Source organism: Flavobacterium sp. CF136 (genome assembly GCF_000282055.1).
GTDB lineage: Bacteria > Bacteroidota > Bacteroidia > Flavobacteriales > Flavobacteriaceae > Flavobacterium.
Window position 1 is genome coordinate 1 of sequence record NZ_AKJZ01000072.1, and the last position, 43,204, is coordinate 43,204.

At 34.7% G+C, this 43,204-nt stretch carries 31 protein-coding genes, 1 tRNA gene and 1 pseudogene; 12 read left to right on the forward strand and 21 right to left on the reverse strand.

All coding sequences use genetic code 11. The annotated features are described in order from the left end of the window. Positions 1-261: 261 nt before the first annotated feature. From PMI10_RS18110 to PMI10_RS18125, 4 genes are all read left to right on the forward strand, one after another. The gene (locus PMI10_RS18110) at positions 262-777 is read left to right on the forward strand and encodes an RNA polymerase sigma factor (RefSeq protein WP_007810651.1); all 516 of its coding nucleotides are present in this window, start codon (positions 262-264) and stop codon (positions 775-777) included. A gap of 60 nt (positions 778-837) precedes the next feature. Next, complete coding sequence (locus tag PMI10_RS18115) at positions 838-1,752, forward strand: FecR family protein (RefSeq protein ID WP_007810653.1); 915 nt, start codon at positions 838-840, stop codon at positions 1,750-1,752. Further along, positions 1,739-4,270 carry a TonB-dependent receptor gene (locus tag PMI10_RS18120; RefSeq protein ID WP_007810654.1) on the forward strand — a complete coding sequence of 844 codons (2,532 nt, stop codon included), beginning with the start codon at positions 1,739-1,741 and terminating at the stop codon, positions 4,268-4,270. Before PMI10_RS18115 ends, PMI10_RS18120 begins: the two co-directional genes overlap by 14 nt. A 115-nt stretch (positions 4,271-4,385) precedes the next feature. Beyond that, a complete protein-coding gene (locus PMI10_RS18125) occupies positions 4,386-4,658 on the forward strand; it encodes a hypothetical protein (RefSeq protein ID WP_035632190.1) in 273 nt (90 codons plus the stop codon). 2 nt (positions 4,659-4,660) lie between these two features. On the opposite strand, the gene PMI10_RS18130 is transcribed toward PMI10_RS18125, so the two are convergent. Together PMI10_RS18130 and PMI10_RS18135 are read right to left on the reverse strand one after the other, a co-directional pair. Next, positions 4,661-5,362: a LytR/AlgR family response regulator transcription factor gene (locus tag PMI10_RS18130; RefSeq protein ID WP_007810655.1), complete on the reverse strand. Its 702-nt coding sequence runs from the start codon at positions 5,360-5,362 to the stop codon at positions 4,661-4,663. Next, positions 5,359-7,074 carry a histidine kinase gene (locus PMI10_RS18135; protein ID WP_007810656.1) on the reverse strand — a complete coding sequence of 572 codons (1,716 nt, stop codon included), beginning with the start codon at positions 7,072-7,074 and terminating at the stop codon, positions 5,359-5,361. Before PMI10_RS18135 ends, PMI10_RS18130 begins: the two co-directional genes overlap by 4 nt. 58 nt (positions 7,075-7,132) lie before the next feature. On the opposite strand from PMI10_RS18135, the gene PMI10_RS18140 reads away from it, so the two are divergent. The 3 genes and pseudogenes from PMI10_RS18140 to PMI10_RS18150 all read left to right on the forward strand — a co-directional run bounded on the left by PMI10_RS18140 (position 7,133) and on the right by PMI10_RS18150 (position 15,105). After that, on the forward strand, positions 7,133-9,511 hold the full coding sequence (locus tag PMI10_RS18140) for an outer membrane beta-barrel family protein (RefSeq protein WP_007810657.1): 2,379 nt from the start codon (positions 7,133-7,135) through the stop codon (positions 9,509-9,511). Between the two features lie 1,089 nt (positions 9,512-10,600). After that, positions 10,601-13,576 (forward strand): annotated as a pseudogene (locus PMI10_RS22365) (SusC/RagA family TonB-linked outer membrane protein). An 11-nt stretch (positions 13,577-13,587) separates the two neighbouring features. Further along, positions 13,588-15,105 carry a RagB/SusD family nutrient uptake outer membrane protein gene (locus tag PMI10_RS18150; RefSeq protein WP_007810661.1) on the forward strand — a complete coding sequence of 506 codons (1,518 nt, stop codon included), beginning with the start codon at positions 13,588-13,590 and terminating at the stop codon, positions 15,103-15,105. 504 nt (positions 15,106-15,609) lie between these two features. On the opposite strand, the gene PMI10_RS18155 is transcribed toward PMI10_RS18150, so the two are convergent. Beyond that, a complete protein-coding gene (locus PMI10_RS18155; RefSeq protein ID WP_007810662.1) occupies positions 15,610-17,517 on the reverse strand; it encodes a tetratricopeptide repeat protein in 1,908 nt (635 codons plus the stop codon). Positions 17,518-17,821: 304 nt separating this feature from the next. Here PMI10_RS18155 and PMI10_RS18160 point away from each other — a divergent pair, with 304 nt between their 5' ends. Next, on the forward strand, positions 17,822-18,538 hold the full coding sequence (locus tag PMI10_RS18160) for a glycosyltransferase family 2 protein (RefSeq protein ID WP_007810663.1): 717 nt from the start codon (positions 17,822-17,824) through the stop codon (positions 18,536-18,538). Between the two features lie 407 nt (positions 18,539-18,945). Here PMI10_RS18160 and PMI10_RS18165 read toward each other — a convergent pair. From PMI10_RS18165 to PMI10_RS18235, 15 genes are all read right to left on the reverse strand, one after another. Next, positions 18,946-19,019: transfer RNA gene (locus PMI10_RS18165), tRNA-Arg, on the reverse strand. A gap of 69 nt (positions 19,020-19,088) precedes the next feature. After that, positions 19,089-19,538, reverse strand: coding sequence for a GatB/YqeY domain-containing protein (locus tag PMI10_RS18170; RefSeq protein ID WP_007810664.1), 450 nt, complete (start codon positions 19,536-19,538; stop codon positions 19,089-19,091). Between the two features lie 297 nt (positions 19,539-19,835). Next, positions 19,836-21,830 (reverse strand): cell division protein FtsZ, encoded by a 1,995-nt coding sequence (ftsZ, locus tag PMI10_RS18175; protein ID WP_007810665.1) that lies wholly within the window; start codon positions 21,828-21,830, stop codon positions 19,836-19,838. 78 nt (positions 21,831-21,908) lie between these two features. Then, a complete protein-coding gene (ftsA, locus tag PMI10_RS18180; RefSeq protein ID WP_007810666.1) occupies positions 21,909-23,318 on the reverse strand; it encodes a cell division protein FtsA in 1,410 nt (469 codons plus the stop codon). A gap of 6 nt (positions 23,319-23,324) precedes the next feature. After that, the gene (locus PMI10_RS18185; RefSeq protein ID WP_007810667.1) at positions 23,325-24,047 is read right to left on the reverse strand and encodes a cell division protein FtsQ/DivIB; all 723 of its coding nucleotides are present in this window, start codon (positions 24,045-24,047) and stop codon (positions 23,325-23,327) included. After that, positions 24,034-25,383, reverse strand: coding sequence for a UDP-N-acetylmuramate--L-alanine ligase (gene murC, locus PMI10_RS18190; RefSeq protein ID WP_007810669.1), 1,350 nt, complete (start codon positions 25,381-25,383; stop codon positions 24,034-24,036). The genes PMI10_RS18185 and murC overlap by 14 nt, the downstream gene beginning before the upstream one ends. Before the next feature lie 78 nt (positions 25,384-25,461). Continuing rightward, entirely contained in the window at positions 25,462-26,550 is a 1,089-nt protein-coding gene (murG, locus tag PMI10_RS18195) for an undecaprenyldiphospho-muramoylpentapeptide beta-N-acetylglucosaminyltransferase (RefSeq protein ID WP_007810670.1), read from the reverse strand. Positions 26,551-26,599: 49 nt separating this feature from the next. After that, complete coding sequence (locus tag PMI10_RS18200; protein ID WP_007810671.1) at positions 26,600-27,919, reverse strand: FtsW/RodA/SpoVE family cell cycle protein; 1,320 nt, start codon at positions 27,917-27,919, stop codon at positions 26,600-26,602. A gap of 80 nt (positions 27,920-27,999) precedes the next feature. After that, positions 28,000-29,331, reverse strand: a complete 1,332-nt coding sequence (gene murD / locus PMI10_RS18205) for a UDP-N-acetylmuramoyl-L-alanine--D-glutamate ligase (RefSeq protein WP_007810672.1) — start codon at positions 29,329-29,331, stop codon at positions 28,000-28,002. Between the two features lie 270 nt (positions 29,332-29,601). Further along, complete coding sequence (gene mraY / locus PMI10_RS18210) at positions 29,602-30,831, reverse strand: phospho-N-acetylmuramoyl-pentapeptide-transferase (protein ID WP_007810673.1); 1,230 nt, start codon at positions 30,829-30,831, stop codon at positions 29,602-29,604. 77 nt (positions 30,832-30,908) lie between these two features. Continuing rightward, positions 30,909-32,372 carry a UDP-N-acetylmuramoyl-L-alanyl-D-glutamate--2,6-diaminopimelate ligase gene (locus PMI10_RS18215; RefSeq protein WP_007810674.1) on the reverse strand — a complete coding sequence of 488 codons (1,464 nt, stop codon included), beginning with the start codon at positions 32,370-32,372 and terminating at the stop codon, positions 30,909-30,911. Beyond that, positions 32,369-34,375 carry a penicillin-binding protein gene (locus PMI10_RS18220; protein WP_007810676.1) on the reverse strand — a complete coding sequence of 669 codons (2,007 nt, stop codon included), beginning with the start codon at positions 34,373-34,375 and terminating at the stop codon, positions 32,369-32,371. Before PMI10_RS18220 ends, PMI10_RS18215 begins: the two co-directional genes overlap by 4 nt. Further along, positions 34,366-34,713, reverse strand: coding sequence for an FtsL-like putative cell division protein (locus PMI10_RS18225; protein WP_007810677.1), 348 nt, complete (start codon positions 34,711-34,713; stop codon positions 34,366-34,368). Before PMI10_RS18225 ends, PMI10_RS18220 begins: the two co-directional genes overlap by 10 nt. A gap of 14 nt (positions 34,714-34,727) precedes the next feature. Next, positions 34,728-35,636, reverse strand: coding sequence for a 16S rRNA (cytosine(1402)-N(4))-methyltransferase RsmH (gene rsmH / locus PMI10_RS18230; protein ID WP_193361714.1), 909 nt, complete (start codon positions 35,634-35,636; stop codon positions 34,728-34,730). Next, positions 35,611-36,084 carry a division/cell wall cluster transcriptional repressor MraZ gene (locus tag PMI10_RS18235; RefSeq protein WP_029273286.1) on the reverse strand — a complete coding sequence of 158 codons (474 nt, stop codon included), beginning with the start codon at positions 36,082-36,084 and terminating at the stop codon, positions 35,611-35,613. Before PMI10_RS18235 ends, rsmH begins: the two co-directional genes overlap by 26 nt. Positions 36,085-36,461: 377 nt before the next feature. On the opposite strand from PMI10_RS18235, the gene PMI10_RS18240 reads away from it, so the two are divergent. Together PMI10_RS18240 and yihA are read left to right on the forward strand one after the other, a co-directional pair. After that, positions 36,462-37,226, forward strand: coding sequence for an alpha/beta fold hydrolase (locus tag PMI10_RS18240; RefSeq protein WP_007810680.1), 765 nt, complete (start codon positions 36,462-36,464; stop codon positions 37,224-37,226). 41 nt (positions 37,227-37,267) lie between these two features. Then, complete coding sequence (yihA, locus tag PMI10_RS18245) at positions 37,268-37,888, forward strand: ribosome biogenesis GTP-binding protein YihA/YsxC (RefSeq protein WP_007810681.1); 621 nt, start codon at positions 37,268-37,270, stop codon at positions 37,886-37,888. A gap of 144 nt (positions 37,889-38,032) precedes the next feature. On the opposite strand, the gene gldC is transcribed toward yihA, so the two are convergent. Together gldC and gldB are read right to left on the reverse strand one after the other, a co-directional pair. Next, positions 38,033-38,368, reverse strand: a complete 336-nt coding sequence (gldC, locus tag PMI10_RS18250) for a gliding motility protein GldC (protein ID WP_007810682.1) — start codon at positions 38,366-38,368, stop codon at positions 38,033-38,035. Further along, positions 38,368-39,324: a gliding motility lipoprotein GldB gene (gldB, locus tag PMI10_RS18255; RefSeq protein ID WP_007810684.1), complete on the reverse strand. Its 957-nt coding sequence runs from the start codon at positions 39,322-39,324 to the stop codon at positions 38,368-38,370. Before gldB ends, gldC begins: the two co-directional genes overlap by 1 nt. 99 nt (positions 39,325-39,423) lie before the next feature. On the opposite strand from gldB, the gene nadE reads away from it, so the two are divergent. Continuing rightward, complete coding sequence (nadE, locus tag PMI10_RS18260) at positions 39,424-40,230, forward strand: NAD(+) synthase (protein ID WP_007810685.1); 807 nt, start codon at positions 39,424-39,426, stop codon at positions 40,228-40,230. A 93-nt stretch (positions 40,231-40,323) separates the two neighbouring features. Further along, on the forward strand, positions 40,324-40,953 hold the full coding sequence (locus PMI10_RS18265) for a response regulator transcription factor (protein ID WP_007810686.1): 630 nt from the start codon (positions 40,324-40,326) through the stop codon (positions 40,951-40,953). Here the strand turns inward: PMI10_RS18265 and dnaG are convergent. Then, a complete protein-coding gene (gene dnaG, locus PMI10_RS18270) occupies positions 40,950-42,926 on the reverse strand; it encodes a DNA primase (protein ID WP_007810687.1) in 1,977 nt (658 codons plus the stop codon). The genes PMI10_RS18265 and dnaG overlap by 4 nt on opposite strands. Positions 42,927-43,204: the final 278 nt, after the last annotated feature.

The window sequence follows — 43,204 nt, forward strand, 5'->3', positions numbered from 1 at the left end:
TTAAAGTACAAAGATGTTTTACTCAAATTTACACTTTTGATTTATTTGTTTTAAATCAAATAAGAGTTTCAATCAATTACAACCAACGAGTTATTTATTTTTTATATGAGACTATTTCTCTCCTTATAATCATATAAAAAAATATTCCCAAATTTATCTTTTCCTTTCCAAAGTGCAAATACTATTTTTTTTAAATAGGAAGCCAACACCTTTATTGAAAAATATTTTACATTTACAATCTACTAAAATGAATGAATCCTAATGGACGACGATAAAAATAAACTTTGCGAAGAAAGTCACTTTAATCAATTTTATCTCAAGAATGTGCAATCGGCTACAAACTTTGCCTATTATAAATGTGGCGATAGTGATGCCGCTTTAGATTTAGTTCAGGATGCTTTTACAAAAATATGGGAAAATTGCTCTAAAATCGATTTTAGTAAAGTCAAAACCTATTTACTTACAACAGTAAATAACCTATTTCTGAATACCATAAAGCACCAGAAGGTTGTTCTGTCTTACGCCAAAGAAACACCTAACCTGGACATTACCAATCAAAACCCTGAATACTTATTAGAAGAAGAAGAGTTCAAACAAAAACTTCAAAATGCCATTGCTTCTTTAACTGAAGCACAGCGCGAAGTGTTTTTAATGAATCGAATTGATGGAAAAAAATACAAAGAAATTGCCGAGTTACTTGGTATTTCTCAAAAAGCGGTAGAAAAAAGAATGTCCGGCGCATTAAAGACTTTAAAAGCGCAGATCGAAAATATATAAATAATTGATCCTGGTAGGGAAATTTAAAACTGAGTTGTCTTACTACTATAGAAGTTCAAAATGAAAAACGAAAAAGAAATATTAAAATGGTTAAATGGCGAGCTATCAGGTCAGGAAGTTGAGGATTTAAAAAAATCCGAAGGAATAGATACATTCGAAAAAATCGCCCATTACGCTTCACATTTGGAAACTCCAAAAGTAGATGCGCAAGCTGCATTAGCCCAATTTAAAACCAGAAGCAAATATAAAAAAGAGCCTAAGATAAGAACCTTAAACTTTAAAAGTTTTTATAGGGTTGCAGCAATATTAATTGTGTTATTGACCAGTGCCTACTTCTTATTTTATAACACTGCAACCACTTTTGAAACCCAGATTGCCCAAACCAAAACATTCCTCCTTCCTGATGAATCGGAGGTTTTATTGAATGCCTCTTCAAAAATAACTTTTAATGAAAGAAAATGGGCAGATCAAAGAGACCTGACTTTAGAAGGAGAAGCCTATTTTCAGGTAAAAAAAGGAAAAACTTTTAGTGTAAAAACAACCGACGGTGTAGTTAAGGTATTAGGAACTCATTTTAATGTAAAACAACGCAAAAACTATTTCGAAGTAAGTTGTTTCGAAGGTTTGGTAAGCGTAACGCATAATCAGAAAACAATAAAATTACCACCGGGAAAAACATTCAGGCTCATCAATAATCAAATTGAAGCTGTTCCTGATTTCAATGCTCAGAATCCTTCCTGGCTACAGCAGGAATCGAGTTTTGACCGCATTCCTTTAGATCAGGTCATAGCAGAATTCGAACGACAATATGACCTGAAAATTAAAACCGACGGCATTGACACTTCCAAATTATTTACGGGAAGCTTTACCCATACCGATAAAAATATAGCATTGGAAGCGATTACTATTCCACTTAAACTTAGTTACAGAATAGAAGGCAAAACTGTTATATTTTACAACTATGGAGTACAATAAATGGATACTTTATTTACTGTTAGGCATAGGAAGTCTAAGTTATGGCCAAAAAGGAAATAATAAAATTCCCCTAACCCAAATTATAACCGCAATCGAGCAGCAGTTTGACGTAAAATTCTCGTATGCAGTTGAAGATGTTTCCACTATTGCAATCGAAAAACCGGCAACAACACTTACACTGCAAGAAACTATTGACTACCTGAACTCTAAGGTCCTTTTAAATTTTAAAGCTTTAAACGACCGCTATGTAACCGTTTCTGTTCTTGATAAAACTATTCCTGTTTGTGGTTTTGTGTGTTCTGATGATGGTAAAATCCCTTTAGACGGAGCTAATATAACTGTTGACGAGCGAAAAGTGATGACCAATAAAAAAGGAATTTTCAGTATCGCTAATGTTCCGGTCAATAGTATAATTTCCATTTCTTATTTGGGCTATGAGCCAAAACAATTTACGGCTAATGAATTATTTGCTGCACAAAACACCTGCAAAGAGATACTGCTTAAAACAAGTAATGAAGAGCTCAATCAGATATTAATAAAGGTGTATTTAACTCCCGGTTTACAAAAATACCTGGATGGAAGTACTGTTTTAAACACAAAGAAATTCGGAATCTTACCAGGATTAATTGAGCCCGATGTCCTGCAGTCAGTCCAAACCTTACCCGGAGTGGAGAGCACAAATGAAAGTATCGCCAACATCAATGTCCGTGGCGGTACAAACGACCAGAACCTAATGATCTGGGACAATATAAAAATGTATCATTCGGGCCATTTCTTCGGGCTCATATCCGCTTATAATCCCAATATAACCAATAAGGTAATCGTTACCAAAAACGGAACCAGTGCGGAGTATAGCGAAGGTGTTTCCAGTACTATTAATATGTTTACCAATGATAAAATAAATAATACTTTTTCGGGTGGTGCAGGTATAAATCTAATTAATTCCGATGCTTTTTTGTCTGTTCCAATAGCTAAAAATGTGCAAATCGATATCTCAGGAAGGCGTTCCATAACCGATCTTTTCAATACACCTACATTTACCAACTATTATAAAAGAAGTTTTCAGGATAGCGAAATTAACGCAGACAGCCATCAAAACAACATCAATTCTGACTTTTACTTTTATGATTATACTGCCAAAATACTTTTTGATCTCAACGAGAAACACCAATTCAGGGCCAATATTATAGGTATAAATAATGCTTTGAATTATACCGAGTACAGCCCAGGAGGTTCCAATACTGCTGAAACTAAATCCAGTGTGCTCTCGCAAAAAAATATTGGGTATGGCGGTAATTGGAAAGCACAATGGAATTCTAAATTCAGCACGTACTTTATTACCTATTTTTCTAAATACAATATCGATGCTACCGATTACAGAGTAGAAACTGATCAACGACAAACAGAGGCAAATGAAGTTATAGAAACAGGGACAAAACTAAACGCTAATTACAAAGCTACGCCCTATTTAAACTTTCTGGCAGGATATCAGTTCAACGAAACAGGAATGCTCAATCAGACTACCGTCAGTGCTCCGTTCTACACAAGCACTAAAAAAGATGTACTGCGCAATCATGCATTATTTACAGAAGCTGAATACCATAAAAACAATACCTATTTGAGAATTGGTGTGCGGTTGAATTATTTTCAGAAGTTTCAAAAATTACTGGCAGAGCCCCGCATAAATATCAGACAACAATTAACCAATCAGTTTGCCCTAAAAATAGAAGGGGAATTCAAGAACCAAACCACAACTCAGATTATTGATTTTGAAGATGATTTCCTTGGAGTGGAAAAAAGACGCTGGGTACTGGTAAACAATAAAAATATCCCAATTGCAACTAGCAGACAGGCTTCTTTTGGTGCTGAATTCAATACAGATAAACTAAATATTGACCTCACCGGTTTTTATAAAATAGTAGATGGAATTACAGCTTCAAATCAGGGCTTTTATAATAATTTTCAATATAAAGATGCACATGGAAGTTATACAGCAAAAGGAGTTGAATTTATGATAAATAAATCTGCAGGCAAATACAGCACCTGGCTAAGTTATACTTTCAGTATTAATAATTATGAGTTTGACAGCTTTGTACCTTCTGCTTTTCCCAACAATGCAGATATAAGACATTCCGTCTCTTTGGGATTTAATTATGATATTGTCAAAAATTTCAAATGCTCAGTTGGAGGAATGTGGAGAAATGGACAACCTTACACTACTCCTGTCGAAGGAAATGAAACAGTTAAAAACGGCAATAATACGATGGTAAATTATGATGCTCCAAATAGTAAGAACCTCAACGATTTTATGCGTCTGGATGCTTCTCTTAGTTATCAGTTTCATTTTTCAACTGCAGTAAAAGGAATTCTTCGTGCCGGCGTAATTAATCTAACGAATAAGGATAATATCATTAATCGTTATTACAAAGTAGACCCTAATGATTCCAGCAATACTATCCAGGTAAATAATAAATCGCTTGGCATGACGCCTAATGTGAGTTTCAGGGTGAGTTTTTAGCCCTTATCAGCATTAAATCTCAAAAAAGAAGATTTTGTGATGCTCCGTTTTGAAACAACTATACAGATTCATTCATTGAACACTCGTGTATCAGACTGCAGGATTTCATATATGAGTGGAATATATAAACAAATTTCAGGATGAGGGAATTGTTATTGACAAGAAAAGACGTGTTTCAGTATTTGCATTGGATTTTATATGGGGATTTCAACTTACTTTTAAGCTTAAAAAAATTATATATCCCGTTTTAATAGCGGGTTTGAATGTGAGCTTAATGGTACAAAATCTGAGCCTTTTACCGGAAGATTTGAAATTATTAGCCGACTTTACTGTTTTGAAATGTAAAGCTATTGCTGCTTGTTCGATAGTTAAAAATAGTATCAGATAAATTCAGATCAGTTTATGTCTGATTTCCTTATATTTCGAACGGCCCACTGGCAGTACTTCGGCATTTTTAAGTAACATACTGTATTTGCCCCCAGCTTCTACAACAAGTTTGTCTGCCTCATGCCAACAAAGAATAAAGGATTTATGTATTCGTTCGAATGTTGACGGAAGCAATTTTTCTAACGACTCTAAAGATTTATCATGCAGTTCTATACGGCCATCTGATAAATGCAATTCGGTATAAATTCCGGCACCTTTAATATACCTTATATCCTTAATACTTATCAGCCTAATTGCCTTTGCTTTTTTTACCGCTAAAAACTGAATATCCTTGCCAGATTGTTTTCCTTTTCCTGGTGTTGTAAAACGCATAAAAGCTTGTGCCAGCCTGCTCTCATCAAACGGTTTGGGTACAAAATCCAGCACTCCATAAGCGAATGCAGTAATTGCTTTTTCAGTATAAGCCGAAATAATGATGGTTTGAAAAGACTTCGCTACAAAAGCTTTCAGGATATCAAATCCATCTTCGCCGTTCAAATTCAAATCCAGCAACATCAGGTCGATCGGTTGCTGATCGATAGTGTTTAGCCCATTTTCAAGCGAATCACAAAGCAAAATCTGCACATCTTTATCAAAGAAATTTCGAGTCATTCTTTCTATGCGCTTGGCAATCCGGGCCTCGTCTTCAATAATCAGAATCTTCATCTTTTATCAAAAATTTTAATAGTTGTCAACCAGCCTTCTTCTACCGCATGAGAGTCAAAAGACCAATTGTTACCGTAACTTTCATTTAATCTCGCTTTTATGTATTTGAAGCCTGTTCCATTACTGCTGTCTTTCTTTGCCTTTCGGTTTTTGGCCAATGTCAGTACAGTATATTGTTTATAGCTGTCTTCTTTAGTAAAACTTAAACAGAAACAGATGCATCCTTGCTTTGGCGGCATACTGTGTGTAATTCCGTTTTCTATAATGGTATGAACAATTGCAGGTGGAATATTTTCATTTTCATCAATACTCTCTTCCTTCCAATCATAACAAACCTCTTTACGGAAAGACATTACCTGAAGATGTTTTTGGCATAATTCTATCTCTTGTCTGATCGGGATAAGCGCATCTTCAGAAATGCTGTTCATAATATCAAACTCATCGGCCAATGCGCGAATAAACACAACGCCTTGCTGCGGTGACTCTTCGACCCAATCAATCAATGAAGTCAGCGTATTACGAAGGAAATGGGGTTGGATATTTTTCTTAATTAATTCTAACTGCAGCCTTGAGGAAAGCAATAATGAGGCATTGTGAGCTTCTTCGATAGCTTTGGTTCTAATTGTATGAAGATAAAGCATTGAAAGTACAATGATTGTAAAAGCGATAAACAACCCAAAATCATAAAACATAAAATAATTAACAGCCGCACTTGCAAATAAACCGACTACAACAATCAGCCCTCCCTTAATTTTTCGGGCAGCTGCATTACTGGCGATCACCATAGACGTAAGCCACATCACATCGCTAAAGAGTATGGCGGTAAGATCATAATGATTATAATTTAATATATATATTGCGATAAGACTGGTAAATAAAAGAAATAAAAACAATCGCTTTTTTTCGAAGTCAAACTGCAACATGAAATACCAGGGAACCAGTATTGAAATAGCAAAGGTAAGCCAGCCCACGATCTTCATACGGATATAAAATTGGGTATAAGGAATGTCTATATAAAATTTGACATATTCTATTATTAACAAGCAGAAGAAAAGCAGACAAATTATTCCAAAAAGTAAAACTGTTGTTTCTTTACGAGTACTATTTATATACAGAAAAAAATAATAAATAGACGCAATCAGAAAAGCTCCCGCCATGAGGTTCATATAAGACATCACAATAAGCGGTGCACGATGAAGTCTTAAAAAGCTTTCAAGTTTTACATCAATTCCGCGTTTTACCTCTTGTAATTCCAATTGAGTTCCAACCAGCGTGACAACGTGTTTGCCAATATTAGCTAATTTTTCGGGTATTTGATAGTAAGTTGTTTCTGTTCCAGGTATTTCGGCCTGCCCCGATTTGGCCATTTTACCATTGCTTCCTACCAAAACATTATCCCAGTAAACATCAAAAGCACCAAAAGCATTAACCTGTAAACCCAATGGTGTTGAAGTGTTTTCGCGCTTAAACAGTTCTACTTCTATATTAACCTTAAAGACAGAATCTTCAGATTCGCCCAGATAATCGTGATGATCATTATCATCATCAGTATAATAGGTTACATCCGATTTCACATACTCATTATACTGTTTACATGAGGTAAACATGAGCAGTAAAAAAGCGGTAAAAAAGAAAAATCGATACATGAGATAAAGATAAAATAAATATCGAATAGCGAAATGCATTTCAAAAGCTCTTTGAGCCGTTTGCATGTTTTAAAAGACAGGATTTTATTTTATCAACTAATCTTGTACTATAAAACCAATCCTTATGAAAGCGTTAATAACCTATATTTTGATTTTATTGTTTCCTGTTTTTGTCAACGCACAGCAAACTACTGTTTCCGGCAAAGTACAGGACAACACAACTAAAGAAGCATTGCCATATGTCTCAGTCGCAATAAAAGACAACACCCTAAAAACAGTAGCCGCCGGTATTACTGATGATCATGGCGTTTTTCGTCTTGAAGAATTACCAATTGGTAAAATGACTATTACTTTCAGCTTTATGGGGTACCAGTCTCTAACCCAACAGTTGGAAGTGATTTCCGACAGGACAAAAATAGAACTGGAAGTTATTGGTTTGCAGATTGATGCCGTAGAATTGAATGCGGTCGAAATTAGTAGTCAAAAGCCCAACATTAGCTTAAAGCTGGATAAAAAGGTTTTTGAAGTTGGTAAAGATGTGCTTTCACAAAATGGCTCTGCCCATGACGTTCTGAATGGCGTTCCGTCTGTTGCCGTAAGCCCAACCGGAGCGGTAAGTCTTCGGGGCAACAGCAGTGTATTGGTACTGATTAATGGACGTCAGTCCGGTTTAACACAAAGCAATGCTCTTGATCAGATTGCTGCCGACCAGATTGAGCGGATAGAAGTGATTACAAACCCTTCATCGAGGTATGACGCATCTGGTTCAGCAGGCATCATCAATATTATATTAAAGAAAAACAAAAAAAGTGGTTTTAGTGGTCAGGTGCGGTTAGTAGCCGGATCACCCAACGATAGTCGTCTGAATCCAAGCATCAACTATAAATCAGATAAGATCAACATCTTTTCTAATTTTAGCATACGCTCATCTGATTATGTAGGTTTGTATACTACGAATCAGTCCACTGTTAATAATGGTACACCAACCTTAATGAACCGTATTCAGAACGAGGACCGTCACGACGATGGCAAGTTGCTTTACTTTGGTGCTGATTATTTTATTAGCGAACATCAAACCATTACCGCCGCTTTTTTAAAAAATGCCACACATGACAATGACAAAACTCATTTACTTTACGATTACAGTCATGACAGCAGCACTGTTCGGGACAGCATTCTGACAAGGGACGGTAAATCATTGGAAAAACGAGATTACAGCCAATTAGAATTTAATTTCACCCAAACATTTAAACAGGCAGCAAAAAAATGGACTGTTGATATCCAGTATGACTGGTGGAACAGCGATAAGAACTGGGATCTTTCAACACAGCGTTTATCTCCAAATACATTGGCTTATCCCGGTATTAGAACGAGATCAACAGGCAATAGCAAGGATTTACTTGTTAAGAGCGATTTTATACAGCCAATTGATAGTGTTTCGGTATTCGAATTTGGAATCAAAACTGAGGTCCGTAAAGTCTCCAGTGATTTTTTAGCCGAACGGCAGCAAGAGAATAACTGGGTGGTTTACCAGAATATTGATAACCATTTGAATTATGCCGAAACAATTGCCGGCGCTTATACACAATTCAGTGATAAAGCCGGCCGATTTACTTATATGCTGGGTTTACGTACAGAACTGACCCGAATTTCTATCACAGATATTAAAAACACCTATAACGACAAGAAAAATTACGACAAACTGTTTCCTACCGTCAATATGAACTATAAGTTTGATGCCGCAACTTTACAACTAAATTACAGCAAGCGAATTAATCGTCCATCTTTGTATGCTTTATATCCCTTTAATGAACTGACCGATTTAAACGCACAATATATTGGCAACCCTGACCTTAATCCTTCTTATTCAGATGTATTTGAACTGGCTTTCCTTAAAACCTGGAAGAAATTCACCCTTAATCCCTCTATTTATTACCAGCGGGAGAAAGGTTATATTCAGGATTTCACCTATCGTGAGAATGATATATTTTTTTCAACGCCAATTAACATCGATTATGAAGCACGCAGTGGTATTGAGCTTTCTGCCCTGTATAATCCTATGAAATGGCTGCAGGTAAATGCTGAAATGAATTTTTATCGTTTTGAACAAAAAGGAACTTATCAGGAAAAAAACCTTGATTATAGCGGAGAAACCTTTACCGGACGCTTAAGCACGCAGATTAAATTACCCGCTAAATTCAGTTTTCAGGGTCGTTATAACTTCCGTGGTGTTCAGCACAATGCCCAAACCAGAAACGCTGCATTGCAGTCGCTCGATATTGGCCTGAGCAAGGTATTATTAAAAGACAAAGCTACTCTTGTGTTTGATGTGACTAATGTTTTCAACTTACGCCAAAACAAGAGCACAACGATTGGCACCAATTACTTATTTACTGAAACCAGTATTCCCAACGCCGCCCGATACCGACTCAGTTTTGTTTATCGTTTTAACCTAACCGATCCAAAAGTGATCAGACAAGCCAATAGCGCCAATCGCAATTAATACAATACACCTGTTGGGAACCTGAAAATTTAAAAATGTTTCCGGATATCTTGTCTCAATGTGTCTCAAAATCCGCTTCAAATCCAATTTTGTCTGGCCTCCCCAGATTTATCATACTCATGCTATTTAGTCTCTATACTTTTGACTTGTTTAAATTACAGCAATTTCACCAATGCAAATTTTGATACAAAAGGTTTAACAGGCTTTCATGCGGGTGAGCTTGCATTTAGTTGATTTGGTTGCCTTTCTCGGAAAACCAATCAAAACTTAAAGATAAAACTTATCCTTAGATACGACAGACCCTTTCATATGATATTGGTTAATAGCGTGATAACATATTAACCCTGGAATTGGTTCGATACAAAATGATTACTTCATTTACTGGTAGGTTTTTTATAATTGAAGCTGCTTCAATTAAATTGGCAGGCGTTATAATTTATTTTGTATGGTTGCCATTGCTGTCCTTTATTAGTTTTCGGAAAATTTTAATGTTAAAATAACAAACAAAAAATTTACCTGAACATCTTTCCCAATGTTTTCTAAAAAGGAATTATCGAGGTTTTTCTTGAAAATATTTAGTTCTTCAAAAAGTAAAAATGTTCGTTGTTTGTTTTAAAACGACACTTTTTACATGGTTTTCTTTTCCAGGAATAGTGTACTCTACTTATTCGGATCATTTATAATTTTCATAAAATAAATATCTTTTTTTCGATAAAATAAGTAAAAACTGGTAGGTACTGGTAGTTTTTGTAAGAATAATTGTTTTACTTTTAGTTTTTGCATATTTAATAAAAAAATAGCAGAAATAATATATATCCTATTTAATTACATACGCTAAAATAGATATTTTGTTTTGTGGTATGTATTTGAATTGATTTAGATCTCCATTTCAATCTCTTCCTTTTATAACAGGATTGCTAATCTTTTGTCTTTCTAAAAGGAGAATTGATAACAAAAAAGTATTAAACAACTAATTTTTAAAACCCTGAATTTATGAAAAAAAAGAATGTTAATCGAATGAAAAATTTAGAATTTTTCATTAAATCTAAACTCGCACTGTCGATTTTTATTTTAATCTCATGCATTAGTATGCAAGCTCAAAACACTATCACAGGAACACTTCGGGACAGTAAAACCAATCAAAAAATTCCGGGCGTGACTGTGACAATCAAAGGAAGTACGAATGCGACCATAACAGATTTTGATGGAACTTATAAAATAAATGTAGCGGATTCAAAAGAAATTTTAGTTTTCACATACATTGGTTATACGACCATTGAAGAAGCAATAAATGGCAGAGATGTTATTGATGTTTCACTAAATGAGGAAAGTAATGCATTAAATGAAGTTGTTATAATTGGATATGGCAGTGTAAAAAAAAGTGGTGCCACCGGTGCTATAAGCAGCTTAAAAGCAAAGCAGCTTGATGCCCAGAGTAATACCAACCTGGGTAGTGCTATTCAAGGTAAGGTTGCAGGGGTTTCTGTAGAATCGGCAGGAGGAAGTCCTGGTTCCGGTACCAGAATTCAGATAAGAGGAGCGGGTTCATTAAACAATAACACTCCTTTGATTTTGGTAGATGATATTCAGGTTACATCTATGAATAGCCTGAGCCCAAGTGATATTGAATCCATCGAAGTTTTAAAAGATGCCGCTGCTGCTGCAATTTATGGCTCGAGAGCTGCAAATGGTGTAATTATTATTACAACCAAGAATGGAAAAAAGGGGGATATCAAGGTCACTTTGGATGTATTTGGCGGGTTTGCCAGTGTAAGCAAAAAATTAAGCTTATTGAACCAGGAAGAATGGGCAAAAGTAAGTAATGCGGCATATACTGCAGCTGGAAAAGCACCATTGTATATTGCCCTTAATCCTGAAGTAGGCGGAGCCGGAGTTAATTATCAAGATGAAATTTTTACAACAGCACCCACTCAAAATTACTCTTTAGGATTTTTAGGAGGATCAGATAATTTAAAATACAGTATGTCCCTGAACTATTTTAATCAGGAGGGAATAATCAAAGAAACAAATTACGAACGTTTCAACATAAGAGTGAAATCAGATTATAAAAAGGGGATATTTAAGATAGGAGAAACAATTTTGTTAACCAAAGAAAAGAGAAAAGAATTACCGGGTGTTCCGGGACAAGGAAGAAATGTTTTGGGAAGTGCCATCACAATGATTCCCGGTTTTGCTATTTATGATGAAGATGCTATAGGAGGATATGGCGGAGCTTCCGGTCCTGTAACTGATATCTTTAATCCAGTAGCTGCATTAAATCTTTTTGATGTAACAAGTGATACTTATCAAGCCTTATTAAATACGTATGTTGAAGCTGGTTTTTTTGACGGTTTCAAATATAAATTAAATTTTGGGGCAACTGTATCAGAATTAAAAAGAGATAATTATACGCCACGATATGAGGTTGGGGGATTCTTTAAAAACCTGGATAACGATTTGTCTCACTTAGACGAATTTAATCTTTATACTCAGGTAGAAAACACCTTGAATTATACAAAATCTTTTGGTAAAAACTATGTGAATGTTTAGGCCGGATACACTATATATAATAATACTTTTAAATCAGTAACAAGCTCTGTAAGCGGAATACCTGATAATATACATACGCTTTCCGGAGCAATACAGCCAGCCACAAGCGGGTATAATCGGGAAAATAATCTGGTTTCCTATTTAGGGCGTGTAATATATTCTTATGACAGTAAATATACTTTATCAGCTACTATTAGACGTGATGGCTCGTCTCGATTTAGTCCAGATAATAAATGGGGAAATTTCCCTTCTGTTTCCGGAGCATGGGGTATAGGAAAAGAAACATTTTTCACGAATCAAAAGACTCCAATAACAGATTTGAAATTACGTGCCAGTTATGGTATATTAGGAAATCAGGAAATTGGAGATTATCAATATTTAGGATTAATTACTTCGGGAATCAGCTATGGAGTTGGAGAGCCAAACACGTTATGGAATGGTAATATTCAAACAAATTCCCCAGCGGTTGGTTTAAAATGGGAGTCGACAGCAACTTCAGATGTTGGTTTAGATCTCGATTTATGGAATGGAAAACTGGAATATACTTTTGACTATTTCAAAAAACAAACCTCTGATTTGCTTTTAAGAGTTCCAATTCCATTGTCTGTAGGATCAAATAATAATCCTTATACAAATGCTGGAAATGTATCAAATAAAGGATATGAAATGAGTTTGACATACAATGAAAAAATAAAAGATTTTAATTTCAGCATAACGGCAAATATTTCAAGTATCAAAAACAACGTTGACGAACTTAGTACAGGAAGTCAAATAGTAGAAGGATCCAGTGGTTCATTTCATGGTGCTCCGGTAACATATAGTAAAGTTGGGTATCCTATTTATTCTTTTTTTCTGGTGGCTACAGATGGATTATTCAGATCTCAGGCTGAAATTGATGCACACAGTAAAAACGGAACGCTTATTCAGCCAAATGCACAAGTTGGGGATATTAGATATATAGATTATAATGGCGACGGAGAAATTAATGGAGAAGACAGACAATATAAAGGAAGTGCTTTCCCTAAGTTTGAATATGGATTGAGATTTCAGGGAGACTGGAGAGGGATTGATTGTACTATAGCTTTACAAGGAACCCACGGAAACAAGATTTATAATGGAAACAATACAGATCTTGAAACCGTAAGAGCGAATATTAACTATGCCAGTTCAACATTAGATTCCTTTACTTTTAATCCTAATTCAAATTTCCCGAGATTGGATATTGATGACAAAAATAATAACAGCGCAGATTATTCTGATCGTTTTCTTGAAGATGGTTCTTATCTCAGAATCAAAACTATTCAGGTTGGATATACAATACCAAACAGTATAACAAAACAAGCAGCTGTCGATAAATGCAGAATTTATCTTGCAGGAGACAACCTTTACACTTTTACTAAATATAAAGGTTACAATCCAGATGTGTCTGCAGATGCATTGGGAGGAAGAGGGATCGATTATAAATCATATCCATTAAGCAAGACTATACTTTTTGGTATGCAAATTAACTTTTAAACAGAGAAAAAATGAAAAAGAAATCAATTATATTTTATTTAATGTCAGGACTTGTATTATTAAGTTCTTGTGATACTAACCTTGAATTGGAAAATCCAAGTGAACAGACAACAACCTCTTTTTGGAAAACCCCCGAAGATCTTGAATCCGGACTGGCAACGGTTTACAATACTCTTGTAGACAATAATAATGCAGGGTATTGGGAAATACAGGCAATGCAGCTTAAAGAGAACAGGACAGAAAATTTTGTTGCCAGAAATGATGTGCAGGATCGTTATGCTGTTTCTTTTTATAAGAATGATGCAGGTACAAAGCTTACAGGAGAGATATTCAAAGCGCTCTACATTGGAATTTTTCGCGCCAATCAGGTAATTACTTATGCACCACAAATTACAAACATTGACGAAACCAAAAGAGAACAATTAGTAGCAGAAGCTGCCTTTTTAAGAGGATTGAATTATTTTAATTTGGTTAATGAGTATGGAAGTGTGCCTATTGTTACAGATTTAGTAGAAACTCAAGCTGATTATTTTAAGTCAAAATCTACTGAAGCTGAAGTTTGGAACCAAGTTATAGCCGACTTTCAATTTGCAGCCAATAGTGCTTTGCCGGAAAACTATCCAACTACCCTTAGAGGCAGAGTGACAAAGAATGCTGCAATCGCCTTTTTAGGCAAAACCTATTTGTACATGAAAGATTGGGCAAAAGCCGAAGAGCAATTTAATAAGTTAGTAAATAACGAAGCTTCAAATGGATATGGTCTTCTGGATAATTACGCTGAATTATTTGATGGTAAACATGAAAATAGTAAAGAATCTGTTTTTGAAATTCAGTTTAGCAAAGTAGGTGGTTCGACTATTTGGGGAGGAACACCAGCCGAAAGAACCAGAGCAACAACTATGGCTCAGGAGTGTGCCCCTGGTGAAGTAGGTGGATGGAATGAATTATTGCCTACAACAGTATTACTAAATGCAATGACAAGTGAGAAAACCGTTAGTGGTGAATTTGACCCAAGAGCCCTGGCTACTTTGGCATGGAATTACCCTGGCTGTATTTTTTATAATTCAGATTTTGCATCAAAGTTCGGAGCAAATGCAATATGGATCAGGAAAAATCAAAATTGGTGGAATAATGATGAGGGAGATTGGAAATCTGAATTGAATGAATACGCAATGCGTTACGCAGATGTTCTTTTAATGCTTGCCGAAGCAAAAACAATGCAAGGAAAGGTGTCCGAGGCAATACCTTTGGTTAAAAGAATCAGGGATAGGGCGAAGCTGGCAGATATTTCAATGGCAGGCTGGTCTGAAGCTCAAATGATGACTGAGATTATGCATCAAAGAAATGTTGAGTTTGCCCGTGAAGGACTACATTTTTTCGATTTAAGAAGATGGGGAACCCTGGAGACAGTAATCAAAGCGAGTCAGGTAGGTGGATACCAACTTTTCACTACTAAATTCTCGTATTATCCAATTCCACAAAGTGAATTGAATAATAATCCAAATATGACTCAAAACGCACCTTGGTAAGTAGTTTTATTTGTTTAAATCGTTAGTTTCTCATAAGTGTCTGGCAAATGACTGATTCGCATTGAATCAATCATTTGTCATCTCTTATGATTGAAATTTCCGTACCTTCAAACTTGGAATTAGTTGGATACAAAATCCCAATTTACACTAATAAATCCAGTAGAACAGAGGTGAAAAATAGAACGATACAGGGGTTAATAATGTTAATAATAATTGCTATGAAAGAAAAACCAGAGTTCTATTTTAATAAAAAATGTGTTTTCATTTTGTGTCTTAGATAATAACTTCAGATACAGCGAAAGTGACTAAACGTATTGTGGTAAATAAAAAACGATAATAAATTTAATTGCCTTTATTTATTTTAAAAACATCCCCAATTGGAGATGTTTTTTATTAAGCCTTATAAGTTATAGCTGGTTGAAAGAGGTACAATATCAGCTGTTAAATTTAATATTGATATTACATTAACCCCTTAAAATTCAGGTAATTATTAAAGTTTTTATTTTAGTTACCGGTTTGATAGCGTTGCATAAAGTCATTAGCCTTACTATCGTCACCCAGATTATGATAAGTGACGGCAAGGTAATAAAGCGCCATTCTTTGAGAGGGATTAATTAGGAAGGCTTGTTCAAATGCAGGTATGGCTGCCCTGAAGTTGGAGCCTGCAGCTAATGAATTTCCGTAATTCATCCAGAGTTCTGCATTATCAGGATATGCTATTGTTCCTAACTTAAACATGGCAGCTGCCTGCTTAAATTGTTTTGCGGCAAAAAAGGCGACACCAATCCTTGCATGTGTATTTTCATTGTATACGTTATTTTGCAGCGCTTGTTTGTACAAAACAACCGCACTGTCAGACTGCTTTAATTTAAGATAGGTATCAGCAAGACTCAGTCTGGTCTGGTCATCATTTTTAATACGTAATGCCTCCTTTAATAAGTTTGCAGCAGTACTATAATTTTGGAGATAGTAATTTGAAATACCCAGATTTGCTTTAATGTCTGCGTTTTTCTGATCCAGTTTATTTGCCAGGCTTAACTTTTCGTAAGCTTTATTCAGGCTGTCATTATTGTTGCTTATTGCATGGTTTAAAAGTGTCGTTCCATAGTTGTATTGAGCCCTGGCACTATTGGGTACATTTTTGGAATGAGCAGCAAACAGTATATCGTTACTTTTCCAGGCCATGTTATTAGCGTGCGTTAACATCCCTAAAACTAGAGCGATTCCTAAAATTGCAACAGAGACTATGCCTGCTTTTCGGGTTCTTAAGTTATTGGTTAATTCAAAAGATATATAACAGATTGCCAATAATAAACCAAGCAGGGGAATAAACATAAACCTGTCGGCCATAGTTGCCCCAATAGTGAATAAGAGGTTGCTTGTTAGAAATGAGGTTATAAAGAAAAACAGGATGCCAAAGCTTACTATTGGTTTTTTCTTAAAATAGTAGACCGCAGTAATTAATAGTGCAGATAAAGCAATCAAAGCTACCCAGAACTCTGCACTCATAAATGTCGCACATGGTATTTGCGGATAAGAATAATCATAGGACATACCTACAGGGTAAAAAAAGTGAAACAGGTTCTTTCCTAAAATAGTAATGGCTGTTAGTTTCTGGGTTATCCAACCGTTGCAGGCTAAAATAGAATTGTCTGCATAGGTATATTTCACGACCGGAGAGCCGCTATTAATTACCCATGTTCTGATCAATAGCCAAATCGCCGCTGTAATAATTAAAGGCAAAACAGTTTTAAATGCATGATTTAAACTTTGTTTCTTAATCTGTATTAATAGTAAAAACCAAACCGGTATAAATGCAATTGCGCCTTCTTTGGAAAGCAGCGCCAGGAAAAAGAATAAACAGCTTTGCCAGCTGTAGTTCTCTTTCTTTAAGAGCCAGTTAGTGGAAAGGATGAAAAAGAGTAAAGTTAGTATTTCGTCCAGGCTTTTTATGTTAGCAACAACTTCCGTATGCAGTGGATGCAGTGCAAATAACAGTGCAATGCAAAAGGGTAGCCATTTATTTGTTCCTGCCAATAAACGATTTAACATATTATACAGGACAAATACTGTAAGTGTATATAGGGTCACCTGTACAAAATGAAAAAAAGCAGGGTTTCCAGAAAACAACATCCATTCTACTGCAAATACAATCAAAGATAAGGGACGATATAAGCCACTATTAGTATCCCAATATCCTTTCCAATAGAATGTTGTAAAGATATCACCAAAACCCGCAAAGCCTTTTTTTACAAACAAATTTTTTGTAATTACAGCTTCATCATCCAATACAAAGCCATGGCTTATAGTGTTGCAGTAAACTAAAAAACACCCTATTAAAAGCAGGTATGGGAGGTATGTTGCATAAGGTACATCCTGTGGATAATTTTCACTATTGGAAATTGTCTTCATTTTGGTTTATATAAAGTGTTAAAGTGTTAAAATCTTAAATGGGGCACTGTTTTTTTACCATACAACAAGTTGAACTAACGAAATTAAATAAAAAATTTGGTAACTGATATTTAATATAAAATTTTGCTATGATACATATTTACTTTAAACTTGTAAAAAGATTCATCATAATTTCAACATAAAAAAGAAGTGTTTTTATAACTATTGATTTTATATTCACACTTTATTATTTTTTCAGATCTTATAAAAATCTGATATTTACATTTTGATATGCTTTCATAACTTGTACATTACCGGATCAATAATGAAAAAACTTTCTATAATTATCCCTGTTTTTAATGAAGCCAAAACAGTTTGTTTAATCCTGGATAAAATAAAAGCCGCTGTTTTAACAGGTGGCATGACCAAAGAGATCATAATAATTGATGATTGCTCTACTGACGCAACAGCAGAAGAGATTGAAAATTATAGATCCCAAAACCCTGAATTAAAAATGTCGTTTTTCAGACACATAAAAAATCAAGGAAAGGGCGCTGCATTGCATACAGGGATTAAACAGGCTACAGGTGATTACATTATTGTTCAGGATGCTGATTTAGAATATGATCCTAATGAATATAATATTCTTTTAAAGCCTGCACTTGATGGTCATGCTGATGTAGTATATGGTTCCCGCTTTATGGGCGGAAATGCACACAGGGTATTGTTTTTCTGGCATACCATAGGCAACAGATTCCTCACTTTCCTGTCAAATATGTTTACCAACCTGAACCTGACAGATATGGAAACATGCTATAAATTGTTTAATGCTAAAATGTTACAATCATTGGTACTTAAAGAAAAGCGTTTTGGCTTTGAACCCGAAGTAACCGCTAAGATATCCCGCATCAGAAAAATAAGGATATACGAAGTAGGAATTTCCTATTACGGAAGAACATATGATGAAGGAAAAAAAATCAAATGGAAAGACGGATGCCACGCTATTTATTGTATTCTGAAATATGGTGCATTACGATTGTAATTGTATAAACCCCATATATGGATTATCGCTAGTATGGGTTAACTTTTCAGGATACTGAAGCTCAGGAAAACACTCTATACGTTTAATAAAAATGCTCCAAAGTGTTTTTAGAAAATGAATATATTTTAATATTTGCAAACTCTCATTTCAGAGTCTGAAGAAAGGTTTTTTCTATAACTGTATTTTTGTTTTGTAAATCATATCTCCTTTTCCTTCGCATCTCTCTTCAAAAAATGACGTACTTGAATGTCAGCTAATTTATTAAGAAAGTTTACTGTTTTCTGTTGGAATTCGAACCTATACAATGACGACAATCAATACAATGATGAATTTTATGAAAAATAAAAAATAGTCAAACCATAAAAAAGCCTGTAAAAACAAGTGTTTACAGGCTTTTAATTTTCTTGTGACCGCGACAGGGTTCGAACCTGCAACCCTCAGAGTCGAAATCTGATATTCTATCCAGTTGAACTACGCAGTCTTTTTGATTATAGATATTGATTTTAGAGTTCAGATTCAATCTAAAATCTGAACTCTAAAACTAAAAATTTTAAACTAATAATTTCTTAACAATTGTAGAAATTGTTTTTCCTTCAGCAGTTCCGCCCAATTGAGCAGATGCTAATCCCATTACTTTACCCATTGAAGCAATTCCTGATGCTCCTGTTTCAGCAATAATTTTAGCAATTACAGCTTCTACTTCAGCTTCGCTTAATTGAGCCGGTAAAAACTTCTCGATTACAGCAATCTGAGCTAATTCAGGCTCAGCCAAATCAGGACGATTTTGTTCTGTAAAAATTCTTGCACTTTCTTTACGTGTTTTAACCAGCTTTTGAAGCAATTTAATTTCATCGTCTTCCGTCAGTTCTTCTTTAGAACCTGAAGAAGTCGCTGCCAATAACATTTCAGATTTAATTGCTCTTAATGCTTCTAATGCTACTGTATCTTTTGCTCTCATGGCAGTTTTAATCTCTTCCATGATTTGTGTTTGTAAACTCATTTTATTTTTTATTTTGAATAAGCAATGCTTATAAATTGATATTATTATTTGAAAATTTGCTCCTGACTAAATTATAAAAATATATTTTTTGTCTAGCTGAGCGGAGTCGAAGCCCTTTTTTACAATAAGCCTTCGACTTTAGCCTGTCCTGAGCTTTTGTCGAAGGGCTCAGGGTGACAATATTTTTTAAATATAAATACTTTTAAAGTCAAATTTCTAAATTCTGTGCGAAGATAAAAAAAATAACCCGAAAATTAAATCCAATTTTCGGGTTATCCTATTATTATGGATTTAATATTAATCTACGTTATCGTGCAAAAATGAATTATTTGAACGCAATTGTAAATCATTATTACTGTCAGTACCAACAGAAATTCTTGAATTGGCTGTATTTGATTGTGTATTTGAAAGATCGATACCCAATCTTTTGTAAGCAGGCTCTTTTTCAAGTTCATCAATTCTCGAAACATTATTATGAAATTTATAGTTAAACTCCTTTAGTTTCTTTCTTCTTTCTTCAGCTCTTAACCTCAAAGTCTCTTCGATTGTTAATTCCATCGGAGAAATATTTTCAGCAGACGGCAAACTGGTTTCCTGAGCAAATTCAGCTCTTGGTTTCAAAGTGATATTTAATTCCTCAGGAATTACATCTTCTACGACTTTTTCAATTGGTTTTGATGTAACTAAATCATTCTCAACCTCCATATACTCTTCTAACGAATACTTAATGATTCCGTTATCAGAAAGTTCCGTTACCGGTACAAATTGCACAGGATCATTTACTTTTATATTACGGGTTTCATTTGTCAGTTCGAATAAAATTTTACTTTCCTGCTCAGCAACCGGTTCTTTTTTCACTTCCGGTTCCGCTCTGAAAAGAGGTAAATCAAATGAAAAAGTAGTTTGTTCTTCTCTTTCAATTATTTTTTGCTGAACTGGTTTAAATTCTTGAAAAGTTTCAACTTCAGGCGATGAAATATTAAAATCAATATCTGTAATTGGTGAAACAATTTCAAAAGTTACATCAAGGTTTTTAATAAACTCAGACATTACCACTAACTCTTCCTGATTCATTGATGTAGATGCTGTAACCGGAGCAACTGCAACCGGAGCAGAAACTACAGGGGTTGTATCTTCCATCAGTTCAAAAACAATTTTCTCTTCTGGTTTAGCAGTAGATGTAGCTGTTTCAGCATTTAAATCGAAAGAAGTAAGTGTTTTATTCGTTAGATTATGAACACTTCTTTGTTCATCTTCCAATGTATGGATGATTTTTTTAGGTTCAGTATTTACGATTTCATTTTGTTGTTCAACATCAAAACCGGTAGCAATAATTGTCACGGCAATAGCTTCACCAAGAGTTTCGTCTTCACCAACTCCCATGATAATATTAGCATTGTACCCTGCTTCTGCCTGAATATGATCATTGATTTCTCCAATCTCATCAAGCGTAATTTCGTTTGATCCAGAAACGATAAGCAACAATACGTTTTTGGCTCCTGTAATTTTGTTGTCGTTTAGTAACGGAGAATCCAATGCTGAAATAATAGCATCTTTTGCTCTGTTCTCCCCTTCGGCAACAGAAGATCCCATGATAGCAGTTCCACTGTTTGCTAAAACAGTTCTTGCATCACGTAAATCGATATTTTGAGTATAGTGGTGTGTGATAACTTCAGCAATCCCTCTGGAGGCAGTTGCCAAAACTTCATCAGCCTTTGAGAATCCTGCTTTAAAACCTAGATTTCCGTATACTTCTCTTAATTTATTATTATTGATTACAATTAATGAATCGACCTGCTTACGCAATTTTTCGATCCCTAAAAGTGCTTGTTCCTGACGCACTTTTCCTTCAAACTGAAACGGAATTGTTACGATACCAACTGTCAAAATCTCTCTTTCTTTTGCCAATTGTGCAATTACCGGAGCAGCACCAGTACCTGTTCCTCCACCCATACCCGCGGTGATAAATACCATTTTAGTACCACGCTCTAACATTTTTTCTATTTCAGCGATACTTTCAATAGCAGATTGTTGTCCAACATCAGGGTTTGCCCCTGCACCAAGACCTTCTGTTAAATTTACACCTAATTGAATTTTATTTGGTACGGCACTGTTTTGAAGTGCTTGTGAATCTGTATTACAAACGATAAAATCTACCCCTTTAATACCTTGCTTGAACATGTGGTTTATGGCATTACTTCCGCCTCCGCCTACACCTATTACTTTGATTACATTTGACTGATTTTTTGGTAAATCAAATGAAATACTTCCAAATTCTGAGTTGCTCATCATCTTTTTGGTTTTTGAAATTCTTATTTAATACATTTTTTACTTCTTGACTTGGGGCAACAAGTAATTCCTTTTCTTAACTTATTCTGCGTTGTCTAAAAAATCTTTGATTTTATCGACATATCTATCAAAAAATGACCTTCTTATTTTAGTTTCTGTAGATTCCTCAACAGCAACATTATTATTAACGTCTCTGGATTGTTCAATAGTTTCCACTCTTTCAACGTAGTTTTCTTCAACTTCGTATCGCTGTTGAACCGGAGGAGGAGTATTTCTGTACACTACTCTTGGCTGCTCATTCACAACCTCCACCCTAACAGCACTTTGCGTACTATTCTCGATACTATTCATTACTAATCCAACTGCCGTAGCAAATAACGGACTTGAAATTTCTTCACTTGAATTACCTGCTAAATGCTCGTTTGGATATCCAATTCTGGTATCCATACCTGTGATGTACTCAACTAATTGTTTGATATGTTTTAGTTGTGCTCCTCCACCGGTAAGAACGATTCCTGCAATCAATTTTTTACGGGGATCTTCATGACCATAAGCTTTAATTTCAGCAAAAACCTGTTCTACAATTTCCACCACACGGGCGTGAATGATTTTAGATAAGTTTTTAAGCGAAATTTCTTTTGGCTCTCTGCCTCTTAATCCCGGAATAGAAACAATTTCGTTGTCTTTATTTTCTCCCGGCCAGGCTGATCCGAATTTTATTTTTAAAAGCTCCGCTTGTTTTTCGATAATTGAACATCCTTCTTTAATATCTTCTGTAATCACATTCCCTCCAAACGGAATTACAGCAGTATGACGAATGATCCCATCTTTAAAAATGGCCAAATCTGTTGTTCCCCCACCAATATCGATAAGCGCAACACCAGCTTCTTTTTCTTCCTGACTCAAAACTGCATCAGCAGAAGCTAATGGTTCTAATGTCAATCCGGACAATTCGATTCCTGAACTCTGAATACATCTTCCAACATTTCTGATTGATGATGCCTGGCCAACTACAACGTGAAAACTGGATTCTAATCTTCCGCCATACATTCCGATGGGCTCTTTTATTTCAGACTGTCCGTCAATTTTAAATTCCTGTGGCAAAACGTGAATAATTTCTTCTCCCGGTAACATCGCCAATTTATTTACCTGGTCAATCAAAAGCTGAATATCATTTTCGCCAATTACTTCTTCCGGATTACTGCGGCTGATGTAATCTGTATGCTGAATACTTCTGATGTGCTGTCCGGCAATCCCAACGACAACATCTTTAATTTTATAACCTGAATTATTTTCGGCCTCAAGAATAGCTTGCTGAATGGATTGAATAGTTTGCGTAATGTTATTTACAACACCTCTCGCAACACCCAAACTTTTGGATTTGCCTATTCCCAAAATTTCCAGCTTACCATACTCATTTTTTTTGCCTATCATGGCAACTATTTTGGTTGTTCCAATATCTAGACCTACTGCAATGTTATCTTTTTCCATTTTCTATTATTTTGTGCAAACTACTTGTTCCGTAAACCTGAGATCAATTTTATTGTATTTATATAACGAACTGTCTAAAACTGCTTTTTGAAAAAAGGCTTTATAATTTCTGAATTTTTCATCTACATTCATCGTTCTTCCAAAATCAATGAAGTAATTATAATTTCTGTTAAACATTTTTAAGCTCCCATTAGGCATAATTTCAATTGCAATGATGTTTTTTTTCAAAAACGCATCGTCATAAATTGTGCGAAAGAGAGTAGCTAAATCTTCGTTATTTTTTTTATTTATTGCCCCGGAAACAAGAGGGACCCGCGCTGTAAAATTGTCTGACAAAGGCATTTCATTACCCTCATAATCAATATAAAAAGACCTATCGCCATCGTAAATACGGGCAATCGGGGTCTTCTGTTTTACTACCGCTTTTAGAACACCATCGATACTTACAAATACATCTGACTTTTCAATCATCTCTTGCGTATCCAGGATTTTTTCTATTTTATTCAAATCTAACTCATCTTTTCGGATACTGGAAGCGTCTTTTTTATTTTCTATCAACAATTTATTAACCGTTTCCGGCTTCACGAAAATCGCATTTTCTCCTACAAAAACGACCATAGCTTTTTTTAATTTTCTATCTCCGTTTCTATGTTGGGCAAACGAATACAAAAAAAGTACAACCCCAAAAATTAGAATTAATCGAATATTTGTCCAATTAAATAGTTTCATTTAACATTTTTTTGATTGATGGAACCATTTCACCAATATCACCAGCTCCTATTGTTACAATTATTGGCGCATCACTGGCTTTAATCTGCGCTAATAAATCACTTTTTGCAACAATTTTTTTGTTCGAATTTGTCATTTTATCCATTAACCATTCAGAAGTAATCCCTTCCATTGGTAATTCGCGTGCCGGATAAATATCCATTAAAAACACTTCATCAAAAGCAGATAAACTTTCCGCAAATCCATCAGCAAAATCTCTTGTTCTGCTGAATAAATGCGGCTGAAAAACTGCTAATACTTTGCGTCCCGGATATAACTCGGTAACCGCCTGATGCACTGCATTTATTTCTGTTGGATGATGTGCGTAATCATCGATATAGACTAATTTTTCTGATTTTATCTGATAAGAAAAACGTCTTCTTATTCCATTAAATGATGCAATCGCTTTTGCAATTTTATCTGTTGGCGTACCAAAAGTTTTTGCCATTGCAATAGCCATCAATGCATTCATTAAATTGTGTTTTCCAGGCAATCCAAAATGCAGATCTTTCATGATTTCTGATGGTGTCTGCACATCAAAAACATAACTTCCATTTTCTATACGAACATTCAGTGCCTTATATGCAGCATCCTCGTTAATAGCACATTGAACCCCTTCTATCCACAATTCTTTAGTAATAAATAAATTATGTTTATCTTCTACTTTTGAAGCAAATTCAAGAAATGAGGCTTCAATAGCATCACTGGTTCCATAAATATCCAAATGGTCAGCATCCATTGATGTAATGCAGGCTATATCCGGGTGTAAATGCAAAAACGACCTGTCAAATTCATCTGCTTCCACAACGGTTACACTTTTCCCGCTTCCAATTAAATTCGAATTATAATTCTCAACAATTCCACCAACAAAAGCTGTAACATCAGCACCACTTTCATATAAAACATGCCCTAAAATACTTGATGTTGTAGTTTTTCCGTGCGTACCCGCTACGGCAAAACAAAATGTATCTTTAGTAATGATTCCTAAAACTTCAGCACGTTTTTTAACCTGATATTCTCTTTCTAAAAAATAATTCCATTCTGAATGTGTTCTTGGAACAGCCGGTGTAATAACGACTAATGTGTTTTCTACAAAATATCCTTCAGGAATCAAATTAATATTATCTTCAAAATGAATATTAATACCACTTTCAATCAACTCATTTGTCAGCATTGACGGTGTTTTATCGTAACCTGAAACCTGTTTTCCGATATTTTTAAAATAACGGGCAAGAGCACTCATTCCGATACCTCCGATGCCAATAAAATAAACGTTTTGTATTTGATTTAAATTCATAATTCAGTTTTAATGTCTTAAAGTCAAAATTTTCTAAAATCTTTTAACCTTATCTCCTTTTTATTTTTAACTAATCTTTTAGTTTATTAATTTAATAATCTCAGCTACAATATCTTGTGTTGCCTTCGGTTTTGCCAATCTTTTTATATTTGTGCTTAGTTGCTTTTGTTTTCCTTCATCTTTCAATAAAGCTTCAAAAACAATACTAAACTGACTTTCTAATTCTGTTTCTTTCAATAAAATAGCTCCTTTTGCATCTACAATCGCCTGCGCATTTTTTGTCTGATGATCTTCGGCTACGTTCGGTGACGGAATAAAAATTACCGGTTTCCCAACAATACATAATTCCGAAACTGATGAAGCTCCTGCTCTTGAAATAATCACATCGGCTGCAGCGTACACAAAATCCATTCTTTCAATAAAATCAACCACTTTTACATTTGGCTGATTGTATTTTTTATAATCTTCAAAATATAATTTTCCGCATTGCCAGATTACCTGAACATCCTGCGAAAGAAAATTTTGCAATTCTTTTTCAATTAACTGATTGATTCTTCTGGCACCTAAACTTCCGCCTAAAACCAATAGTGTTTTTTTGTTCGGATCTAAACCATAGAAAGCAATTGCCTCATCTCTTTTGCTATCAATATCTATTAAATCCTGACGGACAGGATTTCCTGTAAGTACAATTTTTTCTTTAGGAAAAAAACGCTCTAAGTTTTCATAGGCAACACAAATTGCATTGGCTTTTTTACTCAGCAATTTATTTGTAATACCAGGAAATGAATTTTGTTCCTGAATTACTGTCGGAATTCCTGCTGAACCTGCTGCCTGCAATAAAGGGCCGCTGGCAAAACCACCAGTTCCAATTACAACATTCGGTTTGAATTTTTTAATAATCTTTCTTGATTCCAATAAACTTGTTACCAATTTTAGCGGAAACATCATATTTTGCAACGTTAGCTTTCTCTGTAAACCTGCAATCCAAAGTCCTTTTATCTCATAACCTGCCTGAGGTACTTTTTGCATTTCCATTTTATCTTTAGCACCCACAAAAAGGAATTCGGCATCAGGAAATTGTAATTTTAATTCATTTGCAATCGCAATCGCAGGATAGATATGTCCTCCTGTTCCGCCACCGCTTAGTATGAATTTATACTTTGTCATATTCTTTAAAAGTTAAAACGCCTTAAAACTATTCTATTTTTAAACTGCATCATTTATTTAAAACCGCATTCATCGGATTTTTAGAATTATCTTCTATTGAATACATTTGCTCTTCTTTATACGCTTCCTCTCTTTGATCACTTGGCAAATCTTCTTCTGCTAATTCTTTATCTATTAATCTTTGAAGTGCTTCTTTTCTTCTTTCTTTTTCTTGTTGCTCTTCAACTATTTCTTCATCTTTTTTAGTTACACTAATGATAATTCCGAGAGCGAAACACGTCATCCAAATTGAACTACCCCCACTACTGATTAACGGAAGTGTTTGTCCCGTGACCGGTAATAATTCAACTGCTACCGCCATATTTATCATCGCCTGGAATATCATCGGAAAACCGAGCCCGACGACGACTAATTTTCCAAACAATGTATTTGCCTTGTGAGATGCTATAACAAATCGGAACAATAACAATAGGTATAAAAGCAAAATAGAAACTCCACCAACAAGTCCATATTCTTCAACAACTATAGCATAAATAAAATCGGATGACGATTGCGGTAAAAAGTTTTTCTGCACGCTTTTCCCAGGACCTAAACCTCCTAATCTTCCGGATGCAATTGCAATTTTTGCCTTTTCAATTTGATAATCATCTTCGTCAGGTTTATCTGTGGTAAAATTCATAATACGACTTTCCCAAGTTGATACCCTGCTAAAGAATCTTGAATCCGGAAAAGCTTTCGCTACCAAAAGAAAAAACACCAACATTGCAATTCCTGAACCTATAATAAAACCTATATACTTTAATGGGTATTTACCAATGAATGTCAGCATCATAACCATGCAGAAAATCAACGCTGTCGTCGAAAAATTGGCTGGTAAAATGAGTGCTAATGTTATGAAAACCGGCACCCAAAGCTGTACAAATGATGTTTGAAAAGGTTCATTTTCTTCTTTCGTTTTTGATAAATAACGAGCAACATATATAAACAATACAATTGAAGCCAAAGTAGAAGTCTGAAATGTAATTCCGATAAAAGGAACCTGAATCCAACGACTTGCATTTGCTCCCGCAATTACTGTCCCTTTCAGCAATGTATAAAGTAATAAGATCCAAACTACCGGCAATGCAATTTTAGAAATAGCCCTGAAATAGTGGTACGGCACTTTATGCACCCAATAAATAATCAGGAATCCGATGCAAATGTGCGCCAGATGTTTTACCAAATAACCCAAAGTATTTCCGGTTCCGTGACCTATATATGCCAAATTACTACTCGCACTAAAAACAGGCATAAACGAAAACAGCGCTAATAAAGCCACAAATGACCATATTACCCTATCTCCTTTTAATTTGTTTACTAATTCTTTCATAGTGCTTAGTTTCAAGTTTTTCTTGTTTCATGTTTCAAGTTCCTCCTAACGTGAAACTTGAAACATGAAACTATTTTTCTTTACAGGTTATGTACTGCCTGCTTAAACTGCTTCCCTCTGTCTTCGTAATTTTCAAATAAATCAAAACTAGCGCAAGCCGGAGACAACAAAACAGCATCACCTTTTTCTGTTAAACGCTGCGCTGTTTTTACGGCGTCGCTCATGTTGTTCACTTCGACCATAATATCAACAACGTTTCCAAAAGCTTCAATAATTTTACGATTATCAATTCCTAAGCAGATAATTGCTTTTACTTTTTCACGGACCAATGACATTAATTCGTTGTAATCATTCCCTTTGTCAACACCTCCAACAATCCAAACCGTTGGAACATTCATACTGTCTAAAGCAAAAAAAGCAGCATTTACATTTGTCGCTTTCGAATCGTTAATGTATTGTACATTTTGAATTTTTAAAACTTTCTCCAAACGGTGTTCAACACCCTGAAAATTAGATAAACTTTCGCGAATTGTTGCATTTCTAATTTGCATCAATTTTGCTACTGAGCTTGCTGCCATTGCATTTTTCATATTATGTTTTCCTTCTAATGCAATGTATTCTGTTTCCATTGTAAACTCTTCCTGGTTGATCTGTATTTCCATTTTGTTGTTATTTATAGAAGCCCCTTCATTGAATACTTTAGTCAATGAGAAAGGAATTAATTTTGCTTTTGTTGTATTATGCTGCAACCACTCTGTAATTGCCTGATCATCTGCATCATAAATAAGATAATCACTTTCAGTCTGATTCATCGTTATTCTGAACTTAGAATCAATGTATTTTTGATATTTATATTCGTACCGATCTAAATGATCCGGGCTAATGTTTGTTATAATGGCAATGTCAGGTTTGTAATCTATAATTCCGTCAAGCTGAAAACTGCTTAATTCCAGCACATAGGCATCATATTTATTTTCGGCCACCTGCCATGCAAAGCTTTTCCCGATATTACCGCCCATACCAACATTCAAACCTGCTGATTTCAGCAAATGATAGGTTAACATTGTTGTTGTTGTTTTACCATTGCTTCCTGTAATTCCAATAGTTAAAGCCTCAGTAAAAGGTTTTGCAAACTCTATTTCCGAAATCACTTTTACTCCAGCCTCAATAAGCTTTTTTACGATGGGAGACTTATCCGGAATCCCTGGACTTTTCATTACCACATCGGCATTTAAAATCAAGTCTTCACTATGTTGTTCTTCTTCCCAGGCAATTCCATTAATGATAAGAACTTCTTTATAGCTTTCTTTTATTTTTCCAAAATCAGATACAAAAACATCATATCCTTTTTTCTTACCCAGAATAGCGGTACCTACACCACTTTCTCCTCCTCCTAAAACAACTAGTCTCATACTCTGTTTAATTAAAAATTGAGAATTAAAAATTAAAAATCACTTTAGACTTTTAATCGAATTCCTATTTTCCTTTTAGGGTTATTATAATTTTTGATAATATTCTGCAAAGTTCATCAGCCTCACCATAGATACTGTCGAATTCACTTACAGAGATATAATCTGTCGCTTTCAATAATTTTAATCAATAAATAATTCCTCTCGCTTCTTTATATGAAATCTCAAGCTTAATAAAAACTCTTAATTTTAATTCTCAATTTTTAATTGAACTTATCTTAGTTTTAAAGTAACGATTGATAATATGGCTAACATGATGGCAACAATCCAGAATCGGGTTACAATTTTACTCTCATGATATCCTTTTTTCTGGTAATGATGATGTAAAGGCGACATCAGGAAAATTCTACGGCCTTCACCAAAACGTTTTTTTGTATATTTAAAATAAGCAACCTGAATAATTACCGAAGCACTCTCTGCCAGGAAAATTCCGCAGAATAAAACAATCAATATTTCTTTGCGGACAGCAATTGCTAAAACTGCAATGATTCCCCCTATAGTCAAACTTCCTGTATCTCCCATAAAAACAGATGCGGGGTATGAATTATACCAAAGAAATCCAATTAAAGCCCCCACAAAAGCAGATATAAAAACCGTCATTTCTCCCGAATTGGGGATGTACATAATATTAAGATAATTCGAGAAAATAATATTCCCCGAAACAAACGTAAATATTCCGAGTGCGAGGACAGATATCGCCGAAGTTCCCGCGGCGAGACCATCAATTCCATCCGTTAAATTAGCTCCGTTTGAAACCGCTGTGATAATAAAAATAACAACCGGAATAAAAATTAACCATGCCCATTTTTCATATCCATCCCCCATAAAAGATAAAACTTCAGCATAATCAAATTCATTATTTTTAACGAAAGGGATTGTTGTAGCTGTTGATTTTTCTTCAACAGGAGTCGGTAAAACCACAGTTGTGCTTACGCCTTTATAAATATCGGTTCTTCCTGTATCGGTTCTCACAGTTACAGCCGGATTGAAATATAAAACTGCACCAACAATAATTCCCAAACCAACCTGACCGATAACTTTAAAAATTCCTTTAAGTCCTTGTTTATCTTTTTTGAATATTTTAATATAATCGTCAACAAAACCAATTGTCCCCATCCAAAGAGTTGTAACAATAAGCAATACAATGTAAATATTATGCAGACGGGCAAATAACAAAACCGGTACAAGCGTTGCAAAAATGATAATCAGTCCTCCCATTGTAGGTGTTCCCGCTTTTTCATTTTGACCTGCAAGACCTAACTCACGAACAGTCTCACCCACTTGTTGATTACGTAAAAAATTGATAACTCTTTTTCCGTAAATCGTTGACAAAAGCAATGAAAGCATAAATGCCAAAGCCGATCTGAAAGTAATGTATTGGAAAACCCCTGTTCCCGGAACATCCATTGTTTTGTTTAAATATTCAAATAAATAGTATAGCATATCTTTTTATTTTAAATTCCAATTTTGAAATTCCAGATCCCATCTGTTCCGGATATTTAGAATTTCAAAATTGATTATTATTTATTTAGTTGATCTAAAATTTCTTTTACCGTTTCCATATCGTCAAAATGATGACGAACACCGTTTATTTCCTGATAGGTCTCATGACCTTTACCGGCAATTAAAATAATATCGTTAGCCTGAGCTAATTGACAAGCTGTTTTTATTGCTTGTTTTCTATCTGTAATTCTCAGCATCTTTTTATAATTATGTGCTTCGACTCCCTCCTCCATTTCATTAAGAATCGTTTCCGGATCTTCGTTTCTGGGATTATCCGATGTCAGAATGGCTTTATCACTAAAATCTGCAGCGATTTTAGCCATAATTGGTCGTTTCGTTTTATCCCTGTTTCCACCACAGCCAACAACGGTAAGCAATTGTTCGTTTTTTGTGCGAATATCATCAATCGTTTTTAATACATTTTCTAAAGCATCCGGCGTATGGGCATAATCTACAATCGCAGTGATATTCCCTTCCGAAACAATATATTGAAAACGTCCTGAAACACTTTCCAAATCAGACAGTAAACGCAATGCCTCAAGACTGTCCATTCCTAACTCAACAGCTGTACCGTAAATTGCCAATACGTTATAAGCATTAAACGTCCCTATTAATTTTACCCAAACTTCATTATCATTTACTTTTAATAATAATCCGGATAATTGGCTTTCTAATATCTGAGCCTTAAAATCAGCGTATGTTTTTAAAGCATAAGTACGTTTTCTCGCAATCGTATTCTGCAGCATCACCGGTCCGTTTTTATCATCAATGTTTGACAAGGCAAAAGCTGTTTTTGGCAACGAATCAAAAAATGATTTTTTTACATCTCTGTATTCTGCAAAAGTTGGATGGTAATCTAAATGATCGTGAGACAGGTTCGTAAAAACTCCGCCAACAAAATGCAAAGCTTCGGTACGTTTTTGATGAATTCCATGCGAACTCACTTCCATAAAACAATGCGTTACACCGGCTTCCGCCATTTCACTCAAATAATGATTGATTGTAATAGAATCCGGGGTTGTATGCGTTGCATTATATTCTGTTTCCTCAACCATGATTTTTACTGTTGATAATAAACCAACTTTAAAACCGGCTTTTTGAAACAATTGAAACAATAGTGAAGCAATGGTAGTTTTTCCGTTTGTACCTGTAACACCAACTAATTTTAATTTCTCAGAAGGATTCCCAAAATAATTAGCTGCCATAAAAGCCAGTGCTGTATTGGTGTCCTTTACCTTTATATAGGTAATTCCTTTTTCAATATTCTCCGGCAAAGCATCACATATAATTGCAGCAGCTCCTAATTGAATTGCTTTTTCGATATAATCATGACCATCAGAAAGTGTTCCGCGAATAGCCACAAAAACATCATTTTCTTCAATTTTTCTTGAATCAAAATCAATTTTATGGATAGCAATTTCTGTCGAACCCGTTACAGATTCGATCGCTACTTTATATAATATGTCCTTAAGTATTTTCACGATAACTCTAATACTATTGTTGTGTTTTTACTAATATTCTGACCAGCCTGTAATGACTGTTTTTTTACTTTCCCAATTCCGTTTACTTTTACCTTTAAACCTAAGTTTTCTAATAAAGCAATAGCATCCATTCCAGGCATTCCTTTCAGGTTCGGAATCAGTTTTGATTTCTTATTTACTTCTAAATTATACTTATCATAACTATATTCCTGTTTTGGAATTTTAGAATCCAGTTGTTTTATTTTGTTCGTTGAAGGTGCATCTGTAAATATTTTTTGGGCAATTCTTTTAAAAACCGGTCCTGCAACATCAGCACCGTAATAATTATTGTTAGCTGTATTTGGTTTGTGAACCACCACTATACAAGAATATTTTGGATGATCTGCCGGAAAATATCCTACGAATGAAGAAGCATAATACATTCCTTCTCTCCCCGCTTTACCATAATTTACCATAGCTGTTCCTGTTTTTCCTGCCATCGAAAAATCTTTCGAATACAACTTTGACCCTGTTCCTTTTTTAACCACATTCAACAGTACTGCTTTTATTTTTTTTATGGTTTCCGGAGAACATACTTTCGGATTAATCACTTCTACATCAAATTTCTTAATGGTTTTATTCCATTCTTTTATTTCAGAAACAAACTGTGGTTTTACCATTACTCCATTATTCGCAACTGAGTTGTAAAAAGTCAAAGTCTGCATTGGTGTAACAGAAACTCCGTAACCAAAAGCCATCCACGGAAGTGAAACTCCTGACCAGTTTTTATCTCCGGGATGTGGAATAATTGCTCTTCCCTCTCCTTGAAAATGCAATCCTAAAGTTTTATGCAATCCGAAATTTTTAATATGATCTACAAACTTTGATGGATTATTTTTATAATTCTCATAAACTGCCTGAACCATTACTGTGTTAGACGATAATTCGAATCCACGCGCCAACGATACTTTTCCGTAACCTCCTTTATGTGAATCATTAACAGCACGACCATAATATTTTATTTGTCCGCCGTGACTATCGTAAATCTTACTTGTATCTGCCACTTTATCTTCTAAAATCGCCATTAAATCGACTAATTTAAAAGTGGAACCTGGTTCATGGGATTCCGCTACAGCGTAATTTGTAGTTTCTTCATACGATCCAGCTTCGGTTCTTCCTAAATTCGAAATGGCTTTTACATGACCCGTTTCTGTTTCCATTACCACCACGCAACCGTGATCTGCTTCATATTCTTCTAATTGTTTCAATAAAGCATGATGTGCAATATCCTGAATAAAAACATCAATTGTCGAAATAACATCATATCCATCTATAGGATCAACTTCGTTTAAATCGCGAATAGGTTTCCACTGTCCTTTTGCAATTTTCTGCTTTAAAATCTTGCCGTCTTTTCCGTTCAGATAACTTTTAAACGCCCATTCAATTCCTTTTCCAACTTCTACTCCGGTTGCAGGGTCAATACGATCGTAACCAATTGTTCTTTCTGCAATTTTTCCTATCGGATGTTTTCTAACGGTTTCTTGTTCAACTATAATTCCACCTTTAAAAGCTCCTAAATTGAATAAGGGAAAACCTTTTATTTTTACATAGTCAGTGTAACTCAATTTGCGGGCAATCAAATAATAACGATTTTTATTGGCTCTCGCTTTTCTTAATTCTTGTTCGTAAAAACCGCCTGGCCTATCTAAAACCGTAGCCAGTGAATCTGATAATGCTTTTACGTATTTTTCAAAAGTTTCCGTTTTAGGCGCTTTTGCATCAAATCTAATTTCATAATTAGGAATCGATGTTGCCAGCAAACTTCCGTCAGCCGAATATATATTTCCTTTATTGGCAGGAATCACAAAATTTCTAACCGTACGCTGTTTCGCCAGTTTTCTATAATAATCTCCTTCTACCCATTGAATATTAGTTAATTTAACGACAATAGCAATTGCCATCAAAAAGATGAAAACTGCTACCAGGTAAATTCTGTAGGATATGTATTTATCGTCTACTGCCATATTCTTTTAAAGAAATTTTTTTCTTCTTCTTTTTTAACTTCTATCTTCGTTGGAGGTACTGTTGAAGGATAAATTTGTTTTTCAAGCATCTTATCCGAAACCGTTGACTCCATTTTTAACTTCATCAATTCTGAACGTCGGTCTACAAATTCTGAGCGCAATTCCTTTACTTCATTATTCAGTTTTGCAATTTCAAAAACCTTTTGTTCGTATCGCTGTGTATTCGCAATCATCAAAATAGCAAGCAGAATGATAAAAACAATGAACCGCCAGTTTTTCACAGCGTCATCATTAATCAGAAATCTTGCTTTTAATATGTCGAATACACCACTTTTCATTTTCTACCTATATATTATATCTTTTCAGCAATTCTTAATTTTGCACTTCTCGCCCTGTTATTGATTTTGATTTCAGCATCGTCAGGAACAATCAATTTTCCGATAGTCTTAAACGGAACCGTAAAATTTCCGTAAAAATCTCGTTCAGGCTCCCCTTCAAACATTCCGTTTTTAATAAATCTTTTTACCAGTCGATCTTCTAATGAATGATATGAAATCACTGAAAATCTTCCTCCCGGGTTTAGAATTTCTAACGATTGCTCGATAAACTCTTTTAAAACATCCATTTCCTGATTTACTTCAATACGAATCGCCTGATAGATCTGGGCCAATATTTTATTTCGAACTCTTTCAGGCAGATGTTTCGCCAAAACTTCTTTCAATTCATCTGTAGTTTTTATTGGCTGATACTCTCTGGCCTCTATAATTGTTCTTGACAAAACCGGCGCATTTTTCAATTCTCCATAATCCGAGAATACTCTTCTCAAATCAGCATCATCATATTCATTAACCACCCGATACGCATTCAAATCATTTTTCTGACTCATTCTCATATCCAGCCCGGCATCAAAACGTGTTGAAAATCCTCTTTCCGGAACATCAAACTGATGCGATGAAACCCCTAAATCTGCCAAAATTCCATCAACGCTTTTTACTCCGTGAAACCGTAAAAATCTTTTTATAAATCTGAAGTTCTCATTAATCAAGGTAAACCTTTCGTCCGGCAATGTATTTGCAAGAGCATCTTCATCCTGATCAAAAGCAAACAACTTTCCGTTTGGCCCCAATCGTCTCAAAATTTCTTTTGAATGACCTCCGCCTCCAAACGTAACATCTACATAAATTCCATCAGGCTTAATATTTAAACCATCAACTGTAGGATGAAGTAAAACCGGATTATGATATTCCATTGTCGTCGTCATTAATATTTCCCATTACTTCTTCAGCCAGATCTGCAAAATCCATATCTTCGCCGCTTATTGATTTTTCATATAAATCCTTATCCCAAATCTCCACAATATTAACCGCAGATGAAAAAACGACATCTTTCGAAATACTTGAAAAAGCTACCAAATCCTTCGGAACCAGCAATCTTCCCAATGCATCAATTTCTACCACTTTAACCCCGGCAGTAAACCTTCGGATGAAATCATTGTTCTTTTTTACAAAGCGATTCAATTTGTTGATTTTTTGCATCATCAAATCCCATTCTTCCATCGGATATAATTCTAAACACGGTTGAAAAACAGAGCGCTTCAAAACAAATCCGTTTTGAAGAGAAGAAGCCAATTGCTTTTTTAAGGGAGCAGGCATCATCAGCCTTCCTTTAGCATCAACTTTACACTCATATGTTCCTACAATTGTGTTCAAGAAAAAGCATTATATAGTTATACAGCAAAAATATAAAAAATATTACCACATTTTACCACTATATACCACTTTGTTAATAAGTTTAACCACTTTCCTACCACATTACTTAATTTATAATCAATCAATACTTTAACTATTAATTAGCTTAATAACTATTATCTTAATCAATCAAAAAAATTACACGCTTTTTTTCTTAAAAAATTAATTATAATGTAAATTTTTTAACATTTAAGCATTGCTTCAAAACTAACTCTTAAAGCTGATTTTTAAATAGTTAGCATCGAAACAAAAATTATGTAGTTAAAAAATAGCACCAAAAATTTATTTTTATTTATTAAACCCTATATTTGTCCAAATTGAAATTGGCATTAGATTAAATGGACAAAAACTACAAAAAAGAAGGTAAATACAGCTATTTTGAAGCTGGTGAAGGAACTCCTATCGTTATTTTACATGGCTTAATGGGAGGCCTAAGTAACTTTGATGCTGTAGCGGAATATTTTCCAACGAAAGGATTTAAAGTTGTTATTCCTGATTTGCCAATATACACTCAGAGTATTTTAAAAACGAACGTAAAAAGTTTTGCGAAATACGTAAAAGATTTTATCAATTTTAAAGGTTATGACAAAGTTATTTTATTAGGGAATTCACTAGGGGGACACATTGCCCTTTACCATACCAAATTATATCCCGAAAAAGTAGCCGGACTTGTAATCACCGGAAGTTCCGGACTTTACGAAAGCGCAATGGGAGACAGTTACCCAAAAAGAGGTGATTATGAATATATCAGAAAGAAAGCTGAAGATGTATTTTATGATCCTGCAATTGCCACTCCTGAACTTATTGATGAAGTTTATGCTACGGTTAATGATCGTATCAAACTAATCAAAACCTTAACAATTGCGAAAAGCGCTATTCGCCATAATATGGCAAAAGATTTACCAAAAATGACAGTTGAAACCTGTATCATCTGGGGTAAAAATGATGCCGTAACTCCACCAAACGTGGCGGAAGAATTTGATAAATTATTGCCTAATTCAACTTTGTACTGGATAGACAAATGCGGACATGCTGCTATGATGGAACATCCTCAGGAATTTAATGAAATTCTTGAAGAATGGCTCGTCAAAAAGAATTTCTAGCATCCAACTTTCGACTTAAAGAGGTTTTAAAACCCAACAACATGAAAATTAATACCGCCGAATTCATAATAAGCAATTCTGAAGTTTCAAAATGTCCACAGGATTTTTTACCGGAATATGCTTTTATAGGAAGATCAAACGTAGGCAAGTCGTCTTTGATTAATATGCTTACCAATCATAAAAATTTAGCTAAAACTTCAGGGAGACCAGGAAAAACTCAATTAATTAATCATTTTAAAATTAATAATAATTGGTTTTTGGTCGATTTACCGGGATATGGTTACGCTAAAGTATCTAAAAAAACAAAATCGGTTTTTCAGCAATTTATCACTGATTATTTTGAAACCAGAGAGCAATTGGTTTGTGCTTTTGTTTTAATTGATATTCGCCATGAGGCACAGAACATAGACATTGAATTTATGTCGTATATGGGCGAAAGCGAGATTCCGTTTTGCATTATTTTTACCAAAGCAGACAAAATCAGCAAGACCAAAGTTGACTCGCATATTGCCGCATACAAAAAACAAATGTTTGCCAATAACTGGGAAGAGATGCCACATTATTTTGTGACTTCTGCTACTGAATCAACCGGAAAAGAAGAACTTTTATCGTATATAGATGAAGTGAACCAGGAAGTTTTTAAGAACAACAATCAGTTTTAAATTCTGAAGAATTAAATTCCAATCCTTCGACTTCGCTCAGGGTGACACAAAGTTATAAATTCAGATCAAACAATACTCAATAAAAAAATCCCAAATTCTAATCGTAAAAATTAGAATTTGGGATTTTTTATATTGGGACTTCTTCTATTTTGTCAATTCAAGTTTTTCTGCAAAATAATCACAGAAATCTTTCATTGTATCAGACATTTTTTCGTCGTCGGTAGCACGTTTAAAAGTATCCGACATTGCTACCAAAGTCTGGTGAAAGAAAATTTTCATTTCATCAACAGGCATATCTTTTGTCCATAAATCAATTCGCATTGTTTCTTTGGCTTTACTGTCCCAAATAGACAACATGATTGCTTTCGCTTCTTCGGCTTGCACGCCACCGTCCTGAGCACTCCATGTTAATTTTTCGGGAACGCGGTTTTCATCTAATTCTATGTTGAATTTAATTTCTGAGTTTATTATATCTGACATTATTTCTTAGGTTTATATTTTGATTTTTCGAAGATCTCTTTTACATCTGTTTTTAATAATTCCGGCAAAGTCACATTATTATTCTTCATATAAGAACGGACTATTTGCCAGCCAAGCCACGCCCCAACTCTTCCGGGTGAATCGTTATCTATTTCTAAATAAAATTTAGAAAACGGAGCAGGCGCAATAAAACGTGTCGTTAATTTAGGATCAACACTGTACAATATTTCGTTTTCAATAAAATTACGCCACATATAGGCTTCATTTTCTTCACACCATTTTATTTGTTCCGGAGTATAACCAATTTTTTCAGCATCTGAAAATTCAGGTAAAAGCAAATCTTTTGCATACAATTGTTTTCCTTCAAAAATCATTTGAGAAATCAAAGTCCTGTCAGGAGATGACGGAATTTTTCTGAAAGCAAAACTGGAAACCACATCCGGCATAATTTGTCTTTCTTCAAAATTTTGCTTCAGATAATCTGGAAACTGATAGAACTTATGCTCTTTACCCAAATACAATTCCAGGGAAACAATTACAAGACTATCTGCGTAGATTGCTTTATTGTTATAATCCATTTCAGAAATTACAGTAATTACTTTTGGCAATTTCGTTTTTGGAAAATAGTATTCTACATGCTGAAATAAAGCATTAAATTCCTGACGGACAGGTTCAAAATTTGAGTATTTTTTTTGAACTTCGGTATAAACTTCTCTCCAAATAGGATCCTCCATTTTACTTAACCAAATAGTATCATCATTTCCCGGAGGGAAAAAGAATGGGTATTGCTTTTTAACTTTGGCTAAATCTTCCGGTTTTGTTTCAAAAAATACCTTATCAAAACGTTCTACCTTAATATCAACCGGAATTTCTTCAACAGCTTTTTCTACTTTACTTTTTTGATCACATGATAAAAAAAACAAGCATAGAACCACTACAAAGCGATATATTTTCATTTTATTTTAATTAGATTTGTGTTACTTAACTTTAAGTAAATGTATACTTAAAAATATTTGTGCAAATATACATCCCTGTATCTTAAAACTTGAACTATTATGGCTAAAAAAAGCACTATTCAGACAGAAAAAGTAAATACCTACATTGTAGAGTGGTTAAAAAAATATGCTAACAATGCAAAAGTAAATGGTTTTGTAATCGGAATTTCCGGAGGAGTTGACTCTGCTGTGACCTCCACCTTATGTGCTCAGACAGGATTAAAAGTTTTATGTGTCGAAATGCCAATTCATCAGGCCGAAAGTCAGGTTTCGAGAGGAAGAGAACATATTGAACAATTAAAGAAACGTTTCCCGAATGTTTCAAATACGCAAACTGATCTGACAGCTATTTTTGAAGCGTTTAAATCTTCGATGCCAAAATCTGACGATGAGGCAAAAGTAAGTTTATCACTCGCCAATACACGTGCACGCCTTAGAATGACCTCTTTATATTATTTGGCAGGAATCCACGGATTATTAGTTGCGGGAACAGGAAACAGGGTTGAAGATTTTGGTGTAGGTTTTTATACCAAATATGGAGATGGCGGAGTCGATTTGAGTCCGATCGCCGACTTGATGAAGTCTGATGTTTATGCACTTGGAGAATTTTTAACAATACCTGAATCAATTTTAACTGCTGCCCCAACGGATGGATTGTTTGGCGACAACAGAACTGACGAAGATCAATTAGGTGCAAGTTATGATGAACTTGAATGGGCAATGTTAGCGGAAGAATCAGGAAATACAGCATCTGACTACAGCGGAAGAGAGAAATCTGTCTTTGAAATCTATAAACGTTTAAATACCAACAATAAGCATAAAATGGAAGCTATACCTGTCTGTTTAATACCAAAAACGTTAAAATAAAACTTTTTAACATTTATCTGCCATTAATTACAGAATTTATTTATTAATTTTACAGTTCCAAAAACAATGAACAATTCTAAAAAAGGTAAAATTATGATTAAAGTATGTCTAGCAGACAACCACCCTGTGACTCACTTTGGCGTTAAGTCGTATTTTAAAGACCACGATCAAATTTCAATTGTCGCCAACGTAGGAAATTTTTCAATGGTAAGAGATATTCTTCAAACGAAGGAGATCGATATTCTAATATTAGATTTAGAATTAGAAGGTCTCTCAAGTATCTTTGAAGTAAAATCCATTCTGAAAAACTTCCCAAAAACAAAAATTGTGATCTTTAGTGATCTAGCTGAACAAATGTATGCTCCTAATGCAATTAAAGCAGGAGTATCAGGTTATGTACACAAAACTGAAAAACTTGAAACTCTAGGCGTTTCAATTATTAAGGTACACGAAGGAAAAGTTATCATCAACGAAACTGTACGTAAGAACATGGCACTTATTGCTAAACAAAGCAAAAGCGAACGTTTATACAGAAAACTTTCTAATCGTGAAATTGAAGTTTTGCGTTACTTAAGTGACGGTAAGAAAAATAATGAGATCTCTAAAATTTTAAACCTGAACGAAAAAACGATCAGTACTTACAAATTGAGGTTATTAACTAAATTGAATGTTACTAATTTAGTTGACTTAGTAAATAAAGCTAAGACTTTAGAAATTATTTAATGGTATCGTGACATTACTCTTCCCAGTTTTTTCGAAAAGGAATTAACTAATTTTGAGTAATCAACCACCATAGACAAAAGCTCTGTATTATCTGAACTATCAGGTTGTATAGAGCTTTTTAATTCTTCAATAATCCGGTCAACCAAAAACCATCGTATGGACAAAATAGTCTCTGAAACATATTGGGCAATACTCGCCTGTTTATCTTTTGCAAAAATATTTTGTCCTTCCCAGTTATGAAGACTTACCTTTTCATCTTCCATTAAAATATCTGTTACTTCCTGAGCAAATTCAGGCTGCAGACGCATTAAATATTGCTCAAGGCTAAAGCTTTCGTTTTGATTATAAAAGGCGATTAAATCTGTAAAAACATTTCGGAATAATTCGTTCGAAAGTTCTACTTCGTCTTCTTGCAAACTCAAATAAATTCGCTGAAAAACTTTGTATTCTTTCTTTTCGGTAACCATTTCGATTTCGCCTTCTTCATTACTTTTTAAAAGCACATCTTCAAACTCTTCTGTTTTATCTCCATAAAGCAATAAAATCTCAATTACTTTACGTTCTAAACGATATAAAATATCAACTTTTTCAGCTTGTTCCGCAGGATTTTCATTTTTAAAAACCTCAAAAGCTTTTTGCTCTTGTTTTTGCTTTTTACCAACCTCAGCGACATCTTTTTGAGTTAATTGTGCCAAAGTACTCAAAAGAACCTGCTCAGAAATATCCATAATTCTGGCACACTCCTGAATGTATATTTCACGCTGAATACGATCCGGGATCTTCGAGATACTATTAACCATATCACGAATCAAATCAGCTTTTTTTATAGGATCGTTTTTAGCATCTTTCATTAAGATCGAAGCTTTAAACTGTATAAAATCTTTACTGTTTTCTTCTAAATAAGCAACCAAATCATCATGAGAATTTTTTCTGGCAAAACTGTCCGGATCTTCTCCGTCAGGAAAAGCACAGACTCTTACGTTCATTCCTTCTTCCAGAATCAAATCGATTCCCCGGATAGAAGCACGAAGCCCTGCAGCGTCGCCATCAAAAAGAACCGTAATATTTTTAGTCAGACGATTAACTAATCGAATCTGATCAGGTGTCAAGGCCGTTCCGGATGAGGCCACAACATTCTCAATTCCGGCCTGATTGAACTGAATTACGTCTGTATAACCTTCAACCAAATAACAATTATTTTGTTTTGCAATTGATTGCTTGGCCTGAAAAATACCGTAAAGCACTTTACTTTTATGGTAAATATCACTTTCGGGTGAATTTAAATATTTGGCTGCTTTTTTATCGTTGGTTAAAATACGGCCTCCAAAACCTAAAACACGTCCTGACATACTTTGTATCGGGAACATTACGCGGCCTTTGAATCTGTCAAAAGGACGATCGTCTTTGGCAATCGTTAAACCTGTGCTTTCTAAATATTCTAATTTATAGCCCTGACCAAGCGCTTCTTTTGTAAGAGCATCCCAGGTTTCAGGCGAATATCCTAAAGCAAATTTCTTAATAGTATCATTAGTAAAGCCTCTTTCCTTAAAATAAGAATATCCGATTGCTTTTCCTTCTTCGGTATTTAAAAGTACATTCTGAAAATATTTTGAAGCAAATTCCGAAACTAAATACATGCTTTCGCGCACATCTGTTATCGCTCTTTCCTGATCTGTCTGTTCGGTTTCCTCAATTTCGATATTGTATTTTCTGGCTAAATATCGAATGGCTTCCGGATACGTAAAATGTTCATGTTCCATCAGGAATTTAACAGAATTCCCTCCTTTTCCGGTACTAAAATCTTTCCAGATTTGCTTTACAGGCGAAACCATAAACGACGGAGAACGTTCATCAGAGAATGGACTCAATCCTTTGAAATTACTGCCGGCACGTTTTAAATTAACAAAATCACCAATAACCTCCTCTACACGAGCAGTTTCAAAAACAGTATCAATTGTATTTTGTGAAATCAAAACGTAAAATATTTTTAAAATTGAAAGCTTGTAAAAGTACACAAATCCTTCTTGAAATTTTAAGGTTTTGCATAAAAAAAGCGCCTCTTTCGAAGCACTTTTTCTACTAACTAACCAATTGTATTCTTAACTTTATACTTCCAGAAATCACTGTCTTCCTGAGGGCTATTTTTTTTCAAAAAAGCAATATTGAATGACGTTAGCAAATTTAGGATCCTAAATCCCATCGAAACCTTTGTCCGGCTGAACGGAGTCGAAGCCCCTTCCAATTGACAAGC

Bases quoted from the DNA above. Each gene is read 5' to 3' on its own strand.
- PMI10_RS18110 (WP_007810651.1), top strand. From the start codon at position 262: ATGGACGACGATAAAAATAAACTTTGCGAAGAAAGTCACTTTAATCAA.
- PMI10_RS18115 (WP_007810653.1), top strand. From the start codon at position 838: ATGAAAAACGAAAAAGAAATATTAAAATGGTTAAATGGCGAGCTATCA.
- PMI10_RS18120 (WP_007810654.1), top strand. From the start codon at position 1,739: ATGGAGTACAATAAATGGATACTTTATTTACTGTTAGGCATAGGAAGT.
- PMI10_RS18130 (WP_007810655.1), bottom strand. From the start codon at position 5,362: ATGAAGATTCTGATTATTGAAGACGAGGCCCGGATTGCCAAGCGCATA.
- PMI10_RS18135 (WP_007810656.1), bottom strand. From the start codon at position 7,074: ATGCAAACGGCTCAAAGAGCTTTTGAAATGCATTTCGCTATTCGATAT.
- PMI10_RS18140 (WP_007810657.1), top strand. From the start codon at position 7,133: ATGAAAGCGTTAATAACCTATATTTTGATTTTATTGTTTCCTGTTTTT.
- PMI10_RS18150 (WP_007810661.1), top strand. From the start codon at position 13,588: ATGAAAAAGAAATCAATTATATTTTATTTAATGTCAGGACTTGTATTA.
- PMI10_RS18155 (WP_007810662.1), bottom strand. From the start codon at position 17,517: ATGAAGACAATTTCCAATAGTGAAAATTATCCACAGGATGTACCTTAT.
- PMI10_RS18160 (WP_007810663.1), top strand. From the start codon at position 17,822: ATGAAAAAACTTTCTATAATTATCCCTGTTTTTAATGAAGCCAAAACA.
- PMI10_RS18170 (WP_007810664.1), bottom strand. From the start codon at position 19,538: ATGAGTTTACAAACACAAATCATGGAAGAGATTAAAACTGCCATGAGA.
- ftsZ (WP_007810665.1), bottom strand. From the start codon at position 21,830: ATGATGAGCAACTCAGAATTTGGAAGTATTTCATTTGATTTACCAAAA.
- ftsA (WP_007810666.1), bottom strand. From the start codon at position 23,318: ATGGAAAAAGATAACATTGCAGTAGGTCTAGATATTGGAACAACCAAA.
- PMI10_RS18185 (WP_007810667.1), bottom strand. From the start codon at position 24,047: ATGAAACTATTTAATTGGACAAATATTCGATTAATTCTAATTTTTGGG.
- murC (WP_007810669.1), bottom strand. From the start codon at position 25,383: ATGAATTTAAATCAAATACAAAACGTTTATTTTATTGGCATCGGAGGT.
- murG (WP_007810670.1), bottom strand. From the start codon at position 26,550: ATGACAAAGTATAAATTCATACTAAGCGGTGGCGGAACAGGAGGACAT.
- PMI10_RS18200 (WP_007810671.1), bottom strand. From the start codon at position 27,919: ATGAAAGAATTAGTAAACAAATTAAAAGGAGATAGGGTAATATGGTCA.
- murD (WP_007810672.1), bottom strand. From the start codon at position 29,331: ATGAGACTAGTTGTTTTAGGAGGAGGAGAAAGTGGTGTAGGTACCGCT.
- mraY (WP_007810673.1), bottom strand. From the start codon at position 30,831: ATGCTATACTATTTATTTGAATATTTAAACAAAACAATGGATGTTCCG.
- PMI10_RS18220 (WP_007810676.1), bottom strand. From the start codon at position 34,375: ATGGCAGTAGACGATAAATACATATCCTACAGAATTTACCTGGTAGCA.
- PMI10_RS18225 (WP_007810677.1), bottom strand. From the start codon at position 34,713: ATGAAAAGTGGTGTATTCGACATATTAAAAGCAAGATTTCTGATTAAT.
- rsmH (WP_193361714.1), bottom strand. From the start codon at position 35,636: ATGACGACGACAATGGAATATCATAATCCGGTTTTACTTCATCCTACA.
- PMI10_RS18240 (WP_007810680.1), top strand. From the start codon at position 36,462: ATGGACAAAAACTACAAAAAAGAAGGTAAATACAGCTATTTTGAAGCT.
- yihA (WP_007810681.1), top strand. From the start codon at position 37,268: ATGAAAATTAATACCGCCGAATTCATAATAAGCAATTCTGAAGTTTCA.
- gldC (WP_007810682.1), bottom strand. From the start codon at position 38,368: ATGTCAGATATAATAAACTCAGAAATTAAATTCAACATAGAATTAGAT.
- gldB (WP_007810684.1), bottom strand. From the start codon at position 39,324: ATGAAAATATATCGCTTTGTAGTGGTTCTATGCTTGTTTTTTTTATCA.
- nadE (WP_007810685.1), top strand. From the start codon at position 39,424: ATGGCTAAAAAAAGCACTATTCAGACAGAAAAAGTAAATACCTACATT.
- PMI10_RS18265 (WP_007810686.1), top strand. From the start codon at position 40,324: ATGATTAAAGTATGTCTAGCAGACAACCACCCTGTGACTCACTTTGGC.